At 70.5% G+C, this 41,548-nt stretch carries 34 protein-coding genes and 1 rRNA gene (1 of these 35 running past the window's edge); 16 read left to right on the top strand and 19 right to left on the bottom strand.

Annotation, left to right across the window (positions count from 1 at the left end):
* The 4 genes from ACWCO8_RS32315 to thyX all read right to left on the bottom strand — a co-directional run.
* Positions 1 to 88: ribosomal RNA gene (locus ACWCO8_RS32315) — 16S ribosomal RNA — on the bottom strand; the annotation flags it as partial.
* 526 nt (positions 89 to 614) lie between these two features.
* Complete coding sequence (locus ACWCO8_RS32310) at positions 615 to 2,300, bottom strand: ribonuclease J (protein WP_362003226.1); 1,686 nt, start codon at positions 2,298 to 2,300, stop codon at positions 615 to 617.
* Positions 2,301 to 2,420: 120 nt separating this feature from the next.
* Positions 2,421 to 3,320 (bottom strand): 4-hydroxy-tetrahydrodipicolinate synthase, encoded by a 900-nt coding sequence (dapA, locus tag ACWCO8_RS32305; RefSeq protein ID WP_451035199.1) that lies wholly within the window; start codon positions 3,318 to 3,320, stop codon positions 2,421 to 2,423.
* A 176-nt stretch (positions 3,321 to 3,496) separates the two neighbouring features.
* The gene (thyX, locus tag ACWCO8_RS32300) at positions 3,497 to 4,237 is read right to left on the bottom strand and encodes an FAD-dependent thymidylate synthase (protein ID WP_451035198.1); all 741 of its coding nucleotides are present in this window, start codon (positions 4,235 to 4,237) and stop codon (positions 3,497 to 3,499) included.
* A gap of 198 nt (positions 4,238 to 4,435) precedes the next feature.
* Between thyX and ACWCO8_RS32295 the strand changes: the two genes are divergently transcribed.
* Positions 4,436 to 4,675, top strand: a complete 240-nt coding sequence (locus ACWCO8_RS32295) for a hypothetical protein (RefSeq protein WP_362003231.1) — start codon at positions 4,436 to 4,438, stop codon at positions 4,673 to 4,675.
* Between the two features lie 95 nt (positions 4,676 to 4,770).
* Positions 4,771 to 5,334, top strand: a complete 564-nt coding sequence (locus tag ACWCO8_RS32290) for a hypothetical protein (RefSeq protein ID WP_451035197.1) — start codon at positions 4,771 to 4,773, stop codon at positions 5,332 to 5,334.
* On the opposite strand, the gene ACWCO8_RS32285 is transcribed toward ACWCO8_RS32290, so the two are convergent.
* From ACWCO8_RS32285 to eccD, 6 genes are all read right to left on the bottom strand, one after another.
* On the bottom strand, positions 5,324 to 5,776 hold the full coding sequence (locus tag ACWCO8_RS32285) for a tetratricopeptide repeat protein (protein WP_362003234.1): 453 nt from the start codon (positions 5,774 to 5,776) through the stop codon (positions 5,324 to 5,326). The two genes, ACWCO8_RS32290 and ACWCO8_RS32285, sit on opposite strands and share 11 nt — an antisense overlap.
* 5 nt (positions 5,777 to 5,781) lie before the next feature.
* On the bottom strand, positions 5,782 to 6,534 hold the full coding sequence (dapB, locus tag ACWCO8_RS32280) for a 4-hydroxy-tetrahydrodipicolinate reductase (protein WP_362003235.1): 753 nt from the start codon (positions 6,532 to 6,534) through the stop codon (positions 5,782 to 5,784).
* Between the two features lie 17 nt (positions 6,535 to 6,551).
* Complete coding sequence (locus ACWCO8_RS32275; protein ID WP_451035196.1) at positions 6,552 to 7,931, bottom strand: M16 family metallopeptidase; 1,380 nt, start codon at positions 7,929 to 7,931, stop codon at positions 6,552 to 6,554.
* Positions 7,928 to 10,150 (bottom strand): polyribonucleotide nucleotidyltransferase, encoded by a 2,223-nt coding sequence (locus ACWCO8_RS32270; RefSeq protein WP_362003239.1) that lies wholly within the window; start codon positions 10,148 to 10,150, stop codon positions 7,928 to 7,930. The genes ACWCO8_RS32275 and ACWCO8_RS32270 overlap by 4 nt, the downstream gene beginning before the upstream one ends.
* A 281-nt stretch (positions 10,151 to 10,431) precedes the next feature.
* Positions 10,432 to 10,722: a 30S ribosomal protein S15 gene (gene rpsO / locus ACWCO8_RS32265; RefSeq protein WP_147979976.1), complete on the bottom strand. Its 291-nt coding sequence runs from the start codon at positions 10,720 to 10,722 to the stop codon at positions 10,432 to 10,434.
* 196 nt (positions 10,723 to 10,918) lie between these two features.
* Complete coding sequence (gene eccD, locus ACWCO8_RS32260; RefSeq protein WP_362003241.1) at positions 10,919 to 12,394, bottom strand: type VII secretion integral membrane protein EccD; 1,476 nt, start codon at positions 12,392 to 12,394, stop codon at positions 10,919 to 10,921.
* Between the two features lie 171 nt (positions 12,395 to 12,565).
* Between eccD and eccCa the strand changes: the two genes are divergently transcribed.
* From eccCa to ACWCO8_RS32230, 6 genes are all read left to right on the top strand, one after another.
* Positions 12,566 to 16,519 (top strand): type VII secretion protein EccCa, encoded by a 3,954-nt coding sequence (gene eccCa / locus ACWCO8_RS32255; protein WP_451035195.1) that lies wholly within the window; start codon positions 12,566 to 12,568, stop codon positions 16,517 to 16,519.
* A 128-nt stretch (positions 16,520 to 16,647) separates the two neighbouring features.
* Positions 16,648 to 17,070, top strand: coding sequence for a hypothetical protein (locus ACWCO8_RS32250; protein ID WP_451035194.1), 423 nt, complete (start codon positions 16,648 to 16,650; stop codon positions 17,068 to 17,070).
* Positions 17,071 to 17,080: 10 nt separating this feature from the next.
* On the top strand, positions 17,081 to 19,258 hold the full coding sequence (locus ACWCO8_RS32245; protein WP_451035193.1) for a hypothetical protein: 2,178 nt from the start codon (positions 17,081 to 17,083) through the stop codon (positions 19,256 to 19,258).
* On the top strand, positions 19,255 to 19,926 hold the full coding sequence (locus tag ACWCO8_RS32240; RefSeq protein WP_451035192.1) for a hypothetical protein: 672 nt from the start codon (positions 19,255 to 19,257) through the stop codon (positions 19,924 to 19,926). Before ACWCO8_RS32245 ends, ACWCO8_RS32240 begins: the two co-directional genes overlap by 4 nt.
* Positions 19,927 to 19,958: 32 nt before the next feature.
* Positions 19,959 to 20,591: a hypothetical protein gene (locus ACWCO8_RS32235; RefSeq protein WP_451035191.1), complete on the top strand. Its 633-nt coding sequence runs from the start codon at positions 19,959 to 19,961 to the stop codon at positions 20,589 to 20,591.
* An 88-nt stretch (positions 20,592 to 20,679) separates the two neighbouring features.
* Positions 20,680 to 20,913, top strand: a complete 234-nt coding sequence (locus tag ACWCO8_RS32230) for a DUF397 domain-containing protein (protein WP_362003252.1) — start codon at positions 20,680 to 20,682, stop codon at positions 20,911 to 20,913.
* Positions 20,914 to 20,989: 76 nt separating this feature from the next.
* Here the strand turns inward: ACWCO8_RS32230 and ACWCO8_RS32225 are convergent, their stop codons facing one another.
* From ACWCO8_RS32225 to eccB, 7 genes are all read right to left on the bottom strand, one after another.
* Positions 20,990 to 21,298: a WXG100 family type VII secretion target gene (locus ACWCO8_RS32225; RefSeq protein WP_362003254.1), complete on the bottom strand. Its 309-nt coding sequence runs from the start codon at positions 21,296 to 21,298 to the stop codon at positions 20,990 to 20,992.
* Between the two features lie 16 nt (positions 21,299 to 21,314).
* Positions 21,315 to 21,641 (bottom strand): WXG100 family type VII secretion target, encoded by a 327-nt coding sequence (locus tag ACWCO8_RS32220; protein WP_362003256.1) that lies wholly within the window; start codon positions 21,639 to 21,641, stop codon positions 21,315 to 21,317.
* A 63-nt stretch (positions 21,642 to 21,704) separates the two neighbouring features.
* A complete protein-coding gene (locus ACWCO8_RS32215; protein WP_451035190.1) occupies positions 21,705 to 22,952 on the bottom strand; it encodes a S8 family peptidase in 1,248 nt (415 codons plus the stop codon).
* 13 nt (positions 22,953 to 22,965) lie between these two features.
* Positions 22,966 to 24,288 carry a hypothetical protein gene (locus ACWCO8_RS32210; protein WP_451035189.1) on the bottom strand — a complete coding sequence of 441 codons (1,323 nt, stop codon included), beginning with the start codon at positions 24,286 to 24,288 and terminating at the stop codon, positions 22,966 to 22,968.
* A gap of 15 nt (positions 24,289 to 24,303) precedes the next feature.
* On the bottom strand, positions 24,304 to 24,774 hold the full coding sequence (locus tag ACWCO8_RS32205; protein WP_451035188.1) for a hypothetical protein: 471 nt from the start codon (positions 24,772 to 24,774) through the stop codon (positions 24,304 to 24,306).
* Positions 24,775 to 24,867: 93 nt separating this feature from the next.
* The gene (gene mycP / locus ACWCO8_RS32200; RefSeq protein ID WP_451035187.1) at positions 24,868 to 26,133 is read right to left on the bottom strand and encodes a type VII secretion-associated serine protease mycosin; all 1,266 of its coding nucleotides are present in this window, start codon (positions 26,131 to 26,133) and stop codon (positions 24,868 to 24,870) included.
* A gap of 11 nt (positions 26,134 to 26,144) precedes the next feature.
* Complete coding sequence (gene eccB / locus ACWCO8_RS32195; protein WP_451035186.1) at positions 26,145 to 27,701, bottom strand: type VII secretion protein EccB; 1,557 nt, start codon at positions 27,699 to 27,701, stop codon at positions 26,145 to 26,147.
* A 192-nt stretch (positions 27,702 to 27,893) separates the two neighbouring features.
* Between eccB and eccE the strand changes: the two genes are divergently transcribed.
* The 8 genes from eccE (at position 27,894) to ACWCO8_RS32155 (ending at position 39,701) form a co-directional block, all read left to right on the top strand.
* Positions 27,894 to 29,213: a type VII secretion protein EccE gene (gene eccE / locus ACWCO8_RS32190; RefSeq protein WP_451035207.1), complete on the top strand. Its 1,320-nt coding sequence runs from the start codon at positions 27,894 to 27,896 to the stop codon at positions 29,211 to 29,213.
* Entirely contained in the window at positions 29,213 to 30,031 is an 819-nt protein-coding gene (locus ACWCO8_RS32185) for a hypothetical protein (RefSeq protein WP_451035185.1), read from the top strand. The genes eccE and ACWCO8_RS32185 overlap by 1 nt, the downstream gene beginning before the upstream one ends.
* 225 nt (positions 30,032 to 30,256) lie before the next feature.
* A complete protein-coding gene (locus tag ACWCO8_RS32180; protein ID WP_451035184.1) occupies positions 30,257 to 33,649 on the top strand; it encodes an SCO5717 family growth-regulating ATPase in 3,393 nt (1,130 codons plus the stop codon).
* Between the two features lie 178 nt (positions 33,650 to 33,827).
* Entirely contained in the window at positions 33,828 to 35,708 is a 1,881-nt protein-coding gene (locus tag ACWCO8_RS32175; RefSeq protein WP_451035183.1) for an ABC transporter substrate-binding protein, read from the top strand.
* A gap of 42 nt (positions 35,709 to 35,750) precedes the next feature.
* Positions 35,751 to 36,782: an ABC transporter permease gene (locus ACWCO8_RS32170; RefSeq protein WP_362004000.1), complete on the top strand. Its 1,032-nt coding sequence runs from the start codon at positions 35,751 to 35,753 to the stop codon at positions 36,780 to 36,782.
* On the top strand, positions 36,779 to 37,663 hold the full coding sequence (locus ACWCO8_RS32165; protein ID WP_362003270.1) for an ABC transporter permease: 885 nt from the start codon (positions 36,779 to 36,781) through the stop codon (positions 37,661 to 37,663). Before ACWCO8_RS32170 ends, ACWCO8_RS32165 begins: the two co-directional genes overlap by 4 nt.
* Positions 37,660 to 38,628: an ABC transporter ATP-binding protein gene (locus tag ACWCO8_RS32160; protein ID WP_451035182.1), complete on the top strand. Its 969-nt coding sequence runs from the start codon at positions 37,660 to 37,662 to the stop codon at positions 38,626 to 38,628. The genes ACWCO8_RS32165 and ACWCO8_RS32160 overlap by 4 nt, the downstream gene beginning before the upstream one ends.
* Entirely contained in the window at positions 38,625 to 39,701 is a 1,077-nt protein-coding gene (locus ACWCO8_RS32155; protein ID WP_451035181.1) for an oligopeptide/dipeptide ABC transporter ATP-binding protein, read from the top strand. The genes ACWCO8_RS32160 and ACWCO8_RS32155 overlap by 4 nt, the downstream gene beginning before the upstream one ends.
* Positions 39,702 to 39,734: 33 nt before the next feature.
* On the opposite strand, the gene ACWCO8_RS32150 is transcribed toward ACWCO8_RS32155, so the two are convergent.
* Positions 39,735 to 40,691, bottom strand: coding sequence for a bifunctional riboflavin kinase/FAD synthetase (locus tag ACWCO8_RS32150; protein ID WP_451035180.1), 957 nt, complete (start codon positions 40,689 to 40,691; stop codon positions 39,735 to 39,737).
* Between the two features lie 31 nt (positions 40,692 to 40,722).
* On the bottom strand, positions 40,723 to 41,548 hold the final stretch of the coding sequence (locus tag ACWCO8_RS32145) for a trypsin-like peptidase domain-containing protein (RefSeq protein WP_451035179.1). The gene runs 2,702 nt beyond the window's last position; 826 of the gene's 3,528 nt are visible here — the last part of the coding sequence; its start codon lies off the right edge, out of view — the gene reads right to left on this strand; the stop codon is at positions 40,723 to 40,725.

Raw genomic sequence — 41,548 nt, 5'->3', positions numbered from 1 at the left:
TCCACCCCGAAGGGCTTCATCGTTCGACTTGCATGTGTTAAGCACGCCGCCAGCGTTCGTCCTGAGCCAGGATCAAACTCTCCGTGAATGTTTACCCGTAATCGGGTTGAACACCACGAGAGCGGAACGATCGGTCGGAATAGGACCGGTCGTTCACAGCGTCCTCGCTGTGTGCCACCCCAAGGGGTGGACTTTTTCAAAGGAACCTCGACCATCCGAAGATGGACGGGGTATCAACTAATCTGGCGTTGATTTTTGGCACGCTGTTGAGTTCTCAAGGAACGGACGCTTCCTTTGTACTCACCCTCTCGGGCTTTCCTCCGGGCTTTTCCCTTCGGTCTTGCGTTTCCGACTCTATCAGATCTTTCCGATCCGATTTCCTCGGTGCTTTCCGGCTTCTCGGTTTTCCCGATCCGCTTTCCGGCGTTGATCCGACTTTATCAGAAGTTCTGAGTCGAATTCCCCGCCCCATCCGGTCAGCCGCTCGGGCACACGAAGGTGCCGGGCTTCCCTTGTTGGCGGAGACGTAAACGTACTGGAGCGGGGCGCCTCGATGCAAATCGAGGCGCCCCGCTCTCAGTTGGCGCTGGTCAGGCCCTTGGGCCTGCCGGTGCTCAGACCTCCACGACGACCGGGAGGATCATCGGGCGCCGGCGGTAGGTGTCGGAGACCCACTTGCCGATCGAGCGCCGGATCAGCTGCTGGAGCTGGTGCGGTTCGACCACGCCGTCCTGGAACGACTTGTTCAGGGCCTGCTCGACCTTCGGGATCACGGCGTCGAACGCCGAGTCCTCGATGCCGGAGCCGCGGGCGTGGACGTTCGGGCCGCCCACGATCTTGCCGGTCGAGGAGTCCACGACCACGAAGACCGAGATGATGCCCTCCTCGCCGAGGATGCGGCGGTCCTTCAGGTGGGACTCGGTGACGTCGCCGACCGAGAGGCCGTCCACGTACACGTACCCCGCCTGGACCTTGCCGGTGATGCGGGCCTTGCCGTCGATCAGGTCGACGACGACGCCGTCCTCGGCGATGACGATGTGGTCCTTGGGGATACCCGTCATCGCGCCGAGCTCGGCGTTGGCGCGCAGGTGGCGCCATTCGCCGTGGACCGGCATCAGGTTCTTCGGGCGGCAGATGTTGTAGAAGTACAGCAGCTCGCCGGCCGAGGCGTGGCCCGAGACGTGGACCTTGGCGTTGCCCTTGTGGACCACATCGGCGCCCCAGCGGGTCAGGCCGTTGATCACGCGGTAGACCGCGTTCTCGTTGCCCGGGATGAGGGACGACGCCAGGATCACGGTGTCGCCCTGGACGATCCGGATCTGGTGGTCGCGGTTGGCCATCCGGGACAGGGCGGCCATCGGCTCGCCCTGGGAGCCCGTACAGACCAGCACGACCTCGTCGTCCGGGAGGTCGTCGAGGGTCTTCACGTCGACGACCAGGCCGGCCGGGACGCGGAGGTAGCCCAGATCGCGGGCGATGCCCATGTTGCGGACCATCGAGCGGCCGACGAAGGCCACGCGGCGGCCGTACTCGTGCGCCGCGTCGAGGATCTGCTGGATGCGGTGCACGTGGCTGGCGAAGCTGGCCACGATGATGCGCTTCTGGGCGTTCGCGAAGACGTTCCGCAGGACGTTGGAGATGTCCTTCTCCGGCGGGACGAAGCCCGGGACCTCGGCGTTCGTCGAGTCGGACAGCAGAAGGTCGATGCCCTCCTCGCTGAGCCGCGCGAAGGCGTGCAGGTCGGTGAGCCGACCGTCGAGCGGCAGCTGGTCCATCTTGAAGTCGCCGGTCGCGACGGCCATGCCCGCAGGGGTGCGGATGGCGACCGCGAGGGCGTCCGGGATGGAGTGGTTGACCGCGACGAACTCGCAGTCGAAGGGGCCCAGCGCCTCCCGGTCGCCTTCCTTCACCTCGAGGGTGTAGGGGCGGATCCGGTGCTCCTGGAGCTTCGCCTCGATGAGGGCGAGGGTCAGCTTGGAGCCGATGAGCGGGATGTCCGGCTTCAGCCGGAGCAGGTACGGGACGGCGCCGATGTGGTCCTCGTGGCCGTGCGTGAGCACGATGCCTTCGACCTGGTCGAGCCGGTCCTTGATGATGGTGAAGTCGGGCAGGATCAGGTCGACGCCGGGCTGCTCCTCCTCGGGGAAGAGGACGCCGCAGTCGACGATCAGCAGACGGCCGTCGAACTCGAAGACCGTCATGTTGCGGCCGATCTCACCGAGCCCGCCGAGCGGGATGACGCGCAGGCCGCCCTTGGGCAGCTTCGGCGGGGCGCCGAGTTCAGGATGCGGATGACTCAAAAGACTCTCCTCACCACACACGCCACGTACCGCTTGGGCACGTGGCGCGCATGACATTCGTGCACTTGCTGTTGTCAGTCGATCGTTTGTCGATCGGATATTCAGTTGTGAAGTCTGTAGTTACAGCTCTACCCCGCCGGCGGCGAGATCGATCTTGAGCTGGGCGGTCTCCTCCGGGGAGAGCTCCACGAGAGGCAGGCGCAGGGGGCCGGCCGGGAGGCCCTGGAGGGCGAGGGCGGCCTTGGTGGTCATGACGCCCTGGGTGCGGAACATGCCGGTGTAGATCGGCAGGAGCCGCTGGTGGATCTCGGTGGCCTTCTGGACCTCGCCGTTCAGGTGGGCGTCCAGGAGTGCCCGGAGTTCCGGGGTGACGACGTGGCCGACGACGGAGACGAAGCCGCAGGCGCCCACGGAGAGCAGCGGCAGGTTGAGCATGTCGTCGCCGGAGTACCAGGCGAGGCCCGAGCGGGCGATGGCCCAGCTGGCGCGGCCGAGGTCGCCCTTGGCGTCCTTGTTGGCGACGATCCGGGGGTGCTCGGCGAGCCGGACGAGCGTCTCGGTGTCGATCGGGACGCCGCTGCGGCCGGGGATGTCGTAGAGCATCACCGGGAGCTCGGTGGCGTCGGCGATGGCGGAGAAGTGCCGGTACAGGCCCTCCTGCGAGGGCTTGTTGTAGTACGGCGTGACGGCGAGCAGGCCGTGCGCGCCGTCGCGTTCGGCCGTGCGGGCGAGTTCGATGGAGTGGTGGGTGTCGTTGGTGCCGATGCCGGCGACGACGTGGGCGCGGTCGCCGACCGCCTCCAGTACCGCCCGTACCAGCTCCGATTTCTCCGCGTCGCTGGTGGTCGGGGACTCGCCGGTGGTGCCGTTGATGACGAGGCCGTCGTTGCCGGCGTCCACCAGATGGGAGGCGAGTCGCTGGGCACCGTCGAGGTCGAGTGCGCCGTCAGCCGTCAGGGGCGTGACCATGGCGGTGAGGACCCGCCCGAAGGGGGTCTGCGGAGTGGAGATCGGAGCCATGGGTAACACGCTACTCGCTGCTCATCGCCCGGTGTCCCCTCGGGGGACGTGTGAAAGGAGCCCGGCACTGCCTGCTCGGGGGTTCAAGCAGTGCCGGGTCCGTTTGATCAGCCTAGATGAACTTCGTGAAACGTCGCAATACGGACACTTCGCGTGACTGGTCGTACATCTGTGCTTTATGGGGCCACACGGCCGTTCTTGTTGAACGCGGCATGGGTCAGCGGCATGAGCTCGGCCCAGTGCTGCTCCATCTTCTCGCCGACCATCTCGATCTCCCGCTGCGGGAACGAGGGGACCTTGGCCAGCTCGTGCTGGGTGCGCAGGCCCAGGAAGTGCATCAGCGAGCGCGCGTTGCACGTGGCGTACATCGAGGAGAAGAGACCGACCGGCAGGACCGAGCGGGCGACCTCGCGGGCGACGCCGGCGGCGAGCATCTCCTGGTACGCCGCGTACGCCTGAACGTACGAGTCCTCCATGACGCGGCCGGTCAGCTCCTGCTGGGCCTCGGTGCCCTCGACGAAGACGTACTTGCCGGGGCGGCCCTCCTGGACGAGCTTGCGGGAGGCGTCGGGGACGTAGAAGACCGGCTCCAGCTCCCTGTAGCGACCCGATTCCTCGTTGTACGACCAGCCGACGCGGTGGCGCATGAACTCGCGGAACACGAAGATCGGGGCGCTGATGAAGAAGGTCATCGAGTTGTGCTCGAAGGGGCTGCCGTGGCGGTCCCGCATCAGGTAGTTGATGAGCCCCTTGGACCGCTCGGGGTCCTTCTGCAGCTCTTCGAGCGACTGCTCCCCCGCGGTGGAGACGCGGGCCGCCCACAGCACGTCCTGGTCGGCGGCGCTGTGCTTCACCAGCTCGACGGTCACGTCGCTGCGGAAGCTGGGCTTGAGGTCTGCTGCGGGGGTGTCGCTCACCGGCGGGGTCCTTCCAAAGTGCGTCGCTCGGGCGGCGCCCACTCTACGGGGAGCCACTGACAGCGGAGCCCCTCACCTGCTCCCACACCCACCCGGACCACTTTCTTTGGCCAATTCGGGGAAATCGGGCACCGAATGGTGACTTTGCTCGTCTCTCACTGTGACACCGCACACCACAACCCAAGGAGAGTGGCCCCCATGTTTGGCCGGCGAGAGGCTGTCCCGTTCGCGTTCGTCGCAGAGGCCGACCGCTTCCGCAGTAACGTCACTCCGCCGCCGAGGGAGCGCCTCAGTGTCTCCGAGGTCGTGGGCCGTACGCTGGTCGGGCTGACCGTCGTGGCCGGTCTCGTCGGCTCGTTGCTCTTCGGGATGCCGTCCATGCAGTCCGGTGGGGCCGACGGGCACCGGCAGCAGTCCGAGGCCTCCGACGGCCGCTGAGCGGTTCGGCCCCCCTGAAGTGGCCCGGTCGAGGCCACCTGGGTAGCCTCACCGGGCACAGCCCCTTCGAGCGTGCTTGTGAGTGAGGATCAGTCGTGCCCCTGCCCTTTCTGACGGCCGACCGCGCTTTTGACGCGACCGACGACGTCGCGCTGCCGTTCGACGACCACGACCAGTGGCGTCGGCCCTACCGTCCCGGCCCCTGGCGCGTGGGCGCCGCGGCGCTCGCGCTGCTGGTCGCGTCCTTCGTGCTGCTGGCCGCCGTGGTCGTCGCCGCGGCCGGTGCGGTGAGCGGCGCCGGCGTCACGTTCGGCCTGGCCATGCTCATCATCGGCTCCGCGCTGCGCATGCTGCGGGTGGGCACGTGGGTGAGCCGGCACGGCGTGCGCCGGGTCGGCTTCTTCGCCACCTCGACGGTGGCCTGGGCCCAGGTGGCGCACGCGCGCACGGCGCAGCAGCCGGTGCGCTGGCTGGGGTTGCCCCGCACGGTGCAGGGCCAGGCGCTGGTTCTCGTACGGCGGGACGGTGAGCAGATCGCTCTGCTCACCGACCACAACGCCGACTTCCTCTCCCGCATCGAGGCGTTCGACCGCGCGACCGACACGATCGAGGCGTGGAACGCCGAGTACGGCGTCGCCCCGGTGGCCGCTACGCGCTGACCGGGCGGCCGGCGTGCAGCGCGATCGCGCGCTGCATCGCCTTGCGGGCGCGCGGGGTGTCGCGGGCGTCGTGATACGCGACCGCGAGCCGGAACCAGCAGCGCCAGTCCTCGGGTGAGTCCTCGGTCTCGGCGCGCCGCTTCGCGAATACCTCGTCGGCCGAGTCGCGGTCGATCCGGCCGCCGGCCGTGCGCTTCAACTCGTCCACCGGCAGGCCGCCTTCGGCCTCCAGCTCACGGGCGAGCCGCTGCGCGTTCCGCGCGAAGGCGGTGTTCTTCCAGAGGAACCAGCCGCCGACACAGGGCAGCAGGAACGCCACCGCGCCCATGCCCATCGCGGCCGGTTCGCCCGTCAGGAGAAGCAGGACGCCCTCCATCGCCACCACGCCGAAGACCAGGACGAGGACGGTGGCGAGGAAGACGTACGTGATCTTTCCGCCCATGACCGTCAGCCCAGGTCCAGGAAGTGTTCCAGGCCGAAGGTGAGGCCCGGGGTGGTGACGACGCGGCGGGCGCCGAGGAGGATGCCCGGCATGAAGCTGGAGTGGTGCAGCGAGTCGTGACGGACGGTCAGGGTCTCGCCCTCGCCGCCGAGCAGCACCTCCTGGTGGGCCAGCAGGCCCGCGAGCCGCACCGCGTGGACCCGGACACCGTCGACGTCCGCGCCGCGGGCGCCGTCCAGGGCCGTCTCCGTCGCGTCCGGCTGGGCGCCGAGGCCGGCGTCGCGGCGGGCGGCGGCGATCAGCTGGGCGGTCCGGGTGGCGGTGCCGCTGGGGGCGTCGACCTTGTGCGGGTGGTGCAGCTCCACGACCTCGACGGACTCGAAGTACGGGGCCGCGATCTGGGCGAACTTCATGGTCAGCACGGCGCCGATGGAGAAGTTCGGGGCGATCAGGACGCCGGTCTCCGGGGAGGCGGCGAGCCAGGTGTTCAGCTGCGCGAGGCGCTCCTCGTTCCAGCCGGTGGTGCCGACGACCGCGTGCATGCCGTGGCGCACGCAGTAGTCGAGGTTCTCCATCACCGAGGCCGGGGTGGTCAGCTCGACGACGACCTGGGCGCCCGCGTCGGCGAGGGTTTCCAGCTTGTCGCCGCGGCCGAGCGCCGCGACCAGTTCCATGTCCTCGGCGGCCTCGACGGCCCGCACGGCCTCCGAGCCGATGCGGCCCTTGGCTCCGAGGACCGCCACGCGCAGCTTGCTCATGCTCTTGTGAACTCTCTCTAGGAGACGGATTCGTGCAGGCGTGCCGCCTGCTTGTCCTTCAGCGGCCCTATGACGGACAGCGAGGGACGCTGTCCGAGCACATCACGAGCGACCTCGCGGACCTCGTCCGGGGTGACGGACGCGATCCGGGCGAGCATGTCGTCCACCGACATCTGCGTACCCCAGCACAGCTCGCTCTTGCCGATGCGGTTCATCAGCGCGCCGGTGTCCTCGAGGCCGAGGACGGTCGAGCCCGAGAGCTGCCCGACGGCGCGGGCGATCTCGTCGTCGGTGAGCCCGTCGGAGGCCACCTTGTCGAGCTCGTCGCGGCAGAGTTTCAGCACGTCGTGGACCTGGTTGGGACGGCAGCCCGCGTACACGCCGAAGAGGCCGCAGTCGGCGAAGCCCGAGGTGTACGAGTACACGCTGTAGGCCAGGCCGCGCTTCTCGCGGACCTCCTGGAAGAGGCGGGAGGACATGCCGCCGCCGAGGGCCGTGTTGAGCACGCCGAGCGCCCAGCGGCGGTCGTCGGTGCGGGCGAGGCCCGGCATGCCGAGGACGACGTGGGCCTGCTCGGTCTTGCGGCCGAGGACCTCGACGGCGCCCGCCGTGCGGATCGTGCGCCGGCCGTCGCGCGGGGCGACGGGGACCGCGTCCGTACGGGAGAGGGCACCGGCCTTCTCGAAGGCGCGGCGGACCTGGCGTACGACCGTCGCGTGGTCGATGTTGCCCGCGGCGGCGACGACCAGGTGGGTCGGGTCGTAGTGCTTCTTGTAGAAGCGGGCGATCCGGCCCCGGTCGAGGGCGTTGATGGTGTCGACGGTGCCGAGGACCGGGCGGCCCAGCGGGGTGTCGCCGAACATCGTGTGCGCGAACAGGTCGTGCACGACGTCGCCCGGGTCGTCCTCGGTCATCGCGATCTCTTCGAGGATGACACCGCGCTCGGCGTCGACGTCCTCGTCGAGGATCAGCGAGCCGGTCAGCATGTCGCAGACCACGTCGATGGCCAGCGGCAGGTCGGTGTCGAGGACCCGCGCGTAGTAGCAGGTGAACTCCTTCGCCGTGAAGGCGTTCATCTCGCCGCCGACCGCGTCGAGCGCGGAGGAGATGTCGAGGGCGCTGCGCCGCGCGGTGCCCTTGAAGAGAAGGTGCTCCAGGTAGTGCGTGGCGCCGTTGAGCGTGGGCGTCTCGTCGCGGGAGCCGACGTGCGCCCAGATCCCGAAGGTGGCGGAGCGCACGGAGGGCAGGGTCTCGGTGACGATCCGCAGGCCGCCGGGGAGGGTGGTGCGGCGGACCGTGCCGATGCCGTCCTTGCCCGGGAGAAGCGTTTGGGTACGGGCGACGGCCCGCCCCTCCGAAGAGGGGCGGGCCGTCGTCACGGAACTACGGGACGTCACTGGTCGGTGTCGTCCTTCGCGTCCTCGGCAGCGGCGTCCTCGTCCGCGATCACGGGGATCAGGGAGAGCTTGCCGCGCTGGTCGATCTCGGCGATCTCGACCTGGACCTTGGAGCCGACCGCGAGCACGTCCTCGACGTTCTCCACGCGCTTGCCACCGGCGAGCTTGCGGATCTGCGAGATGTGCAGCAGGCCGTCCTTGCCCGGGAGCAGGGACACGAACGCACCGAAGGTGGTGGTCTTGACGACCGTACCCAGGTAGCGCTCGCCGACCTCCGGCATGGTCGGGTTGGCGATGCCGTTGATCGTGGCGCGGGCGGCCTCGGCGGCCGGGCCGTCGGCGGCACCGATGTAGATGGTGCCGTCGTCCTCGATCGTGATGTCGGCGCCGGTGTCCTCCTGGATCTGGTTGATCATCTTGCCCTTGGGGCCGATGACCTCACCGATCTTGTCCACCGGGATCTTGACGGTGATGATGCGCGGCGCGTTCGGGGACATCTCGTCCGGAACGTCGATCGCCTCGTTCATCACGTCGAGGATGTGCAGACGCGCGTCACGGGCCTGCTTCAGCGCGGCGGCCAGGACCGAGGCGGGGATGCCGTCGAGCTTGGTGTCGAGCTGGAGCGCGGTGACGAAGGTCTTCGTACCGGCGACCTTGAAGTCCATGTCGCCGAAGGCGTCCTCCGCACCGAGGATGTCGGTGAGGGCGACGTAGTGGGTCTTGCCGTCGATCTCCTCGGAGATCAGACCCATGGCGATACCGGCGACGGGGGCCTTCAGCGGCACACCGGCGTTCAGCAGCGACATGGTGGAGGCGCAGACCGAGCCCATGGACGTCGAGCCGTTGGAGCCGAGAGCCTCGGACACCTGGCGGATCGCGTACGGGAACTCCTCGCGCGTCGGCAGCACCGGCACGATGGCGCGCTCGGCGAGCGCGCCGTGGCCGATCTCGCGGCGCTTGGGCGAGCCCACGCGGCCGGTCTCACCGACGGAGTACGGCGGGAAGTTGTAGTTGTGCATGTAGCGCTTGCGGGTCACCGGGGAGAGGGTGTCCAGCTGCTGCTCCATGCGGAGCATGTTGAGGGTGGTGACGCCCAGGATCTGGGTCTCGCCACGCTCGAAGAGCGCCGAGCCGTGCACGCGCGGGATGGCCTCGACCTCGGCGGCGAGCGTACGGATGTCCGTGATGCCGCGGCCGTCGATGCGGACCTTGTCCTTGATGATCCGCTCGCGGACCAGCTTCTTGGTCAGCGCACGGTACGCGCCCGAGATCTCCTTCTCGCGGCCCTCGAAGGCCGGGAGGAGCTTCTCGGCGGCGAGCTCCTTGACGCGGTCGAGCTCGGTCTCGCGCTCCTGCTTGCCGGCGATGGTGAGCGCCTGCGCGAGGTCGTTCTTGACGGCGGCGGTGAGCGCCTCCAGGACGTCGTCCTGGTAGTCGAGGTAGACCGGGAACTCGCCGGTGGGCTTGGCGGCCTTGGCGGCGAGGTCCGACTGGGCCTTGCAGAGGACCTTGATGAAGGGCTTCGCGGCCTCGAGACCGGCGGCGACGACCTCCTCGGTCGGCGCCTCGGCGCCGCCCTTGACGAGCTCGATCGTGCGCTCGGTGGCCTCGGCCTCGACCATCATGATCGCGACGTCGCCGTCCTCCAGGACGCGACCGGCGACGACCATGTCGAAGACGGCGTCCTCGAGCTCGGTGTGCGTCGGGAACGCGACCCACTGGCCGTTGATCAGGGCGACACGGGTGCCGCCGATCGGGCCGGAGAAGGGCAGGCCGGCCAGCTGCGTGGAGCAGGAGGCGGCGTTGATGGCGACCACGTCGTAGAGGTGGTCGGGGTTGAGCGCCATGATCGTCTCGACGATCTGGATCTCGTTGCGCAGGCCCTTCTTGAAGGAGGGGCGCAGCGGGCGGTCGATCAGGCGACAGGTGAGGACGGCGTCCTCGGAGGGGCGGCCTTCCCGGCGGAAGAAGGAGCCGGGGATCTTGCCGGCCGCGTACATCCGCTCCTCGACGTCCACCGTGAGGGGGAAGAAGTCGAGCTGGTCCTTGGGCTTCTTCGACGCGGTGGTCGCGGAAAGGACCATCGTGTCGTCGTCCAGGTACGCGACGGCGGAGCCGGCGGCCTGCTTGGCCAGGCGGCCCGTCTCGAAGCGGATGGTGCGGGTGCCGAAGGAGCCGTTGTCGATGACGGCCTCGGCGTAGTGGGTCTCGTTCTCCACTAGCGGTTTCTCCTACGTGTTCGTCTTTTCGTCCGTCGGCCCGTGTGGCCGGGGACGGTGGAGGAGGAGAAGCGCGCCTTCGGATGCGGGCCGGTCTTCGATCGAAGCACCCGGGGATTCATGGGGTCCGGGGGCCACTACCGAGGACCGGCGGCGTGCCGGCGGCTCCTCGCTCGTTATGTGTCGTTGTGCGACCAGACTAAGTGCCGGTCGGTACATCGCGCACGTACAGCAAAGGGAGCGGCCCCCTAAAAGTGGGAACCGCTCCCTTCACGGCGTACTTACTTCGCACCGCCGGCCGCACCGCGGCGGATGCCGAGGCGGTCGACCAGGGCGCGGAAGCGCTGGATGTCCTTCTTGGCCAGGTACTGCAGCAGACGGCGACGCTGGCCGACCAGGATCAGCAGACCACGACGGGAGTGGTGGTCGTGCTTGTGCTGCTTGAGGTGCTCGGTCAGGTCCGAGATGCGGCGGGAGAGCATCGCGACCTGCACCTCGGGGGAGCCGGTGTCGCCCTCCTTCTGGCCGAACTCGGCGAAAATCTGCTTCTTCGTAGCGGCGTCGAGAGACACTCGGTACTCCTCTTGGTGTTCGCGCGCCCACGAGTGCCCCTGGTCTTGGTCTCAGGGGAGCTTCCGTGACTCGGAGGCGAAGGTCCGATGAGCGCAGCTCCCAGAGAATCCGGGAGCGCGTACACAAACGGCCGTCACACAGCGTACCAGGTGAGCGGAGGGGGCCTTCCGGGGGGCCTGCCCGCTCGGGGCCCGGCTACTTGCTGGTCAGGGAGCGGGCCGCCATGAAGACGTCCAGGACCGCGAGGCAGAGCGGGACGAGGGAGAGCAGGACGAAGCCCTCGGTCAGGTCGAGGAGGCGGCCCCAGAAGGGCGAGAGCCCCTTCCTCGGGATGATCAGGCCGATGGCGGTGACGAGGGCGGCGCCGGCGGCGACGGCCGCGGTGAGCCAGATCGTACGGATGTCCAGGCCGCCGCGGTCGCCGTGGATCAGCAGGTCCTTGACCAGGTCGGCCGGCGGGTTCAGGGAGAGGCCGAGGATCAGCAGCGCGATCGCGGCGAGTCCTGCCACCAGGACGCAGGCGACCTGCGAGGTGTAGCGGAAGAGCCGGGCCCGCAGCAGCATCGCAAGGCCTGCGGCGAGGGCGAGGAGCTGGCCCCAGACGTTGCCGGCGAAGCCGAGGACCGCGGCGGAGCCGACGACGACGGCCGCGCAGCCGCCGACGAGGCCGAGGAGCATCTCGTGGCCGCGCCGGGCCTGGAGCGCGATCCGCTCGCCGTCGACGGCCTGGGCCTCGTCGGCGCCGCGGCCGGTCTCGGCGTGGAAGTCGTCGTCGGCGGCGCTGCGCGGGGAGGCGTAGCCGATGGGCAGCCGGGCGAAGCGGGCCGAGAGGCCGGGCAGGAAGGCGACCAGGCCGATGGCGACAGGGGCGCAGACGGCGGCGGTCCCGGTGGCGGAGGCCTCGGTGACGATCGCCAGGAAGGTGGCGATCGTGCCGACGGTGGCCAGGAAGGTGGCCGCCACGAAGGGGGCGTCGCCGCTGGGGGTGAGGGCGACGAGGGCGACGGAGGCGACCAGGACGGTCACGCAGCCGAGCAGGAACTGGAGGCGCCCGGGGCCCTGGCCCGCGTCGGGGGCGACGATGCCGGAGCCGGCGATGAGCAGCAGGGGCAGGGCGCCGAGGCCGAGGGCGATGGCGGTGGCCCGGTCGGAGTAGACCCGGGCCCGTACGCCCGCGAAGGCGGTGAGCAGGACGCCCACGGCGCCGGCGACGACGCCGGGGAGGCTGTGCATGTCGTGGCGGACCGGGTCGGCGAACCAGAGCACGAAGCCCATCAGGACGAGCAGGAGCACGCCGCCGACGAGTCCGGCGCCGCGCAGCAGGTCGTCGCTCCACAGGTGGCGGTCGCGGGTGACGGCCGAGGCGACGGCGTCGGAGACGTCGTCGAAGACGGCGGGCGGCAGCGACTGGGCGAACGGGCGGAGCGAGAGGACCTCGCCGTCGAGGACACGCTGGGCGACGAGGGTGCGGGCGCCGTCGAGGACGGTGCCGTCGCGGCGGACCAGGTGGTAGCCGGTGGGGGTGCCGGGCGCCTGGGTCTGGCCAGTGAGCCGCAGGATCTCCGGGTAGACGTCGGCGACGGCGATGTCCTCGGGGAGTGCGACGTCGATACGGCTGTCCGGCGCCACGACGGTGACGCGGCAGAAGCCGGTCGCTGCGGTCGTACTCACGTCTCTGAACCCCCTGATTCGCGGTTGCGCACGGTGCGCGCGCCACCCTACCGGGGACGGGCGGGAGTGCCTGCAAGTAGGATCGCGGTCTCGTGGGGGAGGCCGTCGCTACGGGGGCGCCGGTGCGAACTCCCGCGGGAAGTCCGCCCGTAACGAGGGATTGATGCGCCGGTGAGCCAGATCGTCGTCAAACGCCCGCCGAGGTCCCTTCCTCCTGAAGTACCCAGTGAGGAACTGGTCCTGGAGGCTCCTCCGGAGCTTCCCCGGGGGCAGCAGGAGGGCATGCTGATGCAGCTCCTGCCGATGCTCGGCATGGGTTCGTCGGTGGTCTTCTTCTTCATGCCTGGCGCCCATCCGTTCATGCGCATCATGGGCATCCTGATGCTCGTCTCGACGGTCGGCATGGTCATCGCGCAGCTCGTGCGGTTCCGCAAGGGTACGCAGGGGCAAATGGCGGATGTCCGGCGCGACTACCTCAAATACCTCGCGCAGACCCGGCGTACGGTCCGGCGCACGGCGCGCAAGCAGCGGGACGCGCAGCTCTATCTGCACCCCTCTCCCGAGCAGCTGTGGTCCGTGGTGGCCGAGGGTTCGCGGGTGTGGGAACGCCGGGTGGGCGACAGCGACTTCGCGCAGGTACGGATCGGGCTCGGCGCCCAGCAGCTGGCGACGCCGCTCGCGGCGCCCGACACGGCGCCGGTGGACGAGCTGGAGCCGCTGTGCGCGGGCGCGATGCAGCAGTTCCTGGCCGTGCACGGCTCGTTGGACGGGCTGCCGATGGCGGTCTCGATGCGGGCCTTCTACCACGTGACGGTCTCCGGTGAGCCGGAGGCGGCCCAGGCCGCGGCGCGCGCCCTGGTCTCCCAGCTGGTGACGCTGCACTCCCCCGACGACCTGATGCTCGCGGTGGTGGCGGCCCGGCCCGCGCAGGAGCGCTGGGACTGGACGAAGTGGCTGCCGCACACGCAGGTCCCGGGCCAGGTCGACGGGGCGGGCACGCGACGGCTGTTCGGCGACGACCTCGGTGAGCTGGAGTCGCTGGTCCGTTCACGGCTCGACGGGCGGCCCCGGTTCGGCCGGGACAGCCAGCCGGTCCTGGACCAGCCGCACGTGGTCGTGGTCCTCGACGGCGGGATGGTGCCGCCGGACTCGCTCTTCGCGGCGCCGGAGGGCCTCCAGGGCGTGACCATCGTCGAGGTCGTCCAGGGTGAGCTGGACGAGCCGCGCGGCGGCCTGTCGGTGATCGTGCGGCCCGGGCGGCTGCGCCTGGAGTCGGGTGGCGGCTTCGCGTACGAGGGGGTGCCGGACGGGATCTCGCTGCCGGCCGCCGAGGCGCTGGCGCGGCAGCTGGCCCCGCTGCGGATGGGCGGCGGCGACAACGACGAACCCCTCCTCGCGAACCTGGACTTCACGGACCTGCTGAACCTGGGCGACGCGGCGTCGGTGGACGTGGCGCGGACCTGGCGGCCCCGGTCGGTGGCCGAGCGGCTGCGGGTGCCGATCGGTGTGGGCGAGGACGGCGGGCCGATCATGCTCGACCTGAAGGAGGCGGCGCAGGAGGGCATGGGGCCGCACGGTCTGTGCGTGGGCGCGACCGGTTCCGGCAAGTCGGAGCTGCTGCGCACGCTCGTGCTCGGTCTGGCGGTGACGCACTCCTCGGAGACGTTGAACTTCGTCCTCGCGGACTTCAAGGGCGGCGCGACGTTCGCGGGCATGTCCCAGATGCCGCACGTGGCGGCCGTCATCACCAACCTGTCCGACGACCTCACGCTCGTCGACCGCATGGGCGACGCGATCCGCGGCGAGCTGCAGCGCCGTCAGGAGCTGCTGCGTTCGGCGGGCAACTACGCCAACATCCACGACTACGAGAAGGCGCGGGCTGCCGGCGCCCCGCTGGAGCCGCTGGCCTCCCTGGTCCTGGTCATCGACGAGTTCTCCGAGCTGCTGACGGCGAAGCCGGACTTCATCGACATGTTCATCCAGATCGGCCGGATCGGCCGTTCGCTGGGTGTGCATCTGCTGCTGGCCTCGCAGCGCCTGGAGGAGGGCAAGCTCCGGGGCCTCGACACATACCTCTCGTACCGGATCGGTCTGCGGACGTTCTCGGCGGCCGAGTCGCGTACGGCGATCGGTGTGCCGGACGCGTACCACCTGCCGTCGGTGCCGGGCTCGGGCTATCTGAAGTTCGGTACGGACGAGATGACCCGGTTCAAGGCCGCGTACGTCTCGGGGACGTACCGGACGGGCGGGCCGCGCCTGGAGGCGGGGCAGCTGCCGATCGAGCGGCGGCCCGCGGTCTTCACCGCGACGCCGGTGCCGGTGGTCTACGCGGCGCCCGACCCGGCGTATCTGGCGGCGCGGCGCGAGGAGGAGGACGACGCGCTCGCGGACACCGTCCTCGACGTGATCGTGCGCCGGCTCGAGGGCCAGGGCGTGCCCGCGCACCAGGTGTGGCTGCCGCCGCTGGACCAGGCGCCCTCACTGGACCAGCTGCTTCCGGGGCTCGCGCCGACCGCGCACCGCGGTCTGACGGCGACGGAGTACACCCGTCCCGGCGGTCTGACGGTGCCGCTCGGCCTGATCGACAAGCCGTTCGAGCAGCGGCGCGAGGTGCTGTACCGGGACTTCTCCGGCGCGGCGGGCCACATGATGGTGGTCGGCGGCCCGCAGTCCGGCAAGTCGACGCTGATGCGCACGCTGATCTCGTCGTTCGCGCTCACGCACACCCCGGCCGAGGTGCAGTTCTACGCCCTCGACTTCGGTGGTGGCGGTCTGGCGTCGCTGGCCGAACTGCCGCACGTCGGCGGGGTCGCGTCCCGGCTCGACCCCGAGCGGGTCCGCCGTACGGTCGCGGAGGTCCTCGGCATCCTGAACCGGCGCGAGGAGTTCTTCCGCGCGCACTCGATCGACTCGATCGCCACCTACCGGCGCAGGCGGGCCGCGGGTGAACTGCCCGGCGAGCCCTGGGGCGACGTGTTCCTGGTCATCGACGGCTGGGGCGGTTTCCGCAACGAGTACGACATGCTGGAGGGGATCGTCTCCGACCTCGCGGCGCGCGGTCTCGGCTACGGCATCCACGTCGTCATCACGGCCGCCCGGTACATGGAGGTCCGCGCGGCGGTGAAGGACCAGATGCTGAGCCGTCTGGAGCTGCGCCTGGGTGACGTGATGGACTCCGAGTTCGACCGGAAGGTGGCGGCGAACGTCCCCACCGGCGTGCCCGGTCGCGGTCAGGTGCCGGAGAAGCTCCACTTCATGGCCGCGCTGCCGCGGATCGACGGCTCCGGCTCGTCGAGCGACCTCTCGGTGGGCACGGAGAACTTCGTCGCGGCCGTACGGGGCTCCTGGACGGGCCCGGTGGCCCCGGCGGTCCGGCTGCTGCCGCACAAGATGCCGGCCGACCAGCTGCCGAAGGGCTTCGAGTTCCCGCAGCACGGCATCGCGTTCGGCATCGACGAGACGCGCCTGGAGCCGGTCTTCGTCAACTTCGACACCGACCCGTTCTTCCTGATCTTCGGTGAGAGCGAGTCCGGCAAGACGAACCTGCTGCGGCTGTTGGCCAAGCAGATCGCGGAGCGGTACTCCCCCGACGAGGCGAAACTCGTCGTGGGCGACTACCGGCGGGCGCTGCTCGGCAGCCTGCCGGAGGAGCACCTGCTCGAGTACGCGCCGATGGCGAGCTCGATGCAGATGCACATGGAGGCGCTGGCCGGCGTCTTCGCGCGGCGCCAGCCGCCGCAGGACGTGACCCCGCAGCAGCTGCGGGACCGCAGCTGGTGGTCGGGGCCGCAGGTCTTCATCATCGTCGACGACTACGACCTGGTGGCGACGAGCGCCGGCAACCCGCTGGCCGCGCTCGCCGAGTACCTGCCGTTCGCCCGCGACACGGGCGTCCGCTTCATCATCGCCCGCAACAGCGCCGGTGCCTCGCGCTCGATGTACGAGCCGTTCATGCAGCGCATCAAGGAGCTGGGCGCGCAGGGCGTGGTCCTGTCCGGCGACCCGCAGGAGGGCGACCTGCTCGGCACCGCCCGACCGCGGCCGATGCCGCCGGGGCGCGGCTACTTCGTGGGGCGGCGGGGCGGCTCGTCGCTGGTGCAGACGGGGCGGATGCCGGAGCGATGAGAGCGGCGCCCGGCTTCGCGCGGAGAACCGCGAGGGGGCCCGAGGCGTCGTCGCCGATGGACGCGATCAGTTCAGTCATGAACACTTCAGCACTGCAAACAACACCCTGATCCAGCGAGGGGGAATCAATGTCGTTCAACGACGAGTGGGCCCAGGCCAAGAACACCGCGGCGGAGAACCAGTCGGCGATGCGCCTCAACCAGCTCCCCGCGGACGGGGGCGGCGGGGGCACCGGTCCCGATCTGACGACGACGCCCGCGAAGAAGAAGCAGGCCGCCAACAGCATCGAGACCAACATCCAGCCGGACCTGAAGACGGCCGCCGACGCGGCCGACGAGTCCACCAGCAGCGCCATCGCGGGGTTCAAGGGCTGGGAGACGGCCGCCGGCCTGAAGAAGGCGCACGAGCACTGGGACAGCCAGGTGAAGCGGTTGAACGCGCGCCTGGAATCGGAGAAGGGCGCGCTCCGGGGCGCGTCGACACTGTTCCAGAGCAACGACATCGTCACGGGGAACGGCCTCGTGACGCAGTCGAAGATCTCGGGACTGTAGGGGGATCGGGATGCCGACGTACGAAGAGATCATGCAGACCGACCTCGGCAAGCTGAGCACCGCCGCCGACGGCTGGAAGACCATGGCGGAGAAGTTCAAGAAGGTCGAGGACCTCTACGAGAAGGACGTCCAGAAGGTCGCGTCGGGCGGTCCGCTGTGGACCGGTCAGGCCCAGCAGATAGGCGCGACCAACTTCGGCATCACCCGTGGTGAGCTCGACGCCGCGCAGAAGGAAGCCAAGGCGATGGAGTCGCTGCTGCGGGACGCCCACAGCACGCTCACGGAGCTCAAGAGCCGGGTGACGACCGCCGTGAAGGAGGCGGTCGACGCGGGCATGAAGGTCTCCGAGTCCGGCGTGGCGAGTTACGACTTCAGCAAGGTCACCGAGAAGGAGGCCTACACGATCCGGCACGACCCGGATCTGCGGTCGGTCGAGCAGTCGTACACGAAGAAGATCAACGACGCGGTCAACGCGGTCACGGAGTTCGACAAGGACGTCAAGACCGCGCTGCTCAACGCCTCGGGCGCGGACGGCACGGCGCCGCTCGGCTTCAACTCCAAGCCCGTGGGCGACGTGGAGGCCGTGGAGGCGCTGGCTCTCTCGGAGAAGGTGCGCAGCGGCGACGCCTCGAAGAAGGAGCTGGAGCAGTACCGCGAGATTCTGGAGAAGAACTCCAAGGACAAGCACTTCAGCGAGGCGTACCTGCATGCGCTCGGCGCTGACGCCGCTCTGACGATCGCCGACAGAATGAATCTGGCGGCGAACGAGCGGGGTGTCTCGGACGCGGACAAGAAGTTCTACAACTCCATCAGCACCGGCCTCGCCGACACGATCGCGTCGGGGACGAAGGATCCGAACAGCTACGCGTACCGACCGTTCGTGGACGGTCTGAAGCGCCTTGGCGGCACTGTCGTCACCGACGACACCGGCCCTATGGGCGACAATGTCCCGACACAGGGGTACCAGGTTCTCGTCACCCTCATGAACCAGGGGAACGCGGACGGGTTCGGCAAGGAGTTTCTCAACGAGCTCGGTCACGACATGATCGAGCTCGAGAAGAAGAACCCCAACGAATGGCAGCACTTCAGGGACGTCCTGCGTCCCAACATCGCTGCCGACCCGCTGGACGGCCTGCTCAACATCATGAGCAAGGACCCTGCGGACGCCGAGTACTTCCTCGACCCCAAGGCTCCGGGGAACGAGAACGAGCACCTGAAGTTCCTCCTTACGGATCGCGAGTGGCCGAAGGAGGGCTTGAACAACATCTATGGGCCTCCCCAGTTCATGGACGACCCCTCCAAGGCCATGGGCCTCGGCAACGCCATTCAGGCAGCGGCGACGGGCCACGAGCCGGGCGAGAAGCTCGGTCCTGTCGGCGCGCACACCGAGGGACAGGCCCGGGTCATGCACGACGCCATCAGGATCCTCGATGAGGACAAGGGCGGCGCCGAGTGGGCCAAGGATGACCTCAAGAACCTGCAGCAGCCGATGGCCCGAGCCCTCGCGGACTACGTGGGGGACACGCACATCATCCTCAACGGCAAGGAATCGGAGTACGGCGGCGCGAGCGGCAAGGACGAGATCTTCGGCTCGAAGGACAACGCGCACATCGCGGTGGGGCAGGAGAGCCTGGTGAGGGTCATGCGAGGAATCGCGGACGACGGCCCGTCCTACGCCCTGCTGTACGAAGCGGAGCGCGCCTACTCCGCACACCTGCTTGGGGAGGCTCCGCCTCACAAGACGGACCCCGTTCATGGACAGAGCGCCGAATGGAATCACCGCTCACAGAACATCGGCTTTGCGATGGGCGCCCTCAACGAAATCGGCGCCGACGTGTACATCGACAAGGGCAAGGACAAGGCGGACTGGGCGGAGGAGACCGGCGAATACTCGGCCATCGCCGGCAACGCTCTGATCGGCGAGATTCCCATCGTGGGCACCGCGGGTGGCGCGATCATCGACGCCGTGAAGTTCGACTGGGTCAAGGACGTGCAGGATGTGGCAGAGGAACAGGCGAGGAAGGAATCGAGCGACGCCTACTCGTCCGGGACAGACGGCCTGAATCTCATGTTCGACGAATGGGGCAAACGCGAGAAGGTGGACGACGGTCCGTTCAATTCCGCGAAGGACGAGGCGAACACGGGCCACTCCCAGGGAGTCGGCGCAGCAAAGAAGTACTTGGGATGATCATGAGAAAGCACCGTTCGTGGCCTTTGCTGGCCGTTGCTGCCCTCTTCACCGTGACGTCCTGCGCCGGCGAGGCACCGTCGCAGGCAGGACACCCTGACAACTACGTGTGCCACATCTCTGCCGGATCCACCGAAGCAGAGCTGCTGCTCCAGGTGATCCGGGGGGAAACCTTCACGGACCGGATCGGCAACCGGGCCCCTGACTTCGTCGAGAAGATGCAGATCAATCTGCGCGGGTACCCGGAGAACCGGATCACCCAGCCCCTCAGGCAGTGCGAGTACTTCCCGAACGGCCAGCACGGAAACGGCCAGGCGAGCATCGAGTACAGCTGGGTGCCCCTCGCTGACGCGGAATCGGACAAGGACCCAGACACCCGCCGCTACCGCTGGGCCGGCGCCACTGGGAAGTCCCATGACGTCAGTACGGACATCTATGTCCAGTGCGACATGCCCGGCGACCTGAACGCACGGTCGAAGAAGTTCCTCCTCCGTGCCGAAGCCTCGTTCACCGTGAACCTGGGCACGGTCAAGGACCACGGCACCCAGGATCAGCAGATGGAATTCCTCTACTACATGACACGCAAGGCCACGGATGTCCTCGGCTGCGAGAACAAGCCGCTGGCGAAGGAGCCGGTCGTGAAGCCCCTTACCGAAAGCACCTCCTGATGATTCGGGCGAAGCACGTAACCATGGGCGCCGTGAGCGCCGCCGCACTCGTCGCCGCTTTGGCCGGCTGCGGGAGCGGCGGTGGGGCGGATGCCGGGGCCTCCCTGAGCGTGGACCGGGTGATCGAGCTCGCCGAGGGGGTCGGGAAGGACGGGGCCGACGCCTGCCCGATCGCGTACGACGCGGGGAAGGCGGCCGAGGCGGCGGAGGTCGGCCAGGGGATCGGGACCGGCGCGGCAGGCGCCGAGGCGGGCGAGCCGATGGCGACCGCCGAGAGCGAAAGAAGGACGACGGATCCGCAGGCCGGGTGGGCCGGGAAGCCGGGTGGGCTCATCTCCTGCTCGTACCACGTGGGCGGTGAGGGCCTGACGCTCCACACCGTCGGTACGGAGGCGGGCAGCGCGACCAACTACCTCCTGCCCACCGCCCAGCTCGCCGGCGACATGTCCGTCGAGGACGTGAAGGCGTTCGGTACGAAGGCCGCCGACGCGAAGCCCGGCGAGCCCGTGGCCAGCAAGGGCGGGAACGTGGTGAGCGTCCGGTTCGACTCCGGTGGCAAAGGTGACGTGGCGCTGCTGGTGACCGTCGGCGAGAACGACAAGAGCGCGCTGAAGCCCGAGCAGGTCCTGGAGCTGGCCCGGACCTTCGCCTCACAGGCGAAGTGAATCTCACGGTTCCGTCTGACAGGGAGCTGTCCGGCCCCCGATCATGGAGCTGCGACGACGTTCCACCCGCACTAAGGAGCAGAGACTGATGGGCACTCAGCAGGAGAAGGACGCGCTGTACGCGCTCGACATCAGCGACGTCGAATGGCAGGGCGCCCCCGGCACGAGCCCCGACGAGGAGCGCGTGGAGATCGCCCACCTGCCGGGCGGAGCCGTGGCGATGCGGTCCTCCCTCGACCCCGACACCGTCCTGCGCTACACGGAGGCGGAGTGGACGGCGTTCGTCCTGGGCGCGAAGGACGGCGAGTTCGACCTGACGTAGGTCGCGACGCGTGTATGCGAAGGGCCCGTTCCGGGAGGAACGGGCCCTTCTGCTGTGCGCGGGGGGCTGACTGGTGTCAGTACCCCTCGGTGAACAGGCGCGACGCCTTGATGTCCGTGCCGCGGTAGCTGTCCTTGCCCTGCTCGATCTGCTTGGCGACGAGCTCGAGCCGTTCCTTCATGTCCGTGGCGCGCTTCTTGTACTTGCCCTGGAGGATCACGTACTCCGCGTGGGCCTCACCGTCCCAGGTGTCGGTGACGACCCGGAGGGCTGCGTTCATCTCTTCGAGGTCCTTGATGATGTTCGAGGAGACGACCCGGAGACGGTTCGCCATCTCCTGGACGCTCTCGTACCGGACCTTGGTGTTCTGGTCGATGCCGGACATCGTGCTCTCCTCGGGCTCAGATGTTGTTCAGCGCGGAGTTGTTGGCCTTGAGGGTCTGGAACACCTCGAAGTCGTTCGCCGCGCTCAGGTTCTTGGTCTCGTTGACCGCCGTGAGCAGCACGTTGAGCAGCCGGCGGATGGTGTCGTGGTCCTCGTTGAGGAGCGACTGCGCCGTCTTGAAGCCGGCCGCACCGGCACCCGTCCAGCCCGCGTGGACCGTTTCGAGGATGTTCGCCATCTCTCGGGCCTGCTTGGAGACCTCTTCACCGGTCTGCATGATCTTGTTCTTGGCCTGGGTTACCGGATCCTCGGCAAGCCCGAACCCACCTGCGGGGCTGGTCATCTGACGCTCCTCGTTGTCGGGAAGTGCTCGTGCTCGTTGCGCGTTCGCGTAGCTCAGCTCTGGCTACGCTCTCCTGTTGCGTCTGCCTGCCGCCACGACGACGCCGATGACGACGGCGACGACCGCGACGGCACTCACGGCGATGCCCCAGAGCGGGAACCCGCCCTCGTCGGGCCGGGCCGCGGACTCAGGGTTCTTCGATTCCTGGTTCGGCCCGTTGGTGCCGCTTGCCCCCGTGCTGTCAGGAGAGGGGGAAGTCTGAGGTGCGGGCGACTGCGACGCGCCTTGCTGCTGCTTCTGAGCGGCGAGCAGCGGGTTGACGTCGGGGTCGCCCGGGTTGCCCTTGCCCTCGAGGAGGACCTGGGCGGGCCGGATGGAGCCGTACCCGATGTACTTGCTCGGCACCTCACCGACGTGACCGGCGGTCTCCATCATGACCCGGAGCACCTGGTTGGCGGTCCAGTCGGGGTGCGCGGACCAGATGAGGGCGGCGGTGCCGGAGGCTAGGGCGGTGGCTTGGCTTGTTCCCTCGTGGGCGCAGTACTGCGACTTGTCGTTGGTGCAGCGACCGGGGATCTCGACGCCCGGGGCCGCCAGGGCCAGGTGGGAGCCGTAGTTGGAGAACTTGGCGACCTTGCCCTTGGTGTCGAGTGCGCCGACGGCTACGACTCCGGGGATGGCGGCGGGGTACTCAATGCTCTCGCGCCCGTCGTTTCCGGCTCCCGCGAAGATCAAGGAGTTCTTGCTGGTCGCGTAGTCCACAGCCGATTGCCACTCAGCTACTTCGGCTTCGCTGGCTACGCTGACCATGGAGATGTTGATCACGCGTGCGCCACTGTCCACGGCATAGCGAATGGCCTTCGTGGTGTGCTGCACCAAACCGAACGTGGCGCGCTCACCCACCTTTACCGGAAGGATCTTGGCGTCCGGTGCGATCCCCTTCACGCCGCCGTTGGACCCGCTACCGGCGATGGCAATGGCCATGTTCGTACCGTGGCGCTCGGTGTCTCCATCGTCCGTGCGCCCAGTGCCTCCACCGGCGTCGTAGAAGTTCCTGCCAGGGAGGACCTTTCCGCGTAGCTCCGACACCGTCGAGTCCACTCCGGTGTCGAGCACGGCGACGGTCATTCCCTTGCCTGTGGCCACCTTCCACAATTCGTCGGCCTTCATCGCGTCCAGGTACCACTGACGCCCGCGCATGTCTTCCGCCTGCGCGGCCGGCGCCGCGACGGTCCACGTCGCGACGATGGCGGTCATGGCGCCGAGCAGGCCGACCGCGCGGCTGCGAAACGCACGAGCAAGCGGGGACATGTACGAAGGACTCCTAGTCGATGACGGGTGGGACGATCTGACGCTGGCCCGGGGCCCACGTCTCCTCGTCCTCGGTCAGATAGTCGGGGCGGGAGCGGGTTGTGTGGCGCTCGTCCTCGCCCCGCTCGGACGCGTTAGGACGGACGAGGCCGGTGCCACCAGGAGTGAACGCCCGCCCGCCGGACCCGGTCGGGCTCCCGACGGTTCCGCCCGGTTGCATGGCCAGCCGTCGGCCTGCCGCACCGCCCGTGTTTCCGCCCGGCGCGCCGTGCATGCCGGCGCCAGGGCCGTGCATGCCCGCACCACCACGGCCGTACTGGCCGGCACGCTCCTCGCCGATGACGGGGCCCATCGGAAGACGAGGCCCTTGGCCCGGCAGGCCGGTCCGACCGGGTACCTGACGGCCGCCGGTGATGCCCTCCGCGCGGGGTGGGATGCCAAGGGGGCTGGGGCCCTTCAGGCCACCGTTCGCGGGGCCCGGGAGCCCCGGGTTCGCGCGAGGCGGGCCGACCGTCGGCTGGGGGCCGACCGGCGGAGCGAGAGGCGGCAACGGAGGAGTCGGCGGGCCGACCGTCGTCACCGGCGGCGTGGTGGGCGGCTGCGCGGGTGTACGAGGCGGAGCCTCCGGCGTGATGGTCACGGAGTCGAGGTTCGTGTTCACGTCCGCCTCCGAAGGCCGCGGCCGCGGAGGCAGGGTGACATCCGGGTTCGGACGACTCGGGGTCGCTTCACCAGGCATGCGGGACGACGACCCATCGACATCGTTGGGGCCTCGTCCTGAAGTAGCCGCGTAGCTCGTCCCGGAACCGGTCGTCCCCGTCCCATAGGCGCGTTCGTTTCCTTCGACGCCAAGGCCAATGGGCTTGAACTCCGGCTCCCGCTCCGCCCCCATCCGCTCCCGCGTCGAGTCGTAGTACGACGACAGCCGCTCCAGCTGGTGGATCGCCTCCTGGAGCTTCGGGCCCGTCTCCGACTCGATGCGGGCCTTCTCCTTCTCCGGGTCCGCGAAGCACATGCCCGCCGGCTTCGGGACCGCGGCCTTCGCCTCGGAGAGGGCCTGGCCCGCGCGTTGCATCTCGTCCGCGACGACCTTGGTGAAGTCGCCGAGGACCAGGGTCTCGGAGACCACGCCCGAGCCCCAGGTGCGGAAGGCGTTGCCGCCCTCGCCCTCCCACTGGACGCGGCTGATGTACAGGCGGAGGTCGCCGGCGATCTCCAGGATCTTCGGTACCGCCGCCGCCAGCGCCGAGCCGGTGGTGGTGATTTCCTCCGGCTTGGCGGACGCGATCATCGCGTACAGGGCGTCCAGGGACTTCCCCTCGAACTCTCCTGCCATCTCTTCCAACCCCCGTTAGCTGAATCCGCCGGAATCGCCGGTGTCGCCCGTGCCCTTGGCGGGCTGCTGCGGTTCTGTCTTGCCGTCGCCGCCCGTCTGCCCGCCCTCGCCGTGACGCTCTTCGTACTCTTCCTTGGTGCGCTTCCGGATCGCCGCGTACCGCTCGCGCTCCTCCTCGTCCACGCCCGTGTAGCCCTTGTCGGCGATCGTGGCCGCGAGGCCCATGCCTTCGATCGTCTCGCCGAACGTTCTGGTGAGCTCTTCGAGGCGGGTGCGTACCTTTTCGTATGCACTGTGCAGTTCCGTCGCAGCAGTGAAGCCCGTGCCGTACGACGCGGCCGTGACCTTCTGCTCGCCGATCTTCGTGTGCTCGGCGGGCGAGCCCTGCAGTTCCTCGACGAGCTTCTGCATGCGTGAGTAGAAGCTCTGGAGAGTCACCTCTCCGACTTCCAGCCCCTTGTTGCCGCCCCCGGTCGGCCCGTCCACCTCAGTGCCCCCTCGTCAGGCTCTTGAACTCGTCCACCACTCTAGCCATTTGGTACGACAGTTCCAATTGCAAAGTCGTATCGTTGACGCGGCTCATCCGGCCGCCCTCCGACGCCGTCGTCGGCTGTCCCTGATCACCGTCGCCGTGCCCGCGACCACCGCCACCAGGACGACGCCCACACCCAGGGCGTACGTGCCGATGCGCTCCGCGCGTTCCTGGGACGTCTCCGTCAGCGCCAGGTGCGCCGGTTCCGGTGCCGGGGGCTTCGGTGGGGCCGGGTCGGGGACCGGGGCCGTCGGGGCCGGTTCGGGGGCGTCGGCGAGGGCCCGTACCGGGTCGACCACGCCCCAGCCCACGTGGTTGTCGCGGCCGTTGACGGACCGTACCGCCGTCTGTTCGATACGGGCCACGATCTGGGCCGGGCTCCACTTGGGGTGTTTCGCGCGCAGGAGCGCCGCCACTCCCGAGACGTACGGGGCCGAGAAGCTCGTGCCGTTGTCGACGCACTGCCCGCCGCCCGGGACCGTGGAGACCATGTCGACGCCCGGCGCCGCGACGCCCACGAACGTGCCCGACTGCGAGAACTCCGCCCGCTCGTTGTTGCGGTCCGAGGACGCCACCGCGAGGACGCCCGGGAAGGCCGCCGGGTACGTGTTCTTGAGCTTGCCGTCCATGCCGTCGTTGCCCGCCGAGGCGACCACCACGACGTCCTGCGCCAGGGCGCGGGCCACGGCCTTGCCCATGGCCGAGTCGGGGCTCAGGGCCTGTGTGGTGTCCTGCGAGATGTTGATGACGTCGGCGCCCTTGTCGACCGCGTGGTCGATCGCCTGGGCCATCGTGTCGGACTTGCCGCTGTTCTTCTCGTCGTTCTGGCGGATCGGGATGATCGTGGCCTCGGGGGCCAACCCGACGAAGCCCGTGCCGGCCCGGGGGCGGGCGGCGATGATGCCCGCCACCTTCGTGCCGTGGCCGACCTCGTCGACCGTGCCGTCCGTCTTGCCGCGCTTGTCGTCGCCTCCGCCGGGGTTGTCCTTGTCCGGCTTGAGGTAGTCCTTGCCCGCCTTGGCGTCCACCGCCGTCTTCAGCTGCGGGTTGACGTCGTCGACGCCCGTGTCGATGACCGCGACCCGGACCCCCTTGCCCTTCGTGTCCTGCCAGAGTTCGTCGAGGAGAACCCGCTGGAGCGACCAGGGGATGCCCTCGATCTGCTTCTTCATCGGGAACGTGCACTCGCCGCTGCCGTCCAGGACCAGGGCGGGCTGGGCAACCGCCTGAGGTGTCGCCAGTAGCGCCGTCGTCAGCGTTGCCGCCGCCAGTGCGGCCGCCGCCTTCCCGTGCGTCTTCGTGTGCGTCGACATCGTCATCGCCCTTACGAACCCTGCGGCTGGCGCGCGCTGTTGGTGTCCAGCCTCGGGCCCTTCGACAGGAACTCCGACCACGCGATCGGCACGAGGACCGGGGTCACCTTCTCGTAGCCGAGACGAGTCTGCGCCTCGCTCGGTTCCGGGCGGCCGTCCGTCGGCTGCTTGGTCCCGTCGCCGCTGCCGATGTCGGAGCGGGCCGCGTCGCTGTCCCCGTTCGCCTGGACCGCGTACCGCAGTCCGGTGTCCGTGACGAGGAAGAGCGAGCCGTCGGGCTTGGTCTGGTTGCCCTGGACCTGGGTGTAGAGCAGGCCGCTGCCGGGCGTGACGTACGTGCTGGTGCCGCCGGCCGTGATCTCCGCCGGGTACTTCGTACCCGCCCAGGTGGTGAGGGTGGTGGCGCCCTTGTCGTCGACGCTGTTGAGGACGCTGCAGATGGTGTCCCGGGCACCGTCGCCCGTCGCGGCGTTGACCTGCTGCGACTTGCGGGTCGGCCAGCGGTACTGGGTGCCGAAGGTGGTGGCGTCCGGGGTGAAGGAGGCCGCGTCGACGGTGGTGACCCGGCCGTCCATGTCGAGGGGGTCGGTCTGCGGGGAGTTGATGAGCAGCCAGGCCGTGAACTCGGAGACCGGCTGGACCTTGCCCGGCAGGACGACGTAGTGCTGCGGCCCCGAACCGGTCTGGGCGAGCAGGACCATGCCGACCCGGTCCTCGGTCTGGCTGAGGCCGCCGCCGACGCCGGCGTCCGTGCCGACCTGGCCCGGGATCTGCGGGAACGCGATGGGGCTGCCGGTGTGCAGGGTGGCCAGCCAGTCGTCGGTGACCTGCTGCGGCTCCTTGTTGAGGCCGACGAGGGCGGTGGTGAGTCCCGCGGACTCGTCGGGCGCGCCAGGGATCGGGTACTTCGTACCCCGGTGGTCGACGAGGTAGCGGGCGCTGCCCTTCTGCCCCTTGACGTACATGACCTGTCCGTCCTTGAGCTGCCCCGTGCCCTCGGTGCGGTGGAAGTCCCGCTGTGCGAAGACGAACGTGGCCTTCTGGACGCTGCTTCCCTTGCCTCCGCCCGGCTGTTCGCAGACCGCCCACCGCTTCGCGGTGCCGGCGTCGCCCGGGGAGGGGAGCCGGTCCGGCGCGTACGGGATGCCGAGGATCGGGCCGCGGGGCGGGTTGCCGCCGTCCAGGACCTCGTCGGCGACCTGGATGACCGAGAAGGACTGGGGGGTGAGGAGGAGGCGCGCGGAGGCGAGGTTCAGGACGGGGTGGAGCAGGGTCTTGCTGTCCTTGCCCTTGCCGGTGGTGAGCACCACGTACCGGGTCGTCGACTGCTTGCCGACGATCACCTTGGTCCCCGGCTTGTCCCAGCCCTTGGGGGCCTTGGGGCTGAACATGCCCCAGGCGCCGAAACCGGCCAGGACGAGCGCGCCGACGATGAGCCCGGGCACGACCGCGCGCAACGGCCTCGGCGCCCCTTCCTCCGTACCGGAGGGAGAAGGTTGGAGGAATGCGGCCACCGTGCGCTTCTTCGCAAAGGTGTACGCGTTGAGCTCATCCCGCCGTGATGCCATGAGTCCCCATTTTTCGTCAGGCGCAGTCTTCACCGGTGCCTTCGGGGGGCTTCACACCCGGGCTCCGGCTGTCGGACCGGCCCCCTACTATGCCTGCTGTCCCCCGGCGTCCGGGGGGCGGGTAGGGTGATCCGGCCGCCAAAGCACTGGCGCGCCAGGGTGATCGGGACGAATTTGGGGGGATTCTCCATGATGGCATCCGCGACGCGGACGCGACCGCGGTCCGCGGCGCCCGCGCCCTCCTCCCGTTCCGCCACACCTCCCGCCGCCGGTGCGCCGTCCGCCGTCTCGCCCCGCCTTCAGGCGCGCCCGGGACACTTCGGATCATTCCGATTGCAACAACTCGTATTGATCGAGGGCGCGGCCGCTCTGCTGCTCGTGGCGTGGGTCGTCGAACCGATGCTCCTGGTCCCGGCCGGACTTCTCGCCGCGGTGCTGGTCCTGCTCGCGGTGGTGCGCCGGCACCGGCGCTCGATGCCGGAGTGGCTCGGTACGTTCCTGACGCTGCGCGCGCGGACGCGCCGGGCTGCCTCCTTCGTCGTCCCGGAGGGTACGGAGCCGGGGCTCGCCCCGGTCGTGGAGTGCGATCCGGCGCTGCGCACGTACGCGTACAGCGACCGGGACCGCCGTCCGGTCGGGATGATCGGCGACGGTACGTTCCTCACGGTCGTCGTACGGGTCGATGCGGAGGCCACGGCGCTGCGCCCGGACCGTTCGGCGCGGCCACTGCCGGTCGCGCTCGTCCGTGACGTCCTCGACGTGGACGGGATCCGCCTCGAGTCCGCGCAGATCGTCCAGCACACCCAGCCCGCGCCCGCCCCGCATCTGCCCGCGCAGTCGATGGCCGCGCGCAACTACGGCCCACTGCAGGCGCAGACGGGTTCTCCGGCGGTACGGGTGACCTGGGTCGCGCTGAAGCTGGACCCGGAGCTGTGCCCGGAGGCCGTCGCCGCGCGCGGTGGCGGTCTGGAGGGCGCGCAGAAGTGCGTGGTCCGGTCGGCGGACCAGCTGGCGAGCCGCCTCGCGGGCGCCGGGTTCCGGGCGACCGTGCTGACGGAGCAGGAGCTGACCGCCGCGCTGGCCACCTCGACCTGCGCGAGCCCCGCGGCCATCACGCAGGCGGGGCGCGGCCAGGCGCAGGCGCGGCGGAGCCAGGAGACCGCGCGGACCTGGCGGGTCGACGACCGCCGGCACACGACGTACTGGGTGGGGCGCTGGCCGCACCTCGGCGGCGCGGGCGGTCCCGGCGCGTCGATGCCGCAGCTGATCGCGCTGCTGACCTCGCTGCCCGCGCTCGCGACGACGTTCAGCCTGACGCTGAGCGGCGGCGACCGCCAGGAGGCGACGGTGACCGGACACGTACGGATCACCGGGCGCAGCGACGAGGAGCTGGTGGCGGCGCGGCACGAACTGGAGCGTGCGGCGCGCGGGGTGAAGACGGGTCTGGTGCGGCTCGACCGCGAACAGGTGCCGGGCATGCTGGCCTCGCTGCCGCTCGGGGGTGCGCGCTGATGTCCTCTTCCCAGGTGCCTGTCGGTGGTGTCGGTGGTGTCGGTAATGGCGGTGACGCCGGCGGGGCGCGTGAGCGGTCCGCCGGGAGGTCCCGTAGGGGTACGGGGCGGGGTGGACGGCCCCGGTTCGGTTTCGGGCTCATCGGGCCGCGCCGCGACCGGCACTCCGTACCGCTGGAGCAGCTCGGCGCGTTGAGCGTGCCCGTCGGCGACGACGGCATGGTCATCGGCGTGGACGCCGAGGGCCGGCCCGCCGTCCTGGGCATCAACCGGCCCACCCCGTACGACGTCACGCTCATCGGCGGCCTGTGGACGGCCCAGGTGATCGCGCTGCGGGCGGCCGCGACGGGTGCGCGGGTCGCCGTGGAGACCGGGCGGGCCCAGGTCTGGACGACGCTCGCGCAGGCCGCGGGCGGGGGTCAGCCCTGCATCACGCTGCACGACGTCGGCCGGGTCCCGCCGCAGGGCGCGTCGGCCGGCAGCCCGGTGGTCGTGGTGCGGGACTGCGGCATGCGTCCGCCGCGCGGCCGGGTCGTGTCGGGGCCCTGGCAGTCGGTGGTGACCCTGCTGCCGTACTTGAGCCCCGTGGCGCCCCGCCTGCTGGAGAAGTCCGCCCTCGTGGGGATCCAGCGAGTCTCGCCGGACGAGGCCACGCAGATCGGCCGGATCATGGGCCTGCCGGGCGCGGCGGCGGAGGCGTTGTCGACGCTCGCCGACGGGGTGACGTTGTGGTGTACGCCGGGTGACCGCCAGTTCGTCATGACTCAGGCCACAGAGGCCGAGACCGGATTGTTGGGCAGCGCGCGCCGGATGGACTGACCGGTCGGAGCCATCAATTCCGTCCGTTTTTGTACGTTTTTGGAGCGCCCCGTGGCGCTGTGGAGTTCACTCTGCGGTGCACGCAGGTCACTTGGGGGCGATACGTGACCTACGGGACAGGCGGGTACGGGCGATCGGGCCTGCCCGCCACACACGGTTGGCGATTAGGGTGGGAGGGCCCGCCCACGACAGCACAAGGGTGCGCGACCACACCAGGAGGCAATAGTGAACGGCGATCGGGACGAGATCCACGGGGGTTGGAATCCACCCGCCGATGATCAGTCCGACGCGGATCCCGCCGAGATGACGGGTGAGTTCACCATCGACTACACCCCGCCTGCCTGGTACACGCAGAACGCGGGGGGAAGCGGTGGTGCGGGTGGCGCGACGCCGCCGCCACCGCCGAGTGGTGCGCCTGTTGCCGTCCCGGGGCTCCCGGCGGGCAGCGGCTTCGAGCCCAACGTGCCCCCGCCCGCCCCGGTTCCGCCGCTTCCGGTGCCGCTGCCGGCGCCGGTTCCCCCGCTTCCGGTGCCGCTGCCTGCGCCGGTTCCGCCCGCGCCGGGGGCGGTTCAGCCGACGCCGCCCGGCCAGCCGGCGGCTCCGGGTCAGCCCGTGGCCCCTGGCCAGCCCGTGGCTCCTGGTCAGCCTGGGCCGGTGCAGCCGGGCGCGGTTCAGCCTGGGCCGGTTCAGCCGGGTGCCGTGCAGCCCGGTGCCGTGCAGCCGGGTGCCGTTCAGCCCGGTGCCGTGCAGCCGGGTGCCGTTCAGCCCGGTCCTGTGCAGCCGGCTCCGCCCGGTCCTGTGCAGCCGAGCGCTGCCGCCACCCCGGCTCCCGCCGCTCCGGTCGCTCCGGTCGCTTCCCACGAACCCGTTGAAGCCGAGTCGTTCGGCGGCGGTGACGTGGAGAGCGGCGCGACGATGCGTTTCTCGTCCGCCGCGCTCAAGCGCGAGATGGCGGAGATCGCCGAGCGCGCCGCGGCCGCCGACGCGTCGACGCCCGGCACGGAGCCGTCCGGGACGCCCGCTCCCGAGGACGCCGCGCCTGCCGCGCCGTCGCCCGCCGACGAGACCCCGCAGCCGGACAGCGGTTACGCGCTCGCGCTGCCCACCCCCGTTCCGGCCCCGGCCCCCGCGGACGAGGCTCCGCAGTCGGACGAACCGTCGGACGAGGACGTCCGGCCGAGCGCGCCCGCGTCCGAGGCCCAGGAGCCCGAACCGGCCGACGCGGCCGTCGTCGCGGCGCCCGCCGACGCCGAGCCGCAGGACGCTCCCCCGGCGGCCGTGCCGCCGGCCGCGGTGCCGGCAGACCCCGTCGCCCCGCAGGGCACCGACGGACTGCCCCCGCTGCCGCCGTCGTTCCAGCCGGCGGCTCCCCCGGCCGTACCGAACTGGCCCGCCCAGGCGCCGTCGGGCGAGCAGCCGTCGCCGCCGCCCCCGGCCATGCCGCAGCCCCCCGGCTGGCCGGCGCAGCCGACTCCCGTACCCCCGCAGGCACAGGGCGGGTACGGATTCCCGCAGCCCGGGCAGCAGCCCCTGCCGCAGCCCATCCCGCCGCAGGCCGCCGACGCCCCTGCGCCGCAGGGCGGTTACGGCTTCCCGCAGCCGGGCCAGCCCCAGCCGCAGCCCGGCCTTCCGCAGCCGCTGCCCACTCCCGTACCGCCGCAGGCACAGGGCGGTTACGGGTTCCCGCAGCCGGGCCAGCAGCCCCTGCCGCAGCCCATCCCGCCCCAGGCGGCCGACGCGCCTGCGCCGCAGGGGGGTTACGGCTTCCCCCAGCCCGGCCAGCCCGGCCACCCCCTGCCCGCTCCCGTGCCCCCGCAGGCACAGGCGCAGGCACAGGGCGGGTACGGATTCCCGCAGCCCGGCCAGCAGCCCCTGCCGCAGCCCATCCCGCCGCAGGCCGCCGACGCAGCTGCCCCGCAGGGCGGCTACGGCTTTCCCCAGCCCGGCCAGCCCACACCCCCGCAGGCACAAGCGCAGCCCCAGCCCCAGGGCGGTTACGGCTTCCCGCAGCAGGGCGAGGCGCCCGCGCAGCAGGCTCCGTACGACCCGCAGGCCGGGGCGCCCGTCGATCCGCGGAGTGGTGCTGGGTGGCCCACGCCCGTCGCGCACGACCAGCGTGAGCGGTCCGTGCCGGGTGCTCCGCTCGGCTACACCGCCGCCGTCGAGCTGTCCTCCGACCGGCTGCTGCGCAACAACAAGCAGAAGGCCAAGTCGAGCCGGAACCCCAGCCCCTCCGCCCGTTTCAAGCTCGGCGGCAAGCGCGAGGAGGCCGAGCGGCAGCGGAAGCTCGACCTGATCCGTACGCCCGTCCTGTCCTGCTACCGGATCGCGGTCATCTCCCTCAAGGGCGGTGTCGGCAAGACCACGACGACCACCGCGCTCGGCGCGACCCTGGCCACCGAGCGGCAGGACAAGATCCTCGCCATCGACGCCAACCCCGACGCCGGCACGCTCGGCCGCCGGGTGCGGCGCGAGACCGGGGCGACCATCCGTGACCTCGTGCAGGCGATCCCGTACCTGCACTCGTACATGGACATCCGCCGCTTCACCTCGCAGGCGCCCTCCGGTCTGGAGATCCTCGCCAACGACGTGGACCCGGCCGTCTCGACGACGTTCAACGACGAGGACTACCGGCGGGCGATCGACGTCCTGGGCAAGCAGTACCCGATCATCCTGACCGACTCCGGTACGGGTCTGCTCTACAGCGCCATGCGCGGTGTGCTCGACCTCGCCGACCAGCTCATCATCATCTCCACGCCCTCCGTCGACGGCGCCTCCAGCGCCTCGACCACGCTGGACTGGCTCTCGGCGCACGGGTACGCGGACCTGGTGCAGCGTTCGATCACCGTCATCTCCGGGGTCCGCGAGACCGGCAAGATGATCAAGGTCGACGACATCGTGCAGCACTTCCAGACGCGCTGCCGGGGCGTCGTCGTCGTACCGTTCGACGAGCACCTGTCGGCCGGTGCCGAGGTCGACCTCGACATGATGCGGCCGAAGACCCGCGAGGCGTACTTCCACCTCTCCGCGATGGTGGCCGAGGACTTCGCGCGTGCGCAGCACGTCCAGGGGCTGTGGACCGGTGACGGCGGCCAGGGCGGCGGCGTACCGCCGCAGATGGCCCCGCCGGTCCCGGGCCAGCAGATGCCCGGGCAGCCGATGCCGGGCCAGCCCGTGCCCGGTCAGCCGATGCCCGGTCAGCAGCAGCCGTACGCCCCGCAGCCCATGCCCGGTCAGCCCATGCCCGGTCAGCCCGCACCCGGTCAGCCCATGCCGGGCCAGCCGATGCCGGGTCAGGCCGCGCCCGGTCAGCCGATGCCCGGGCAGCAGCCGTACCCGCCGCAGCAGCAGGGTCAGCCGTACGCCCCCCAGCCGTACCCGCAGCCCCAGCAGCCGCAGCCGTATCCGCAGGCGCCGGGTCACCCCCAGCCCTACCCGCCGCAGCAGCACGAGCAGCCCGGCGCGCCCCAGGGCTGGCAGCAGCCCCCGGCGCAGCCTCAGCCCGCGCAGCCGCAACCGCAGCCGCCCGTGGATCCGAACGCTCCAGTACCGCCCCCGGGTTGGCCGCAGCAGGCTCAGCAGACGCCTCCGCAGCCTCCGCCAGCCCCTCAGCAGTAAGGCGTCACAGGAGTAGACCAATGAGGCCCCGCACCGGCTCCCCGGTGCGGGGCCTCATCGCATTCCCGCAGCCCACAAGGGGTTTGAGTCATCGTTGACGATGCTTGTCCACCGCTGATAAACCTTCGCTTCACCAGTTGGCGCCCAAGATCCACGACGCGAGGTACGTCCTATGGTCATGGTCACGAAGGTCCCGCCCCGCCCCGCAGCCCCCCGCAGACGCGCTCCCCGACGACTCCCCCGGCTGCTCCTCGCCGCAGGTGTCGCCGCCACCGCCCTCGTGGCCGTACCCCAGGTCGGCGCCCAGTCCGCGCGCGCCGCCGACGGTGACGGGAAGAGCGGCGGCTCCACTCTCACGGTCGCCGTCTCGCAGAGCGTCGACTCCCTGAGTCCGTTCCTCGCCCAGAAGCTCGTGTCGACGAGCATCCACCGGTTGGCGTACGAGTACCTGACGAACTACGACGCGCAGGACGCCAAGCCGATCCCGGGGCTCGCGACCGAGTGGTCGTCCTCGGCCGACAAGCTGACGTGGACGTACATGATCCGCAAGGACTCGAAGTGGTCCGACGGGAAGCAGGCCACCGCCGAGGACGCCGCCTGGACCTTCAACAAGATGATGACGGACGAGAACGCGGCCACGGCGAACGGCAGCTTCACGTCCAACTTCAAGAAGGTCACCGCCCCCGACCCGCAGACGCTGGTCATCGAGCTGAAGAAGCCGCAGGCGACGATGACGGCGCTCGACGTGCCGATCGTGCCCAAGCACGTCTGGGAGAAGGTCGGCGACTTCTCGAAGTTCAACAACGACCAGCAGTTCCCGCTCGTCGGCAACGGCCCGTTCGTCATCACGGACTTCAAGGTCGACCAGTACATCAAGATGAGGCCGAACAAGAACTTCTGGCGCGGCGCACCCAAGTTCGACGAGCTGGTGTTCAAGTACTACAAGGACGGTGACGCGGCCGTCGCCGCGCTGCAGAAGGGCGAGGTGTCCTTCGTACCGAACCTGACGCCCGCTCAGGCCGCCGCCCTGAAGTCCATGAAGAACATCAAGGTCAACGACGCCCCCGGCCGGCGCTTCTTCGCCCTGGCCACCAACCCGGGCGCGCGTTCGAAGGACGGCAAGACCTTCGGCAACGGCCATCCGGCGCTGCTCGACCCGGCCGTCCGCAAGGCGCTCTTCCTCGCCGTCGACCGGACCACGATCGTCGACAAGGTGTTCCAGGGCCACGCCGTCGAGGGCGAGGGCTACATCCCGCCCCGCTTCGGCTCGTACTTCTGGAAGCCGAGCGCGCAGCAGAAGCTCGGTTACGACCCCGCCAAGGCGGCCCAGCTCCTCGACCAGGCCGGATACAAGAAGAACGGCGACGGGAAGCGGGTCGGCAAGGACGGCAAGGCGCTGGACTTCCGGATCCTCTGCCACGCCACCGACCCGAACGACAAGGCGATCGGGAAGTACCTCCAGGAGTGGTGGGGCGAGCTCGGCATCGGGCTGAAGGTCGAGTGCCTCGACAACGTCAGCGACCCGTGGACCAAGGGCGACTACGACCTCGCGTTCGACGGCTGGTCGGTCAACCCCGACCCCGACTACGTCCTGTCGATCCACACCTGCGGCACGCTCCCGGCGACCCCGAAGGACACCGGCGCCACCGACAACTTCATCTGCGACCAGCGCTTCGACACGCTCTACGCGCAGCAGGCGGTGGAGTACGACGCCGCCAAGCGGGCGGATCTGGTCAAGCAGATGCAGTCCAGGCTGTACGACACGGGGTACATGAACATCATGGCCTACCCGAACGCCCTGGAGGCGTACCGCACGGACCAGATCAAGTCCATCACGACCATGCCGGCGGCCGCCGGCAACCTCTGGGGCCAGGACGGCTACTGGAGCTGGTGGTCGGCCGCGCCGACCACCGCGGCCGCCGGGTCCGAGTCCGGCTCCGGCGGTGGCGGTTCGTCCACCGGGGTGATCGTCGGCATCGGCGCGGCCGTGGTCGCCGTGGTCGGGATCGGGATCTTCCTCGGCCTGCGGCGCCGCTCGACCGCCGACGACCGCGAGTAGACGAGCCGAGCCGTGACGACAGCGAGCACCCCCGCCGACGTGGTGCGGACCGAACCGGTCCGCGCCACGGACGGCGCCTCCCGTACCGGTACGACCCTCCAGTACCTCCGATACGTGGCCGGCAAGCTGGGCGGCGCGGCCGTCTCGCTCTTCGCCGTGCTGGTCACCAGCTTCTTCCTGTTCCGGATCATCCCCGGCGACCCGGTCAAGGCGATGACCCACGGGATCCCCACCTCGGCCGAGCAGCTGGCCACCCTGCGGCGGCAGTTCGGCCTCGACCTGCCGCTGTGGCAGCAGTTCACCGACTACTGCGCGAAGGCGCTGAGCGGTGATCTCGGCACCTCGTACCAGTTCCACGCCCCGGTCGGCGATCTCATCGCGACAAAGCTTCCGGCGACGCTGCTGCTGACCGGGGTCGCCGTGGTGCTCTACTCGGCGCTCGGGCTCTGGCTCGGCACCCGCTCCGCCTGGAACCACGGCCGCCTCGGCGACAGGATCAACACGGGCGTCGCGCTGACGCTGTGGTCCGTGCCCTCGTTCTGGCTCGGACTGCTCCTGATCATCGTCTTCTCGGTCGGCATCGGTCCGATCCCGGGGCTCTTCCCTACCGGCGGCATGGAGTCGGGGACGGGCGAGACCGGCTTCGCGTACGTCCTGGACGTGGCCCACCACATGGTGCTGCCGGTGGTGACCCTGGTGGCGGTCGGGTACGCCCAGACGCTCCTGGTCATGCGCTCCTCGCTGCTCGACGAGATGGGCAGCGACTATCTGACGACCGCGCGGGCGAAGGGGCTGCGCGACGACGTCGTACGGCGCCGGCACGCCGTACCGAACGCGCTGCTGCCGACCGTGACCATGATCTTCATCAACCTGGGCCATGTGGCGGCCGGTTCGATCCTGGTGGAGACGGTGTTCTCCTGGCCGGGGCTCGGCGGCCTCTTCTACCAGGCGCTCAGCGTGCCCGATCTGCCGCTGGTGCAGGGCCTGTTCGTGGTCTTCGCCGGCGCGATGATCGTGATGAACCTGATCGCCGACCTGCTCTATCCGCTGCTCGACCCCCGGGTGGGCCGATGACGTCTCTTGTCTGGGAGCGCCGACGCGGTTCGGTCTCCCGCTTCTGGAAGCAGTACCGCACCCACCGCGCCGGTCTCTACGGTCTGGCCGGGCTCGCCCTGATCGCGCTGCTCGCCCTCGCCGCCCCGCTGATCGTCGGCGCGGACGTGCAGTCGGTGACGAACGCGCCGGGTACGGCCCTGGAGCCGCCGAGCGCCGAATTCCCGCTCGGCACGGACCAGTTCGGGCGCTCGCTGCTCGGTCTGCTGATCTGGGGCGCGCGGATCTCGCTGCTCGTCGGGCTGCTGGCGGCGGTGCTCTCGGTCGCGATCGGCACCCTCGTCGGGATCATCGCCGGGCACTACGGCGGCTGGTTCTCGACGGTCGTCATGCGGGTCACCGACTGGTTCCTCGTCATGCCGACGCTCGTCCTCGCGATCGTGCTGGCGACGGTGATGTCCCGTTCGATGTGGACGGTGATCCTGGCGATCGGCGTGACCAGCTGGCCGACCACGGCCCGGCTGGTGCGCGCGCAGACGATCGCGGTGGAGTCCCGCCCGTACATCGAGCGGGCCACCGCGCTCGGCGGCGGCCACGGGCACATCATGAGCCGGCACGTGCTGCCGAACGTGATGCCGCTGGTGCTCGCGCAGACCACGCTCGGCATCTCGACGGCGATCCTCACCGAGGCGACCCTGGCCTTCCTCGGCCTCGGCGACCCGACGGTGGTCTCCTGGGGCGGCATGCTCCAGGACGCCCGGGAGGCGGGCGCGGTGTCGTCCGGCCACTGGTGGTACCTCGCGCCGCCCGGGATCGCGATCGCGCTGGTCGCGCTCGCCTTCACGCTGTGCGGGCGCGCGGTCGAGTCCGTGCTGAACCCGAAGCTGGGGGTGGGGCGATGAGTCTCCTGGAGGTACGGAACCTGAGCGTGACGTACGGGTCGGGGGCGGCCGCCGTCCCCGCCGTACGGGGCGTCGACCTGACCCTGGCCGCCGGGCAGAAGCTCGGGGTCGCGGGCGAGTCGGGGTGCGGGAAGTCGACGATGGCGCTGGCGCTGCTGCGGCTGCTGCCCGCCTCCGCCCGGCTGACCGGGCAGATCCTGCTCGACGGCGAGGACGTCCTCGCCATGAAGTGGGGGCGGCTGCGGGCGGTGCGCTGGGCCGGGGCGTCGATCGTCTTCCAGGGCGCGATGCACTCGCTGAACGCGGTGCGGCGGATCGGCGACCAGATCGCGGAGCCGCTGCTCGTGCACGGGCGGCCGACCCCGGCGGAGGCGCGCAAGCGGGTCGGGGAGCTCCTGGAGCACGTCGGGCTTCCGGCGGCGCGCGCGGCGGCCTATCCGCACGAGCTGTCCGGCGGTCAGCGGCAGCGCGTGATGATCGCGATGGCGCTCGCCTGCGATCCGCGGCTGATCGTGGCGGACGAGCCGACGACGGCGCTCGACGTGATGATCCAGGCGCAGATCCTGCGGCTGATCGAGGGTCTGGTCGCGGACGACGACATCAGCCTGCTGATGATCAGCCACGACCTGGCGGTCCTCGCGGACACCTGCGACCGGCTCGCGGTGATGTACGCGGGGCGGGTGGTGGAGGAGGGCCCGGCGCGGGCGGTGTACGACGCGGCGGAGCATCCGTACGGGCGGGCGCTGTCCTCGGCGTTCCCGAGGATCGGCGACCCGGCGTCCCGGCGGGCGCCGCGCGGCCTGCCCGGCGATCCGCCGGACCCGGCCGATCTGCCGGGCGGGTGCGCGTTCCATCCGCGCTGCCCGGTCGCGGTGGAGGACGTCTGCGGGACGCGGGACCAGGAACTGCGGGACGCGGGCGCGGGGCGCCGGGCGGCCTGCGTACATGTGGGGAGCGGCTCATGAACCCGTTGACACCGGACGGCGCGCCGTCGGGGGCGGGCGCCTCGGCGGCGGGTGCCTCGGCGGCGGGTGCCTCCGTGGCGACCGAGGCTCCGCCGGCGACCGGTCCGCTGCTCTCGGCGCGCGGGCTGCGGGTCACCTTTCCCGGGCGGCGGGGCGCGCCGCCCGCGCGCGCGGTGGACGGGGTGGACCTGGACATCGCACCCGGGGAGATCGTGGCCCTGGTCGGCGAGTCGGGGTGCGGCAAGACGACCCTGGCGCGCTCGCTGCTCGGGCTCGTGCCGCCGACGGGCGGCGCGGTCACCTTCGCCGGCGAGCCGCTCGCGTACACCTCGCGCGCCCTCAAGGCCTACCGCAGGCGGGCCCAGCTGGTCCTGCAGGACCCCAGCGGCTCGCTGAACCCGCGGCACACCGTCTACGACGCGGTGGCCGAGGGGCTGCGGATCCACGGGTACGACGGGGACGAGCGGACGGCGGTCGCGGAGGCGTTGTCGCGGGCCGGTCTGCGGCCGCCGGAGCGCTTCTTCCTGCGGTACCCGCACGAGCTGTCGGGCGGTCAGCGGCAGCGCGTCGTCATCGCGGGCGCGCTGGTCCTCCAGCCGGAGCTGATCGTCGCGGACGAGCCGGTGGCCTCACTGGACGCGTCGGTACGGGGCGAGATCCTGGCGCTGTTGCTACGGCTCCGGGACGAACTGGGGCTCTCGGCCCTGGTCGTGACGCACGATCTGGGTCTCGCGTGGAACATCGCGGACCGGGTGGCGGTGATGTACCTGGGCCGGATCGTGGAGACCGGCACGGTGGAGTCCGTTCTGACGGCTCCTCAGCACCCGTACACCCGGGCCCTGTTGTCCGTCCTGCCGGAGTCCGAGGTCGCTCCGGTGGTCCTGACGGGCGAGCCACCTGACCCGGCCCGGATCCCGTCCGGCTGCCGCTTCCACGCCCGTTGCCAGGTCCTCGCCTCGGGCGAGGCGGCCGCGGTGGCGGACCGCTGCCGCACCGAGGACCTGCCGGTCCTCCCGGGCGGCGGAGCCCGGGACGTGGCCTGCCACTGGGTGCGGGAGGGGCAGAAGCAGTAGGCGGGGGCGCCTCGGCTCTTCGAGCGGGGCGCCTCAGCGCTTCGTGTCGTACGCCTCGGTGAGTTCGCGGGCGCGCTTCACGTCCCCGGCCATCGCCGCGAGCAGATCGTCCAGGGTCTCGAACTTGAGCATGCCGCGGACGTACGCCAGGAAGTCCACGGCCACGTGCAGGCCGTACAGGTCGAGGCCCTCGCGGTCGATGGCGTACGCCTCGACGGTCCGCTCGGTTCCGTCGAACTGGGGGTTCGTGCCGACCGAGATCGCGGCCGGCATCCGCTCCCCCGCGGCCGTCAGCCAGCCCGCGTACACGCCGTCGGCCGGGATCGCGGTGTGCGGGAGGGTCTCGACGTTGGCCGTCGGGAAGCCGAGCTCGCGGCCGCGCTGCGCGCCCCGGACGACGATCCCCTCGACGCGGTGCGGGCGGCCGAGGATCTCGGCGGCGCCCTCCACGTCGCCCTCGGCGACGAGGCGGCGGGTGAGCGTGGAGGAGAACGGGTCGCCGCCGCCCGCCGTACCGCTCACGAAGAGGTCGATGACCTCGACCTCGTAGTCGTAGGTGGCGCCCAGCTCGGTGAGGAAGCCGACGTTGCCGGCGGCGCGGTGGCCGAAGCGGAAGTTCGGGCCCTCGATGACGGCCCTCGCGTGCAGCTTGTCGACGAGGACCTTCACGATGAAGTCCGCCGGGGACAGCTGCGAGAACTCGGCCGTGAACGGCAGGACGAGGACCGCGTCCACGCCCAGCTCCGCGATCAGCTCGGCGCGGCGGGGGTGCGGGGCGAGCAGCGGCGGGTGGCTGCCGGGCCGCACGACCTCGGAGGGGTGCGGTTCGAAGGTGACGACGACCGACGGAACGCCCAGTTCACGGGCGCGTTCGACGGCCCGGCCGATGATCAGCTGGTGTCCGCGGTGCACCCCGTCGTAGGAGCCGATGGTGACGACGCTGCGCCCCCAGTCCTGGGGGATGTCCTCCAAGCCACGCCAGCGCTGCACTGTGACCGCTCCTCGTCCGCCTGTTCGCCGATTACGCAGGTCTAAGACTGCCATGCCCACGGCCATCGCCCCGCATCGGCATGGAACTGCCGAGCCGCTCGACCGTACGGCGGGTGCTGGGGCCGACGACGACGGCCCAGTCGCCGGGGGCGGCGGCCAGCCAGCCGGTCAGTTGGGCGGCGAACGCGGGGACCTCGCGGGCGAGCTCGACGAGCCGTCGGTCGAGGCAGGTCGCGCCCTCGGGAGTACGGACGAGGAGCAGCCCGGTGCGGTGGACGAGCTCGCGGGTGCGGACCTTGGGGCGCCGTTCGCAGCCGTGGGCGGCGGCCCGCAGCAGGGCGTCGAGGACGGTGAGGTCCCGTGCGTCGTACCGCTCGTGGTCGAGGAGTACGTCGAGGAGTTCGGTACGCAGAAGGCGCGAGGCGCCGGTGCCGGGGGCGGCGAGCACCGGGGCGAGGGCGCTGCGGACCTGAGCGGGACGGCCCCGGATCAGGCCGGAGACCAGGGGGAAGAGGACCGCCCGGGCGGCGGGGCCGTCCTCGAGGCGGCGGTCGACGAAGGCGGCGGCGTGGCGGGCGCCTTCGGGGTGGCGGTCGACGTACTCGTGGACGAGGGCGGCGGCGCGCCGGGCGAGCGCGGGGGTGGTGACCTCGGCGAGCGCCCGCAGGGTGGCTCCGGCGGCCTCGCCGGGGCCGTTCAGCCGGGTCCGGAGGGCGGCGAGGACGGGTTCGGGGTGGGCGGCGAGCGCGGTGGTGAGCGCCTCGGCGGGGACGCGGGGGTCGGTCAGGGCGCGGGGCAGATGGCGGGAGCGGGTGTGCGGGTCGCGGACGAGGAGGCCGAGGGCGGCGCCGTGCAGG

The sequence above is a fragment of the Streptomyces sp. NPDC001927 genome, from assembly GCF_053594455.1.
This window is presented reverse-complemented; position numbering and strand designations above follow the sequence as displayed.

Coding starts and splice junctions, on each gene's coding strand:
- dapA (WP_451035199.1), bottom strand. CDS start 3,320: ATGGCTCCGATCTCCACTCCGCAGACCCCCTTCGGGCGGGTCCTCACC.
- ACWCO8_RS32295 (WP_362003231.1), top strand. CDS start 4,436: ATGTTTGGCCGGCGAGAGGCTGTCCCGTTCGCGTTCGTCGCAGAGGCC.
- ACWCO8_RS32285 (WP_362003234.1), bottom strand. CDS start 5,776: ATGGGCGGAAAGATCACGTACGTCTTCCTCGCCACCGTCCTCGTCCTG.
- dapB (WP_362003235.1), bottom strand. CDS start 6,534: ATGAGCAAGCTGCGCGTGGCGGTCCTCGGAGCCAAGGGCCGCATCGGC.
- ACWCO8_RS32250 (WP_451035194.1), top strand. CDS start 16,648: ATGTCGTTCAACGACGAGTGGGCCCAGGCCAAGAACACCGCGGCGGAG.
- ACWCO8_RS32245 (WP_451035193.1), top strand. CDS start 17,081: ATGCCGACGTACGAAGAGATCATGCAGACCGACCTCGGCAAGCTGAGC.
- ACWCO8_RS32240 (WP_451035192.1), top strand. CDS start 19,255: ATGATCATGAGAAAGCACCGTTCGTGGCCTTTGCTGGCCGTTGCTGCC.
- ACWCO8_RS32230 (WP_362003252.1), top strand. CDS start 20,680: ATGGGCACTCAGCAGGAGAAGGACGCGCTGTACGCGCTCGACATCAGC.
- ACWCO8_RS32225 (WP_362003254.1), bottom strand. CDS start 21,298: ATGTCCGGCATCGACCAGAACACCAAGGTCCGGTACGAGAGCGTCCAG.
- ACWCO8_RS32220 (WP_362003256.1), bottom strand. CDS start 21,641: ATGACCAGCCCCGCAGGTGGGTTCGGGCTTGCCGAGGATCCGGTAACC.
- ACWCO8_RS32215 (WP_451035190.1), bottom strand. CDS start 22,952: ATGTCCCCGCTTGCTCGTGCGTTTCGCAGCCGCGCGGTCGGCCTGCTC.
- ACWCO8_RS32210 (WP_451035189.1), bottom strand. CDS start 24,288: ATGGCAGGAGAGTTCGAGGGGAAGTCCCTGGACGCCCTGTACGCGATG.
- mycP (WP_451035187.1), bottom strand. CDS start 26,133: ATGTCGACGCACACGAAGACGCACGGGAAGGCGGCGGCCGCACTGGCG.
- eccB (WP_451035186.1), bottom strand. CDS start 27,701: ATGGCATCACGGCGGGATGAGCTCAACGCGTACACCTTTGCGAAGAAG.
- eccE (WP_451035207.1), top strand. CDS start 27,894: ATGGCATCCGCGACGCGGACGCGACCGCGGTCCGCGGCGCCCGCGCCC.
- ACWCO8_RS32185 (WP_451035185.1), top strand. CDS start 29,213: ATGTCCTCTTCCCAGGTGCCTGTCGGTGGTGTCGGTGGTGTCGGTAAT.
- ACWCO8_RS32175 (WP_451035183.1), top strand. CDS start 33,828: ATGGTCACGAAGGTCCCGCCCCGCCCCGCAGCCCCCCGCAGACGCGCT.
- ACWCO8_RS32165 (WP_362003270.1), top strand. CDS start 36,779: ATGACGTCTCTTGTCTGGGAGCGCCGACGCGGTTCGGTCTCCCGCTTC.
- ACWCO8_RS32160 (WP_451035182.1), top strand. CDS start 37,660: ATGAGTCTCCTGGAGGTACGGAACCTGAGCGTGACGTACGGGTCGGGG.
- ACWCO8_RS32155 (WP_451035181.1), top strand. CDS start 38,625: ATGAACCCGTTGACACCGGACGGCGCGCCGTCGGGGGCGGGCGCCTCG.